We start from the raw sequence: 56353 nt of genomic DNA on the forward strand, positions 1-56353 counted from the left end.
CCCAGCTGCGCCAGACTGCCGGTCACGTACGGCACCGCGGCCACCGCGAGGGTGGGAGCCGAGAACAGGGTCTGCGACCAGCTCTGGCCCGCGTCGGCGCCGATGACCCCGGCCGAGGGGGCCGACAACGGCAGCGCGCGCAGCTCGGCCCGCGCCTGGGCGACGGAGTCGAAGTAGACATACGGTCCGGTGTTCGCTGGTTCCAACGTCACCACCGGCTCACTGTCGATCCCGTTCTCGGCACCGTTGACGTAGTGGTCGAGCCAGCGAATCGCCCTGTCCCAGATGGGGTTCGGCAGGCCGACGATCTGCCCGGCACCACCGCCGGTGGAGTGGTCGCCGGGCTGCAGGAACAGCATCTTCGGGCCGGTGAGCTCGTCGAACAGGTCATAGACCGGGTCCACCGGGAGCAAGCTGTCCTGCCAGTCGTGGGCGAGGAAGACCGCGGTGCCGTTGGCGTTGAGAGCGGGGATCGAGCGCGCCAGCAGTTCCCGCGACGGCAAGGTCTTGAAGGCCTCGCCGTCGCCACGCAGGATGGTGTCGATGCCGCGCTCGACCAGATCGGCGCTGTAGCGGTTGGTCGCCGCGCCCGACAGCGCCAGCGCGATCGGGCCACCGGTCTTCGGCGTGTCGTTCGGCGCGAGCGCCTGCGCCGGGTCGCCGGGCGGCGAGTCGGCGACGAGCACCTTGATCCGTGGGTCGTGGGCGGCGGCGAGCACCGCCATGCCCGCCCCGTACGAGCCACCGGCGATCGCGATCCGGTCGGGATCGACATTCAGATTGGCGATGGCCCAGTCGATCACGGCCGAGGCGTCGCGCGCGTCGTTCTCGCCCAGCACATCGACCTCACCGCTGGACAGGTACATGCCACGCGCGGTGTATTCGATCGAGATGAAATCCTCGCCCGTGGACAGCTTGTAGGCCGATCCGATGCTGCCCATGGCCGGCATCCCCCAGCCCGAGGGCTGGAGCACGAGCGGATTCTTGCCATCGGCGATGTCGGCGGGCGCGGTGATGACCGCGTTGAGCCGGACGCCGTCGGCACCGGGAATGAACAGGGTCGTGGCCTGGCCCCCGGGGATCGGGATGGCCACGGCCGGAGCGAGGCTCACCACGACCGACGCCCCGGCGGCCAGCACACCCGCCAGCACCACGCCGGTGACTCGTTTCGTCATCGTGGTACGCACTGTCACCAGCCCAGCAGATTCGCCAGCGTCAGCCACAGGTTGTGGCCGAGCGACAGCGGCGACATGAGCAGATAGCCCAGCAACGTACCGACGACATCGGGCGCGGGAAGTTCGTTCATCGAGAAGTCCTAGCGATCAGGCGGGGAGTGGTGGGCATCTGCCGTATCAGCCGAGCGTAGCTGATCGTTTCTGATTCAGGAAGCATGAAATCAATCATTAACGGTCAGAAGTCTCTATTGGCGTGCCGCCGCGGCGAGATCCAGCGTTCAGCAAACTCGCCGCGAAGATGCTCATTTATGATTGATTCATGAGTCAATTTGACACAAATAATCAGCTACCGCAAGCTGGAGAGACTCCACCCGCTGCTGGAGCGAAAGGATGTGACCGTGGCCAAGGTGAGTTTCTACCGTGCCACCAGGCGCTACGCCGGTGCGACCAAACCCGCCGTCGACGCGCTCGACCTCGAGATCGCCGACGGCGAATTCCTGGTCCTCGTCGGCCCGTCCGGCTGCGGCAAGTCCACCTCGCTCCGCATGCTGGCCGGCCTCGAGGAGGTCAACGGCGGCCGCATCCTGATCGGCGACAACGACGTCACCAACGCCGAACCCAAGGATCGCGACATCGCGATGGTCTTCCAGAACTACGCGCTCTACCCGCACATGTCGGTCGCGGAGAACATGGGCTTCGCGCTGAAGCTGGCCAAGGTGTCCAAGACCGAGCGCGACGAGCGGGTACTGGCCGCGGCCAAGCTGCTCGACCTCGAGCAGTACCTGGACCGCAAGCCCAAGGCGCTGTCCGGCGGTCAGCGGCAGCGGGTGGCGATGGGCCGCGCGATCGTGCGCCAGCCGCAGGTCTTCCTGATGGACGAGCCGCTGTCGAACCTCGACGCCAAGCTGCGCGTGCAGACCCGCACCCAGATCGCCCAGTTGCAGCGCAGGCTCGGCACCACCACCGTCTACGTCACCCACGACCAGGTCGAGGCGATGACGATGGGTGACCGCGTCGCCGTGCTCAAGGACGGCCTGCTGCAGCAGTGCGCCTCCCCGCGCGACCTGTACCGCGATCCGGCCAATGTGTTCGTCGCCGGATTCATGGGCTCGCCCGCGATGAACCTGTTCACCGTCGCCGTCGCGGACGGGACAGTGCGCGTGGGCGGGCATCCCCTGGCGGTCCCCCGCACGGTCGCCGATGCCGTCGATGGTTCCGTCGTCGTCGGTATCCGGCCCGAGCACCTGGCGATCACCGGTTCCGCCGCCGGCCCCGGAGCCGAACCGATGGGCATCGCGATCACGGTGGAAGTGGTGGAAGAACTCGGCTCCGACGCCTTCGTCTACGGGCGCACCCAGGTCGGGAAGGGGACGCAGACCCTGGTGGCGCGCACAGATTGGCGTAACCCACCGGCCATGGGCGAACGCCTCACCGTTCGCGCGGACACCGAGCAAATCTTCTTCTTCCATCCCACCGACGGACGCCGGCTCGGCTGACCCGCGCGGCGCGCGCGGGCGCGGCGGGAACGTCAGAAGCCGCCGGTGGTCGCGGAATCGACACGGCGACCGTCGTGTCACCGCACAGCGAGCGGACCGGACACCGCCGCTCGGTTCGCGGAGCGGGCCGGTAGGTAGGTCGCTAGGTAGGACACCGGCGGCTGTGCGACGATGGGTGTGTCCGGCTGCGGGGTGTGAGGAGGTCGTCGTGACGAAGCAAGACATGTTTCGTGAGCGCATCCTCGACGCCGCTCGGCAGTGCTACATCGAATCGCCGACGTCGGAGCGGATGCACGCCCTCATCGCGGAGCGAGCGGGAGTGTCCCGGCCCACCGTGTACAAATACGTGGGCGATCAGGAAGCGGTCCGGGTGGCGATGATGGAACGCGAGGCCTTGAGCTTTCTCGCCGCTCTCATGCCGGTGTTCATGGAGCGGATGCCCCTTCGTATCCACTTCCGCGAACTGGTGGTGGCCGGGGTCGCCTTCGTCGAGGGCAACGAGCTGTTCCAAGCGATGCTGCGGGAGAATCCCGCGTTGCTCGCGCGCTCCCTGACGGTCGACCTCACGCCGTTGCTCGACATGGGTGGCGAGCTCGCCGAGAACATGGTCCGCAGCATGCATCCCGACCTCGCCGATACCGGGCTCCCGCTCGATCTGGTGATCGAATGGGGTGTGCGCATGTGTGTTTCGATCGTCACCACGCCGAGCCCACGGTTCGACCTGTCCGATCACGATTCGCTGCGCGACCATCTCGATTCGCTGTTCGCGATCGTCACGACCTACGGTGACGTGGACTCGGCGCACTCCGAGTCGATCGGTTAGCACCGGTCCGACCGGCACCGACGCGTGCGATGACGCGATCAGAGCGCGCGGGCCGCGGGGGTCGGCGCGGTCGGTGCCGAGTCGTCGCGCGCCCCTGCCACGGTCGGCGCGAACCGCGCCATGAGCCGGGCGATGAGCTGGTATCCCTGCGGGAACAACCGATTCAGCAGCCACGGCGGCACGACGTAGATGCCCGCGGGTGTCGTGATCAGCATTTTCTTGGTGACCGCCTTCCAGACCGACTCGGCCGCGCCGTCAGCCACGCCCTCAGACCGCAGACCCCGGCTGCCACATCCCGGCCAGCTCCCCCGCCAGTTCCCGTGTCGCCTGATCGATCTCGGCGAAGAGGGAGGGAAACGCATAGCACCCGTGCCAGACCCGCTCGACCCGACGGCGTCACACGTCGATTCCCGCCGCCGCCGCGAACTTCGCCAACCGGGCGCTGTCATCGGCCAGCAAGTCCTGGGCCGCCGACTGGACGACCATCGGCGGCAATCCGGTCAGATCCGCGTACAGCGGCGAGACCAGCGGATCGCACGGGTCGAGGCCGTCGCGATAGTGCGCAGACCACGCGCGCAGTGCCGGAAGGGTGAGCAGGGGTTCGACGTCGGCGTTGGCCAGCACCGAGGCACCCGAGAGGGACAGATCCAGCCACGGGCAGATCAGCGCCGGTCCCGCCGGTAGCTCGCGACCGGCTTCCCGAAGCCGGATCGCCGTGCACAGCGCTGCGCCGCCGCCCGCGGAGTCACCGGCCAGAATCAGCTGTTCGGGTCGCCGTCCGGTGCTGGTCGACACCGCCGACCACACGGCTTCGGCGTCGTCCACCGCCGCGGGGTAGGGATGTTCGGGCGCGAATCGATAGGTCGGCACGTAGATGGTCGCGCCGGTCTCGCGGGCGAGCCGCCCGAGCAGGTCGACCACCACCCGCGGGGTACCCGGTATCCCTGCCGTGCAGATAGACGATGCCGCGAGTGTCGTCGACACCGCGCCGGGAGCGGATCACCAGCGTCTGGCGGCCGCCGAACCCTCCCAGCGCAGCCGGACGCTGGGGCGCACCGGGATCAGCGGAGCGCCCAGCGCCATCGTGACCCGCTGTACGGGTGCGGGCAACCCGATCAGCGGCGCCAAGCCATTCCTCGTCGCCGCGCTGCCGAAACCGGCCGCGGCACCGAAACTGGCCGCCGACGGCAAGATCACCCTCGACGGCGACAAGAGCGCACTCGACGCGCTCGCGAGCGTCCTCGACGACTTCGACCCGTCGTTCCCCATCGTCACACCTTGACCCCGACATTTACCAACTCTTGACTTTTGTCAATATTTACGGTATTCATGCTTCCGTAAACAACTGTCGAAGCACGCGACAGGTCGTACGCCACGGCTCGACGCCGGGCGTGACCGAGCAGTTCCTTGACATCGACAGCGCACACCCGTGCACGACAGCGGAAGAGGACTACCGTGAACGCATGTGACATCTCCGGCCCGACCACGACCACCGCAGCGGGGGCGGACCGGTGACGCGATCGGCAGAACCTGGCGTGACCACGCAGTACGAGCAGGTTCTCTACTCGGTCGACGAGCACATCGCCACCATCAGCATGAACCGCCCGGCGGCGCGAAACGCCTACACGATGACGATGGCCACCGAACTCGGTGCCGCGATCACCGTCGCCGACCGCGATCCGGATGTCCGCGCGATCATCCTGACGGGCGAAGGCTCAGACTTCTGCGTCGGGGCCGATCTCGCAGGCGGCGGGCTGGCAATCGACGACGAAGAAGAAGAAGAATGCTGGCTCGAGCCCGCCGGACAATGCTCGCTTCGCATCTTCGAATGCACGAAGCCGGTGATCGCGGCTATCCGGGGCGCGGCCGTGGGCGCGGGATCGACAATCATCCTGCCCGCCGACTACCGGATCGCGGCGACCGACAGCCGGTTCGGGTACGTGTTCACCCGGCGGGGACTCTTCCCTGAAGGCGGTTCGGCCTGGTATCTACCCCGTCTGGTCGGCATGGGCCGGGCAATGGACTGGATGCTGAGCGGCCGGGTGTTCCCGGCGGCCGAGGCCCTCTCCGCGGGGTTGGTTCAGCAACTCGCCGAGCCGGATGACGTGCTCACCGCGGCGCGGGCGTACGCCAAGGATATCGTCGAGTACAGCGCACCGGTATCGGTGGCCGTCACCCGCCAGATGTTGCTCAACCTCAGCGGCCACGACAGCCCCTATCCCGCGCATTCGCTGGATTCCAAGCTCATCGCCAGCTGCCGGAGCAACCCCGACACCATGGAGGGCATCCTGTCGTTCCTCGGCAAGCGTGCCCCCGAGTTCGCGCGACGCGTCCCCGCCGATATTCCGGATTTCTTCCCGTGGAAGGGAATCGGCCGCCGCCAACCGGCGGATCCGAACACCTGATCCCCTGAGCAGATGATTCCCGTCTCGGGCGTGCCAACTATCCAACCGGACAGTTTGGTCAGTTCCTCGATCGAGGTCATGGCTGGCAGAACCAGTGCAAATTCCACGCCCTCTGATCCAGCGCTCGGCCTGCAGTGGCGCGAGCCGACCCGATCAGGATCGATCTGGAAGCCTCGCCGATTGCCGCGGCGGAGTTCGGTGTTCATCGCGGACTTGTAGGCGGTGAACAGGGCGCTGTCGAAGATGACACTCGGGTGATCCCGACATCGGCAACCCTCGCTCGTCGAGCACGCGGCGGACCTCCATCAGCGAGCCGTCGAGCACCGCGGCCGGGACGATGATGTCCGCCCCTGCCTGTGCGTGCAGCGTGGCCATCGACGGCATCAGGGTGTCAGGTCGCGGACAGGTCGGTCCGGCCCTGGTCGTCGTGCACGACGCATTCGCCGGTGTCGTCCACGCACAGTCGCAGACCTCTCCGGAGATCACGATCTTCGGCACCGCCGCGCGAACGGCCTGGATCGCCTGGACCATCCAGGTTGTCTGGTGCGATGGCGGCGGAGCCCGCTGCGGCCTTGTTCTCGACGAAGGCGAAAGGTTGATCGCGTGGACGCCCAACATCCACAGTTCGTCGACGAGGGCGGGCAGAGCGCGCAGCCGGGCCGCGGTCGGGATGTGGCGGTAGGACTCGGGGCTTCGGCGGTTCTGGCTGCACCAGCACGGGAGCGATCAGGTCGGCGGGCGTGAATTCCACAAATGACCGCGCTCCCCGGAGTGCCCGCGCGAAGCCACAACCTCAACGGAGTCCGCCGACGCGCCCCTGTACGATCTGCAGGACCTGGATGAAGCTACCGACGAAGTCGTTCATATCTCGTAGGTCCCAGAACTTCGAGTCGGCGGGCCTGGTCAACAGCCCGATGTCGAAGTTGGTCAAGCCCAATGCACCGACATCGCCTTGCCTTCGAACATGACATCGGCGCTGGGTCGGAGCGCGTGCATTTGATCCATCACCATGCCAAAGCTGTCCCCAGATGCCGCCAATGCGGCGGTGAGGCTGTCGAGATTGTTCAGCAGCGACCCGAGTTGATCACCTGTGGTGTTTGGAGTAGTCGCCCAACGGCGCTGTCGCGGTGGACAGTGTCGACAGCAGATCGCCGATCGCGCGGTTGTTCTCGGCGATCGCACCGATCGCCTGGGGCAGGGAGTCGGCGACCTGGCCCAGCTCTCTGCTGCGGTTCTCGATGGTCGAGGCGACGGTGTTGAATTCTGCGAGTACAGCGTCGATGCGGGCGCTGTTGTTGTTGAGATCGCCGATGACGCCAGTCATCTCGGTGAGCAGGTGGGCCAGATCGCCGCCGCGTCCACCCAGGATGGCGCCGAGTTCGCTGCCGAGGCGACTCAGGCTAGCGACGCCACCCCCGTTGAACAGCATCGACACCGAGATGAGCAGCTCTTCGGCGGTGGCGCCGGCCGCAGTGGATTCGCGGCCGATGGTGTCGCCGTCGCGCAGCAGAGCGGCGTCGAGACGGGACGCTCGAGGTGCGGACAAGGCGATGAACACATCACCGAGCGGGGTGGCCTGGCGCAGTTCGGCGGTGGTCCCGACCGGCAACACGACTGACGTCGAGATCTGCATCTCGACGGCGGCCTGGAAATTCTTGGCGGCAACCGCCGAGACCACCCCGACGTCGGAACCACCGATCTTCACCTTGGCTTGGTTGGGCAGGTTCAGCGCGTTGTCGAACAACTGCATGCAGGGTATAAGTGTCGGTGCCGACGCCAGGTTCGGGTAGCGGCAGGCTCTCTACGGTTAGCGCGCACGCGGCGCTGCTATCACCGGCACGGCCGTGGCGACCGCGGCGACTCCCCGCACGACACAATTCGGCCAAGCGACGCGCACGCCATTTGCTGACTGATCGTTCATTGCAGGTCTGGTCGAGTGCTCCATGGGGCCTCTGTCTTGATCGTGTTGTGTACACATCCCCTCAGGCGCTGTGACACCTGAGCTCTTCCCCTGATCACCGGGCTGCTCTCCTTCCCCGCTGCCACGCTTCGTGACAGTCGACCTCGGAGCCGATCGAGCTATCCCGATCTGCTATACGCCGCACGAGTAGCCCACCGTCAAGCATCAGATATTGACAGCCCACAGATTTTTGATTGCTGAGACCGGCCCGCGAACCACCCTGACTACCTCGGGCATAGACCCAGTCGGCGTTGCCCGCGAGGGCGGGGACCGCCCCGGTGAGCCCCCTTGAGGCCCCGGCGCCCCGGGGCGGTCCGCTCCTTATCGTCCCTATCCGGCCGACTTCCCGACGGATCAGTTCCACAGCCAACGAGTGTCTTAGAGGTTCACCATGCCTACGTCAGCCGGTAAGACGCGACCGACCGTGAGTACTATCGAGATGGCCAGCTTGATCGATCTCGAGGCCGAGCACCGTGTAACAGCGCCGCCACGGGCCTGACATCCCGCGCAGGCCTGACATCCTGCCCGGGCGGGTGCAGACCTTCGAGTATGCTGGCCTGTCCAACGACAGCGAAGCCACCGCGACGGAGCGGATGCAGCACCACATCGTACCCATCCTGTCAGGTCACCGCGACCAGCTGCTCGTCGGCGAGGCCGCGTTGCGGCACACTGCCGGTAGCTGCCTGGTGATGGCCGCGCAGGTCCGCCAGCTCACCGACATTCTTACCCGACACGACAACGTCGACATCGATATCGGCATCGGCATCGGCACAGTCCGATGGAATCCGAATTCGTTTGCCAGGCAGGCAATCTCGTGATCCACGACGAGCCCAGGGTCGATACGGAGACCGTGACCGGCTCAGCGAAGGCCACCGGCGCTGATGAGATCGCGCTCGCCGTACGGACGTTCGAGTGAGTCACGTCGATCGCGCAATCGACGTGCCCGGAGCATTACGAACGCTCGCCGAGCGAAGCACGCCGTTCGGCGAGCTTCTGCTCGGAGAAGGCACCCTTCCATGCGGGTCGGCCGACTGTGGTAAGTACCCGGAATGCCGATTGCCCGGCGTACTCGGTAGCTCGCTTCGGCACCACTCGCCAGAACCGCCGGTGTATCGCGGCCTCGACGCGGTCGACTCTCGTTTCACGGAATCCGACTTTGGTCTTGATGGCGGCTGGGAAGGTCGCAACGACGCCGACCCGGAACACCCGCCGCATCGGCAGGGTGATCACCGCCCACACCGGCTGGGGAATCCACTGCGCCTTGGCCGGCTTGAGAATGTCCGGACCGACCTGCTCCATGATGTACTGCACCGCCGCGTTGGAGGCCGCCTCATTATGAACGAAATTGTCCCAGTACGCTTCGAACTCCGGCTGGGTCTCCGGAATTCCCGCTACTCCGAACAGTTTTCCGACCTCGATGCATCCTGCGATCGCGTCGAACCGTTCTCGATCGGATGTGAAGCCCCGAGCGAAGTCGTAGGCCTCGATGATGCCCATGAAGATTCCCAGCCAGGCGTAGGCCCAGACATCGCGCTGCCACGCGTGGTAGCGCGAGCCGTCGGGCATCCGGCCCTGGATCACCCGGTGCAGTTCCCGCAAGGTGTGCACGGCGGTGATGCGTTCCTCCGCGGTCTTGCCCAGCAGAATGCCGAACGCGATTTCGTAGCTGTGGCGCATCCGCAGGAACACGGTGCCGATCGACCGCGAACGGGCCCCGTTCATCAACGGCTCGTGCTGATCGAGCGCCTGCCCGACAGCCGGCTGAACCGTACCGAGGACGAAGACCGCCATCACCGTGTACGGGGCGGACCCGACGTCGGAGAACACGCGGTGCGTAATCGATCCGCGGGTGAGCAGCGGGTTATCCCATGGGTCCCCGGCAATGGAACGCAGGAGCCTGCCGCCATCCGCCTGCCCGTTGCCGAACAGTTCATCGTCGTGGTGGACATGAGCATCGGTGGTCATGATTGCCTCTCTCGAGATCTAGCCGTTCAATTGAACGATCGCACAGATGAGTCAGCCGTTCAAGTGAACGGCAATTGGGTCCTGAAGTAACGGCCGAGTTGGCACTGACAGACCCGTTCAAGGGCCGCGCATGTCGATGAGCAGACCCGGAACAAGCTGATCGGAGCCCCGCCTGCGCGGGTCCCCCTTTCAGTCGAGTGGTGAGCGATCAATCGATCACCTCGGCCAAAAACGCGATCTGGTCGTCCAGCAACCGCTGCTGCCACGGACCGTCATAAACATCGAAATGATCGACCGGGTATTCGCGCAGCCGTCCCCACTCACCGACCTGTTGCACGGTTCGCCGCGCGGCCGAAGGCGGCGCGATCCGATCATTGATGCCGACCTGCACCAGCATCGGGCGCCGTACCCGACCGGCGTGTGTGATCGGCCGGTTGAAACACACCTCCAAGGCGGAGCGGGCGCGAACTTCGTTCCGCCAGGTGGACCCGGCGGTCGCCACATACGCTTCCTCCGCGCCGGAAGTGGTGAGCAGGGCGACGCTTCCCGGCTGACCCGCGACCGGGATGTAGTGCTCGCGACCACCCAGGGAACCGAGCAGATCGAACAAGCCGTGACCGGCGAGCCTGATCAGGGCACCGGCACCGGCATTGCGAGTGAGATGCACGAGCGCTGCCGCGCCGTCGGTAGCGGGGGTCATCGCGACGACGGCGGCCACGCGCGGGTCCTGCGCCGCAACCGCGACCACATGCCCACCCGAGTACGAAGTACCCCACACGACGATCTTGTCCGCGTCCACGCCGGGAAGATGCCTGGCTGCCGCGATTGCGGCGTGGTAGTCCTCGCGTTGGCGACGATAGGAGACATCCTGGCGGCGACGACCGTCGGAGTCACCGAAACCGCGGTAATCGAACAGCAGGACATCCATTCCGGCTGCCGTGAATCCCGCCGCGAAACCGAGGAGCCCCGCCATGCGAGTCCCCCCGATGCCCGCCGCCATCACCACGCAAGGACGTCTACGGCCATCCTCGACCCGCGCCTGCTGGGCAGCCAGATGCCAAGCTGCGCAGCTGACGCCATGACTGGGGAAGGCGATATCCTTCATCGGGTCGGCGAAACCGGCTGTCGCGAACTGAATCTCAGCTCAGCGTCCGCGACTGGTCCGTGGCGCAGCCGTTTTACGTCGGCCTCGTAGGCCATCTCGACCGTCCACGGCCCGATCGTCCCGGCCTTGGGGAAGGCATCCTTTCCCCTCTGGACGTATCCGGCGCTCAGGTCGATGAGCGGGACGCACACCATGCCGGGGTCCGCCACGACCGGTTCGACGATGTGATGACCGTGGGTGTCCATGTGATCGAGGAGGCGGCAGAAGTGCTCACTGACCAGATCAACCTTGAGCGTCCAGGAGATATTCGTGTAACCCAAGGCGAACGCCGCATTCGGTACCCCGCTGAGCATCATCGCCTTGTAGACGGTGGCATCGGCGAGCTTCACCTGCGCTCCATCGACGCTGAGCACGATCTTGCCGAGCGGCGACAGGTTGAGTCCGGTCGCGGTGACGACAATGTCGGCGGCCAGCTCCTGACCGGATTCCAGCAGGATCCCGTTCGGGGTGAACCGCTCGATTCGGTCGGTGACCACCGAAGCCTTGCCCGCCGAGATCGCCTTGAACAGATCACCGTTGGGCACCATGCACAGACGCTGCTCCCACGGGCTGTACCGAGGCGTGAAGTGGGTGTCTACGTCGAAATTCTTCGGCAGCTGCCTGCGCACATTCGCGATGAGCAAGCGGCGCATCAACTCCGGGCTGCGCATGCAGGCCTTGAAGATTCCGCGATTGAGGGCAATGTTCTTCAATCGCGCCAGCTGGTGCGCGCGCTCCGGACTGAACACCCTGTGCAGCGCGTTGGCGATCACGTCCTCGGCCGGAATCGAGATCACGTAACTCGGCGAACGCTGCAGCATGGTGATGTGGCTGGTCTTGTCGGCCATGGAGGGGACTAGCGTGACGGCGGTGGCCCCGCTACCGATCACAACGACGCGCTTGCCCGCGTAGTCGAGATTCTCGGGCCAGTGCTGCGGATGGACAATGTCTCCGGTGAAATCGTCGACACCCTCGAACGTCGGCGTGTAGCCCTGTTCGTAGTCGTAGTAGCCGGTGCCTAGAAACAGGAAGCGCGCTGTGTACGCGACCGATTCAGTAGAACCCGAGGCCCGCACCTGGACTGTCCAGTGGCCCGTGCCCGTCGAGAATTCCGCACTGATCACCTGATGTCCGAGCTTCAGGTGTTGTTCGATCTGATTCTCGGAGACTGTTTCCCGCAGATAGTCCAGGATGACCTGCCGCTCGGCGATCGCGGTGCGATGGGTCCAGGGCTTGAATCCGAAACCGAAGCTGGGCATGTCGGAGTCCGACCGAATGCCGGGGTAGCGGAACAGGTCCCAGGTACCACCGATCGAGTCGCGGCCCTCGAGAATCGCGAAGGTGGTGCCCGGCCGTCGGGTCCGAAGGTGATACGCCGCACCGATGCCGGAGATCCCGGCTCCGACGATCAGAACATCGAAGTGATTGTTGCTGGTGATGGCCATGCGCCCTTCTTCCGACAGCTTACCGATACTGCCGATAACACTATTCTTGAGGTTGCGACACGGGAATGTATGCTCGCCTAGCATTGAGAGGCAAATATATGCAGTGGCACACTAGTGGGATGACATCCGCCGCTACCTCGCCAGACATCGCCGAACGGATCGGCACCATCGCGGACATGATGCTGCGCGAACTCGATCAGGTCGTCGCCGAGATGGACGCCGCCGAACTCGAAGTGGTGCCGTCCATGGGCGCCGATGCCACGCTCGTGGCGGAGATGACCGCCAGCAATCGAGCCAATGTCGCGCATCTGCTCAGCGCCTTCGCTCGACGGGACATGAAGGTGCCCACCGATATTCCGCCCGAAGCTCTCAATGTCGCTCGGACGATTGTGCGGCGCGGCATCGGCCTCGACGCGATCTACCAGCTCTACCACCGTGGGCAGCACGTCGCATGGCGGCGCTTCATGACCCATGCTGCGCGCCTCGTCCCGCCCGGCCCGGATCTGGTCGCGATACTCGATGCCGGGTCCGAGGCTCTGTTCGCCTTCGTCGACATGGTCGTCGGACGGGTGATCGCCGAAGCCCAGCGCGAACGCGAGGAAGTGCTCGGCGGCGAGCTGGCGCGACGAGCCGAAATGGTGCATCTGATTCTCGACAGCGCTCCCGTGGACCTGCAACGTGCAAGCGAGCGTCTGCGATATGAGCTATCGCGCCGCCACACAGCGCTCGTCGTGTGGTGCGATACCCTCGGCGACGTTCACGGCACACTGGAGTCTGCGTCCTCAATCCTGGCGCGCGCCGCGGGCGCTCGACTGCCCCTGACGCTGTCTGCGGGAACCTCGACTTTGTGGGTGTGGCTTGCCACCGACGCCAATCCCGCGTTGGACCGCGTTCGTGCCGCAATCGATCGTGTCCATCCTGATATTCGGATCGCTGTCGGTCCGACCGAGCCCGGTATCACGGGATTTCGCCGATCCCACACCGCGGCCCTGGCTGTCGAACGAGTGATGCGCGGATACCGGGACGGCCACCGCATCGCTCTCTATCGCGACCTCGAGGTTGCGGCACTCGCATCACAAGACCAGACCCAAGCCGCTGTATTCGTCATCGCCACACTTGGTCCGCTGGCCGTCGATACACCCGGCGCGGCGCGTCTGCGAGAAAGCCTTCGGGTGTTTCTCGACGAGGCGGAGAATGCACCCCGTGCCGCGGCACGGCTGGGCACGCACCGGAACACCGTGCTGCAACGAGTCGCGCGAGCAACCGATCTGCTGGGCCACCGCCCCGGAGACCGGCGGCTGGCTGTCGAGCTCGCGCTCGAATTGGCACATCAGCTCGGACCACGAGTGCTGAGCCGTTCTTGATCGCTGCGCGAATGCTCAAGGTCCCGAAACGCACTCGCTCGTCGGCGGTTCGCCCGACTCCGGTGAGGTCGCCTTCGACGGACACGGTCCAGGGATATGTGCGTGGGTGCCAATGCTGCACGGTTTGTCCACTACGGTGAGATCGAGATGGCCATGTTGGCGGATGTGGCTCGAGAGCTTCGGGCGCGTGTGCAGCAGATGCTCGACTGCAGCCGGTCCGGTTCAGTAGAGCATGATGATCTGTTCAACGGTGCGATGGCACTCGCGGTCGGTCCGGGTGTGCCGATACTATTCAGTTTTCGCTAACGGCCCCGAACGGGGCCACCGCGTTCACATCAGTGCGGGTCCAGGCCACCGAGCTGCTGGCTGATCCAGTCGATCACCGCTGGATCACGGGCATCGCCTGGTGCGACACCGGCCGGGGATCGAGGTCCTGGACGAAGAGGTTCTTCACGCCCGGTTCGGTGATGAACGATGCCGGACCGGCGGGAGTGCTGATCGTGTCATCGCGGGTAGCGAGCACCGCGTACCGCACGCCCGGCTGCGCGATGGGCCCCGAGTCCAGCGCGGTGATGAACGTTGACCCGGTCTCCAGGTCCGCGCAGGCCGCACAGACCAGGAGCAGTACCGCCGAATCCACCACGCCACGCAGACCGGGCACCGCTCCGGCCACGTTCGTCACCCGCTGAGGGTGGTCCCGTGGGTCACCGGTGCGAGCAGGGTCGCCGAACGAATACTGTCGGCGTTACCCAAGATCTTCGCGTAGTACTCGGCGATCGTGCCGCCTTGCGAGTGCCCGACGATGTCCACCCGAGTGGCACCGGTAGCCGCGAGCACGTCCTCGATGTACGCCGCGACCACACTCGCCGCTGTGGTCACCGGTGCCACGCCGCCGATGCCGAACGAGGTGGTGGTCACCCCGTAGGTCGGTGCGAAAACGCAGTAACCAGCGGCTACGAGTTCGGGCGTGAGCTTGTCCCACGCGGTCGCATCGTCGATGGTGCCGTGTAACAGCACTATCGGGACGGGGTGGGCAGGCGTGGGCTCGCAGTCGCCCGTGGCGGTGCCCGGAATGGTGGCGGCGGGGGCGGTCACGCCCGAGAGCAGCGTACCGACCGTCGCCGCTGCCACGAACAAGGCGCGGGAACTGATCCTTTCTCTTCTCCTGCAATTGATTTCACGGTAAAGGTGGCGTGCCTGCGCGGCGTACCGGTTCGACGAAGTCGCCGTAGCCGGCTCCGCCGGTGCCGGACCACAGTTGCTGGGCCATGATCGGCAGGCGCGCCGAGACCGGGCCGACCATCTGCTGTTCGGTCATCGTGGTCGAGTCGTCGGCCCACACGTGCAGTTTCGAGCCGAGCAGCTGGGCGCGCTGGTCGGGCCGCAATCGGGTGCCGTTGACGAAAAGGCCGGGGTCCCAGGCGTACAGCACCTCGGGCGGGGTGTTCATCGGCGCCGCGTAGCCGCCGGTGGCCCAGTAGGTCGGGGTGAACGCGGAATTGTTCAGCGCGCGGCCTCGATCGGCCAGTTGTTCCGGGCCGTTGTCCTTGCCCGCCCACGGCAGGATGCCGTTGCCGGCGGTCCAGTGCTCGACCACGATCGAGGTGTCCACCGGGATCGTCGCGGTGCGCGGGATTCCGTCGTTCCACATCCGGGCGGTCTTGCCGTAGGAGCGGACGATGCCGTTGACCCAGTTGAAGGTGTCCGCGACCAGGTCGGCCGGACCGAACCGCGGCCCCAGCGCGGCATGCGCGGCGGTGGCGAGTTGCGGGTAGCGGCTGTAGTCGCTGACGTATTCGTCCCCGCCGATATGGAAGAACCGGCCGGGGAACTACGGCACGAACTCGCGCAGCAGATCCTCTATCAGTGGGCGGGCGGCAGGATTCGACAGGTCGATTCTGCCCTCGGCGGTGCCCGCGAGGAGGCCGTCAATCGCCGCGTCGCCGGGACCGGTGGACGCGGAGTGCAGGATCAGGTTCGGGTGTGGCGCGAGGATCGCGTTCATATGTCCGGGCAATCCGATCTCCGGAACCACCTTGATGCCGAATTCGGCAGCGTAGGCGACGATCTCGGCCATCTGGGACCGGCTGTAGTGGTCGGGCGAGGTGATCTCGGGATGACTCAGACTCTCCAGCCGGAACCCGTAGTGGTCCGACAGGTGCAGGTGCAGCAGGTTCATCCGGTGGTAGGCCATCTCCCGGATCCGCTGTTTGATCCAGTCGACGCTCAGGAATTTGCGTCCGAGGTCGAGCATGAGGCCGCGCTCAGCATAGTCCGGCCAGTCGGTGACGGTTCCCCTCGTAACCCTCGACGACTGCGAGAACCATTGCAGCAGTGTCTGAGTCGCGTGCACCGCGCCCGTGCGTGTGCGGGCGGTCGCGGTGACGACCTCGCCGATCTCGAGACGGTAGGACTCCGGCTCGGCGGGACCGGAGGGGTCCACCCGGACGACGATGTCCCCCGGCCGGGGCGTGCCAGACGCGGCCTCGGCCGCCCGCCCGATCCTGCCCAGATCGCCCGCTAGGTCCGCGGCCACCGCGGCGGCCTCGCCGACCCCTCGTCGTAGAGAATGCCGATCAGGGTCAGGTCCGTGCTCGCTGGAACCACCGTCAGATCAATCCGGGGACGGCCGGACAACACTCCCCCGGCTGCGAAGGGCTGTGTCCGCCAAACGGCGGCGAGATCGCGGTCCACCGCGCCCAGCGGGATCGCGGGCGCGAGCTCCAGCTGCGCGAGACTGCCGGTGATGTAGGGCACCGCGGCCACCGCTAGGGTCGGGCCGGATATCAATGCCTGGGACCAGCTGTCGACCGGATCCGCGCCCATGAGCCCGCCGGTCGGCGCCGACAACGCCAGCGCACGCGTCTGCGCGCGGGCGGCGGCGACCGAGTCGAAGTGGACGTACGGACCGGTGCCCGCCGGTTCGAAGGTGAACGGCCGGCTCGTTCTCGATACCGTTGTCGGCACCGTTCACATGGTGGTCAAGCCAGCGAATCGCCCTGTCCCAGATGGGGTTCGGCAGCCCGACGATCTGTCCCGCCCCGCCGCCGGTGGAATGGTCACCGGGTTGCAGGAACAGCATCTTGGGACCGGCGAGTTCATCGAACAGGTCATAGACCGGATCGACCGGAAGCAGGCTGTCCTGCCAATCGTGTGCCAGGAAGACCGCGGTTCCGTGCGCGTTGAGCTTCGGAATCGCGTCCGCGAGCAGAGCGGCCCCGGGCAGGGTCTTGAAGGCTTCCCCGTCTCCGCGCAGGATGGTGTGGGTACCGACCAGATCGGGTGCGGGGAGTTGGCTCATCGAAAGTCCTTGCGGTCTGCGGGCGGTAAGGATTCCGTTCCAGCCCAGCAGAGCGTAGCTGATCGTTTCTGGTTCAGAAAGGGCCAAATCAATCACTTACAGTCAGCGCGGTTGAGCGCACCCCTTGCGCAGCCCGGAAGCCGCCATCCCGGAACCACGAACAACCAATCGTGAATGATTGAATCTGATTAAATTCGATCTCAACTTGACACTTTCGATCATTCACCGCAGTCTGGAGCGACGCCGACCCCCTGCGGCACCGAACTCGAAGGCCCGGAAAGGCGGTCCACCGGCTCACCAGAGAGCTAACCGAATGGTCAACCTCGACGCGGGACATCTGCGAGTGGGCGATCGCGCCGACACCGCAATCATCGACCCCGCTAGGCTCGACGAATCGGTCCACGGGCCGACCGAGCGCGAACTGCCCGCCTACAACGGTCTGCGCCGCATGGTCAACCCCGGCACGGCGGTGACCGCGACCATCGTGAGCGGGCGAGTGGTGTTCCACGACGGGCGGTTCACCGATGGCCTCGGCGAGCAGTGGGGACCCGGGCGGTTCCTGCCAGCCGGCGAGAAGGTACGCGCACCCGGGGCGTGAGAACGGATCCGAGGTCAGTGCGTCACGCGGCGGACGTGGGCGCGCTGGTGAGCAGAAGCGCTTTGCTCAACTGCCAGCGCTGTTCGACCGCATCCAGCCCGCGGGTCGGGATCGATTGGACCAGACCGCGCATCACCGACAGCACCAGGTCGATGTACACGAGCACGTCACGATCAGGCTCACGGCCCGCGAAGTCCGCCCAGCCCTGCACGGTGGCCCGGAACATTCGCTCCTCGAGGACGCGCACCAGCGGTATCAGTTGGGGCTCAGACCAGGTGGCGTACCACAGATGCGCTACCGCCAGACCTTCCGGCGTGGTCACGGTCGACCAGAGGATGTCCAGGTGCACTTCGGCCGTACGGCCACCGGCCGCGAGCGGGTCGTATCGGCTCCTCGCCTGCACCACCCGATCGTCGATGATCCGGCTGACCGCTTCGGTGAGCAGCGCGTCCCGGCTCGGGAAGTGATGGGTCACGGTCCCCTGCGCGACGCCGGCCGCCTGCGCGATCTGACGGGTTCGTACCGCCGAATAGCCGCTCACGGTCAAGCAGGCGACCGCCGCGTCGACGATCGCTTGTCTCGTCGCGTCGCGCTGCGCCGCACGAGTGCCCTGCGTCACACAATCACCCTTCCCCACTTGCCATCGTTCACCCGACCGACCGATAATACAGGCATCACATCGTTCACTTGAACGACGAATTGCGGGCTGCCGCACCCACCGGAGGATCCCCATGACCACCGTTCCTCACTCCCCCGACACCGAGATCGAGACCCACTTCGTGTTCGACGCGCACGATGCTCCCGTCGACCACGGACTCTTCGGGCCCGATTCCATCTCGTGGAAGGTGTGGTCCCACCCCGCGGCGCTCGTCGGCGGCATTCGCTCCTTCCAGGCCGAAATTCTCACCAGTCCGGAGGCCGCGGCCGCGGTCGTCGACTTCGGCACCTACAAAGACGATCCGGTGGGCCGCCTGCAGCGCACCATGCAGTACTTCCTGACCATCGTGTTCGGCGACACCGCCACCGTCGACAAGGCGAACCTGCGCCTGGGTCGGATGCACAAGCGCATCACCGGCCACACCCCGGCCACCGGCCGGGCCTACTCCGGGGTCGATCCACTGCTCATGCTCGGCACGCATCTGCTCACCTGGCATTCGGTCTGGGTGTGCTACGAAGCGCTGGTGGGGAAGCAGTCCAAGGAAGACGAGGAGCGCTACTTCCTGGAAAGCGAGCGCGCCGCGCGGGCACTGGGCCTCGACCAGCTCTCCGCCGAGGAGTACCGGGCGTTGGCAGCCGAAAGGGGTTACGACATCACCGCGATCGAAAACTTCGAGGGCGCCGCACCTGCCACACACGCCGACTACTCGGCATTCCTGAGCACGACCGAACCCGCCTGGACCGTCACGGGACAGACCCGCGCGGTCATCGATGCCCTCATGAAGCCCGACGGCGCATCCAGCCTGCGCGAAGCACTGCTGTACAGCTTCTACCCGCTGATCAGCAATGCCGCGGCGGCGACGCTGCCGCGCAAGATGCGCGCGATCGCCGGCATCCCCACCTCGTCCGCCTGGGAGGTCCGGTCAATCGCGCTCGGCAAGCTCGCGATGTCCGCACTCTCGATTCCCCAGACCCGTATCCGCTTCGAGAACGAGGTCAGCGCACGCGGCTACGCCCTCGTGCGGAAAGCCATGGCGCAAGCCTGATTCCGAGATCCCGCGACGGCACCAACGATCCGCCATCGCAACCCACCGGCTGGCCCACGCGCCACCCACGACGATGGGGAGTCATGACTTCGACAACCGATCTCGACGCGATATCGCCTGCGGCCCTGCGCCTTTGGCCCCGGGTGAACGGAACCCGCGCCGGACGCATCGCGCTCTCCGCCGGGATCTGACTGAGAAGGCGCCGTACTTCGCCACGGCGCTACCGATGGTGACCTCGACCCAACCGGGTCGGGTCAGCGTCTCGGCCCCGATCTGGTTCGGCGTGCACACCACATCGGTACTTTCCACGCCAACACGATATGCAATCTCGCCGAGGCCGCCATGGGAATCGCCATGAAGGTGCCGACCCCGGCATCGCATCGCTGGATTCCCAAGGCTATGAACGCCGAATACGTCGAGAAGGCCACCACCCGGTTGACCGCGACCGTCCCCGACATCGAGTGGCGGACACTGAGGTACCGGTCGATATCGTCATCACCGAGACCTCCGGCGTGGTCGTCGTCCGCGCCGCCATCACCACCTCGGTGACTCCCGCGTGAAATCCAGGGCACATGCTCCGGCGACCATGTCGAATCATTCTCCGCCGCTCCATACTTCGCGCGCCTGAGGCAGTGACGGGCCATCGGCAACGCGCGGATGCGACCGCTAGAATCGCCGATGTGCGGCGACGTCAACCCCGTCGAAGGCCGCTCGTTACCCGGTAGCCACTCGAGCCGGGTGCGAGCAGCGGGTTGTCATGGGTCCGAGAGTCCCGCTGCCCGCCCGGATAGTCCGTCCCGCACCGAGCGTCGACACTCCCGTCCGCAGGTCTTCCGTCGTCAACTCGGCCGGGAGACCCCGGTGCGACTGAATGTGGGATCCGCCTTGAAGTCCTCCAGGCGAACGGCCATCAACCGGTGCAGCTCAGCCGCCTGCGCATGCACGAATCGGCGCCGACCACCCGGCTGCTGCAACGGTAAGCGGATCGCCGCCGATCGTCGCGTTCTGAGGTCACGGTCGACATCCGCGTGACCGCTTCGCGGGTACGGCATCCACCAGCAGCGTGGGCAGAGGACAGCACCGTGCTCTCACCGGCGTTGTATCCGAACAGCGCCAGCTCGGCGGTCCTGATCGGCGCACTCACCTTCCCTCGCCGACCCAGCCCCGGATCTTGGTGGCGTGTCGCTAACGGCCTTGGCCGATGATCGCGTGACCCGCGTCCCACACGTTGGCCGTGCGTTGCCGTCGGCATCGATCACACCCGGCTGGCCGCCCGATGCCGACGACGCCGTCCCCAGTAGGAACCGCGTTACACCCTGCGCACCGGCTGAGCGCTGGCCCTGGTCTCGAAGCCGGACTCCTGCTGTCCCTCCGTGGCAAGCAGCGGTGCAGTGATGTCGGGGCAGGGAGCTCCGACATCACTGCAGCTCGAGTTCGGAGGACTATGTCGGGCGCGAGCTCGCTGTGCTCGTCCGGCCGCGGCGCACGCCCTGGTCGGCGTTCCGCCTCTAGGGGTGGCAGGACTGATGCGACTGATGCTGGGGCGGCCGGCTGTCCCGCCATGGGCTCGGCTGATACGGCAAGTCCGTTGCCGACGAGCGCGCCTCGGCAAGAGATGTTCGCCCGTTCACCCGAAACAGGTGAGGCGCATCCTGAGCGACCGGGTGACCATGACAGGACACCTGAATCAAGGCTCCGGGTTCCCACGCCTGCGCGCCCGACAATATGTAGGAGGACTGACCTGTGGCAGCCGACTTCAAGAGCCGCACAGACTTCGACAACGCTGATCGCGGCTGGATCGCGTCCTTGGACCCCTGCGTGATTACCAACAGCGACGGCCGCGCCGTCTGGGATATGGAGGCGTATTCGTTCCTCGGCCGGGATTGTCCCGACAGCGCCGATCCGAGCCTGTGGCGGCAGGGCCAGCTGTGCTCACGTCACGGTCTCTTCCAGGTCACCGACCGGATTTACCAGATCCGTGGCTTCGACCTGTCGAACATGACCCTCGTCGAGGGCGATACCGGGGTGATCGTGATCGATCCACTGGTGTCTGTGGAGGTCGCCGCAGCGGGCCTGAGGCTGTATCGCGAACAGCGGGGGGACAAGCCGGTGACCGGGGTCATCTACACCCACTCCCATGTGGACCATTTCGGTGGTGTCGAAGGTGTCGTGTCGGTGCAGGATGTCCACTCGGGCAAGGTTCCGGTCATCGCGCCGGAAGGTTTCCTCGAGCACGCGGTGTCGGAAAACGTCTACGCCGGCAACGCGATGGGCCGCCGGGGCACCTACCACACAGGAGTGAACCTCGAACCGGGCCCGAAGGGCCAGATCGGCGACGGGCTCGGTATCACCAACTCCACCGGACGGATATCGCTGATCCCGCCGACTCTCGATATTACCGAGTCCGGGCAGGTCGAGACGGTCGACGGTGTCCGTATCGAGTTTCAGCTGACGCCGGGTACGGAGGCGCCGTCGGAGATGAACTTCCTGTTCCCCAACCTGCGCGCGTTGTGCCTGGCGGAGAACGCCACCCATAACCTGCACAACCTGCTGACCCTGCGCGGTGCGCTGGTCCGCGACGCACGGGTATGGTCGCGTTACCTCAACGACGCGCTGCGGCTGTTCGGTGCCCGCTGTGATGTCGTCTTCGCCTCCCACCACTGGCCCACCTGGGGCCACGACGAGATCTCGGCGTTCCTGACCATCCAGCGTGACCTCTACGGCTACCTGCACGACCAGAGCCTGCGCCTGCTCAACCAGGGCCTGACAGGAGCGGAGATCGCGGAGGTGATCGAGATGCCGCCGGCCCTGGACGACGCCTGGCACACCCATGGCTACTACGGCTCGGTAAGTCACAACGTGAAGGCGATCTACCAACGGTATCTGGGCTGGTTCGACGGCAACCCGGCCCGGCTGTGGCAGCATCCGCCGCAGGAGGCTTCGCGCCGCTACGTCGAGTGCATGGGCGGTGTCTCGGCAGTGGTCGAGAAAGCTCAGAAATACGCCGCAGACGGCGATCTGCGTTTCGCTGCGGAACTGCTCGACCGCGCGGTCTTCGCCGATCCGGCTGACACTCCTGCCAAACACGCGCTCGCCGATGTCCTCGAACGCCTGGGATACGGTTCCGAGAACGGCACCTGGCGCAACTTCTTCCTCACCGGCGCTATGGAATTGCGCACCGGGATCAAAGCCCAGCCGGTCGATATCGGCGGTGGTATGGCCATGGCCTTGACCATCGAGCAGCTGTTCGACTCGATCGCCTCCCGGGTCGACGGACCGAAAGCCTGGATTGTCTCCTCCCGCATCGACTGGCGGCTCACCGACCTCAGCGAGCTCCACCGCACCGAGCTATCGAACGGCGCGCTCATCCACTTCACCGACCCCACCAGCCAGGAAGGCAAGGCCGACCTCACCCTCACCCTCACCAAACCCCAACTGCTGGCACTCGTCGCCGGGCACGGGCTGGACGGGGTCGAGCACACCGGGGACCTACAGGCGCTCGAGCGCCTCACCTCGGTGCTCGTCCAGTACGACCCAAATTTCCCGATCATGACCCCCTGAGCCCACCGATATCGATGCGAACGGTCTGTCGGCCCCGCCCGATCGGCAGATCGACAGCATTTTCGGGCGAGAACAGGTTCGTGAGCGAATCCAGTTCCAGGGCCGTCGAGTCAACACCTTTCGGGGCGAGGAGGCCGCAGCGACGACATACTCAGAGTGCCTCGGTATAGGCGCTGCCATTGGCGATCTACTCCTGCTGGCCGCTGATGCGGCGCTCTCGCCGATCCCGATCGTCGCGGCGATCTGCCCTCGGCATCGGCCCGGACGACGACATCGTCGAGATGTGGCCAGGACTGGGACGCACCACCACGCTCGCCCTCGCCGGCCGGCCCCGCTCGTATGTGGGCATCGAACGTGGACAAGCCGAAGCCGCGTGGTCGGGTCGGGGGCGTGCTCGCGGCGCCGGGCCGCGATCACGGCCACCCACACCCCGAGTGTTCGCGGCGACGTTGACCACGGTCGGCGCCGAGCGCGAGGTATCGCCTGCCGGTGTCGGAGTCGGTCGGCAGCGCGTCCAGACCCACGCTCTCGCACTGGGGATCGGAACCCGCCGGCCAGGCGGAGTCGTGGGTGCGAACGGTATTGGGCAGCTTCAGCGTTGCGGGGGACCGCGGCGACGGCGGCGACCAGGTCGGATGGTCGACGCCGGTGGCGACCGATCGTAGGTTTCCTGCCCCGGCCGTCATCGCAGGCACTTCGCCAAGATCGCCTGCGCGCGGACCACGACGTCGACGCGGGCCGCAGCCAGGGCGGCGTCGAGGTCCATCACCCCGCGTCAGGCGAACTCGGCGTCGACGCCCGGGGCGCGGGCATCGCGAGCGGCCGTGACGGCCTCGGCCTGTTCCGATGCGCGATTCCGCCAGCGCCAACGCGGCCGCGGTCACGCCCCGGCGACCGCTCCTCAATTGACCCGGCGTTCCGATTCCGCCCAATACTGTTCGCGCAGTTGGTTTTTAAGAACCTTTCCGGCTCCCGACAGCGGCAGCTGGTCGACGATCTCGACTGTGCGCGGCGCCTTGTACCCGGCGATGAGCTCCTTGACGTGCGAGCGCAGGTCGGCGGCAGTGAGGGATTCCCCGGGCCGGCACACCACGACGGCATGCACTCGCTCCCCCCCATTCGCGGTCCGGCACGCCGATGACCGCGCACGCGGCGACCGCGGGGTGGGTCGCGACAGCATTCTCCACCTCGGCCGAGTAGACGTTCTCGCCGCCGGTGACGATCATGTCCTTCACGCGATCGACGATATACAGATAGCCCTCGTCGTCGAGATATCCGCCGTCCCCGGTGAACAGCCACCCCCGCGCAGCGCCGCGGCCGTCTCAGATTCCCAGTTCCAGTAGCTGAGCATGACGTTGCCACCGCGTCGCTACGCCCAGGCCAGAAGTAGCGTCGAACCTTCTCACCATGGAACGCGCCGTGTACCGGCTCACCGGTGAGCTCGCCGAATGGTACAACCTGGACGCCGGTCGTCTGCACGTCGGCGATCGTGCCGACATAGCCATCGTCAACCCCGCCAGGCTCGACGACTCGGTGCATGGGCTCAGCGAGCGTGAGATCCCGGAATATGGCGGGCTGCGCCGCATGGTCAACTGCGGTGACGCCGTGACCGCCACCATCGTCAACGGCCGCATCGTGTTCCGAGACGGGCGTTTCACCGACGGTCTCGGCGATCAGTGGGGCCCGGGCCGGTTCCTTCCGGCCGGCGTGAAGGTCCGCACCAGCTCGTCGGCGGCCCAACAATCCGAGTCGTAGCTCCGCGACCGGGAACCGGCCGCGCCGACACCCGGTCGGGCCTGTCCGACGCACGGCACCGCGACGCCGGAAGGGCCCGCCGTGGCCGAGGTGCTCGCATACCAGCGCCGTATACCCGTCGCGGAATCGCTCGTCGCCGACAGTAACTCTCGTCTTGGCCAACGCGGGGTGAAATCAAGCGGGAGGGCAAGCGTCGGACGTACTCGGACTGCGCTCTGGCGGCACCGAAGCAGGTCGGCGGTGGGGGCAGCACCGCGGTCCCCGCCCCCACCTGACCATGACCGAGGAGTAGGCCCGTATCGGCGACGACACCACGCCCACCTCAAACGGTACGACACGCCCTACGGGGCTATTTCAAGCCGTGACCTCTACTTTTACCCCACTCTGGCGGCAGCACTTGTTACCGTTCATCTGAACGGCAATACTGGGCGAAGTCGTCGTTCATTTGAACAGCAATTTCAGTGGTGTATCGCTGCTGAGTTCGGTCGAAGGAGACAGAAATTACATGCACTTGCCGCCGGCGGGGCCGGCTTCATGACGATCCGATGCCGTGCGAGCTCGCCCGAACGACGGCGTCGAGATCCGGGTCCTGCATCCGCCCGGCGAGAAGACGAGCCGCAGAAAGTCGGCCGACCAGCAGGCAGCGCGGAAGCGCCGCAGATTGCACGTCTCGGGCTTGGCATGTCGTTCGGCTGGAGACACCGGTTGTTGGGTTGGCGGTTGCCAAGGATGGCAAGGAGGGCCATCGCATGGTCTGGACTCTGGATGATCAACAGTGCGGAAGGGCCGGTTCAGCGTCATGCGGCGGGAGTTGTCACGGATGTACCGTGAGCGGGCATTCTGAGAGGCCCCGTAACCACTGCGCGGCGGAGCTGTCATCGCGACGGCCCGGCTTCTGTCGGTGGTCGTGGTGAGCGGGGCGCGTGGGCTGTGGCGCCCGATGTTCGGGTTCGGTGTCTTCTTTATTGTGTCTTTGCTGGTCGTCGCGGTCGTGTGGAATACGCTCGCCCGCACGGTCGACGGCGACACCCGCAAGTACACCGCGATCTTCACCGATGTCCTGGGCCTTCGCCCCGGCGACGACGTCCGCATGGCGGGCGTGCGCGTCGGCAAGGTCGAGAAGATCGGTCTCGATGAGAAGAACCACGCCAAGGTGTCGTTCATCGTGCAGAGCGACCAGACGGTCTTCGACGACACCAAAGCCCTTGTCCGCTACCAGAACCTGATCGGCCAGCGCTACATCGCCTTGACCCCGGGCAAGGCGCCGAGCCCGCAGGAGCTCAAGAGCGGTTCGGTCATCCCGATCGACCGCACCGAGCCCTCGTTCGACATCTCCGCGCTGCTCAACGGTTTCCAGCCGCTGTTCCAGGCACTGGAGCCGGCCGAGGTCAACGCCATGTCGGAGACGCTGATCCAGGCGCTGCAGGGTGACGGTGTCTCGCTGTCGTCCTTCATCGTCCAGGCCGCGCAGCTGGCCACGGATTTCCAGCGTCGGGACGCGATTCTCTCCGACGTGATCACCAACCTGTCCGGCGTCATGGCCGGGTTGGCCAAGCGAGGGGATGAATTGGAGACCCTGGTGACCCAGACCCGGGCGCTGATCGGCGGGCTCTACGAACAGGGTCAGTCGCTGCAGGCGTCCACGGCCACCCTGGCCGACGCGACGACCTCGCTGGTCGGCATGGTCGGCAAGATCCAGCCGAAGCTGTCGGCGGCGCAGAACTCGACCACCGCGGCGCTGAACCTGCTGCTGGCCAACGGCGCCAAGCTCGACCAGGCCGCGATCGACCTGACCGCCATCATCGCGGGTCTCGGCCGGGTGACCTCGACGGGCACGCACGCGACAGGCTATATCTGTGGTCTCGACATCTCGTTGTATGGAGTGCTCTTTCCGCGCGGCATCTTCAGTCAGATCGGCGGAAGTGCCCATTCGGAAAAGTGCAGGTGACCGCGGTACCCGCAACACCCGATCTGCAGCCTCGCGCATCAGTAGTGGCGCAACGCCAGTGCGATTTGCTCGGCTGCCGCGATAGGCCGACGTGCCACTCAGGTCCAGTGCGCGTCAACGACCATGGTCGTTGAACTGCATGCCCCGGACAGCAGCCTTCGGGAGCACGACGGTGAACAGCGCGTCCTCGACGATCTCGGCGGTGGCTCTGCCACCCCGTTGCGGGCGGTCCGCCCGACCGTCTCGGAGGTGTCGGTCAACAGGAACCAGCCGACTGGGGGCGCCCGGCCGCCTTGTCGGGTCGATGCGGAACCGCAGGCCTTCGAGCAGGCGGCGCCGTGCTTGGTGACGACCCCGGTCCGGCGAGTCGACGGCGGTCGCGGCGATGCGGTCGATGGCCCCGTCGAGCTCGGGCCGCGTCGAGGGTAAAGGTTGCGCCAGTTGATGTTGGGCGTGCGGTAGCAGATCAGGCGCAGCGCTTCGGCCTCGAGGTCGCGGGACTCGGTGTCTGTGGGGTCCACGCGCACCAGTGGATCGGCGCGAGCGTCGTGAGGTCGCCGTCGAACCAGTCGAGTCCACCGACGTAGATCTCGCGAACCGTATGCGGGACACCGCCGTAGAAGTAGCCGAGCCACTCGCTCGAGGCCAGCGCCTTCGGCAGTTGCACCTTGTCGACCAGTCGTCGGGCAGCAGGCCCTCGTCCGTGTGGCGCAGGGGCTGGCCGTAGACTTAGGAGATCGCGTCGCGGTCGCCTGCCCGGCCAGCGGAAGTGGCCGCAGGTACTTGTCGATCGATCGGATACGGCGCCATGGTACGGCAGCCGCAGGTGTTCCTCACAGACGAACGCTGTCCAACCTCATGAGGGACCTGGGGCCGGTGCTCCAAAGGCAGTGCGGGGGTCCCCACCGACCTGTACCGGAATCCGGCCAACCTGTTGGTGGCCGATTCATGGGCTCGCCCGCTATGAACCTGTTCACGCTGAAGGTCAGCAACGGGACGGTGAGACTGGACAGCAGCCCGCTGCACCGTCCGCGATCGGTAGTCGGCGATCGCGACGACAGTACGGTTGCGCCGCAAGTTGGCCGACCGTTGGCTCGGCGGCGTCGGTCGACGAACTTCGACGCCGAGGTCCGCACGCGTCCGCACGCCCGGCGCGCCGCCACGGCACCGCACCTGACCGACGCGGAACTGACCGTGCTGCGCTGGTTACCAGCCGACATGAGCATCCGCGGCGCCGACGACCTCGAGCCGGCACCCGTTCGCCACACTCCGGCTCCGGCACCCCGGTGACCGCCGGACCTCGATATGCAGGCCGGCCCGCCTGCCGCGCCTGACAGGCCGCCACGGTGTTCTCCGCGGCTGAGCAGCGCTACGGCTAGGACCGCCTCGGAGATCGGCGATGCCTGCCGCCGGGCGCGCCGGCCCGCGGTCGAGGGCCTCGCCGTCGAGCACGTTGCCCAGCCGACTGTGGTGGGCCGTCAGACCCCGCCCAGGTCCATAGCCAGATCTTCGACGCCCTGCCGAGCCTCGGCGAACACGCCCGGAAACGCGTCACAGCCATGCCATACTCCCGCGTATTGCCGATGCCGAACCGCGACGCCGGCTGCCGCCGCACGCCGGACCAGGGCCGCGCTGTCGTCGGCGAGAATATCGTCCGCAGCGGAGTAGACGAACAGCGGCGGCAAGTCGGCCAGGTTCGCGAAAAACCGGAGAAACCCGGGGATCGGCGGGGTGAATGCCGGCCCGGTACGCCGCCGACCAGGTGGCCAGGGCACCCGGGTTGAGTAGCGGTTCGATCCGGGCATTGTCCCGGAGGGAAGCGCCGGACAGCGGCAGTTCGACCCATGGGCAGATCAGCGCCAAGGCTCCGGGCAGGGCGCACCCGGAATCGCGCAGCCGGACGGCCAGGCTAAGCGCGGCCCCGCCTCCCGCCGAATCGCCCGCCAGGACAATGTTTTCCGGCCGCAGCCCGCAGGTCGTCGAGACCTCCGACCAGACTGCGTCGGCGTCATCGAGGGCGGCGGGATAGGGTGCTCGGGCGCGAGCCGGTATGTCGGTGCGTACACGGTCATTCCGGTTGCCCGGGACAGAGCGCCGAGCAGGGCGACCATCATCCGAGGAGTTTCGGTCCGGTACCCGCTGCCGTGCAGGTAGACCACCCCGGTGTCGGGCTCGCGACCGTGCCGAGGACTGATCACCAAAGTTTGCCGTCCGCCGAGCACCGTCCACCGGAGATCGATGCCGACGGCACCGGGATCAGCGGTGCGCCGAGCGTCATCGCGGTGCGGAGCACCGGTGCCGGGAGCCCGACGCTTGGGCGAGACAAGATCTTGAGCGCGGCCCGCACGAACTCACGCCGCCAGCCCGTCGCGGCGGGCGGGACCCGGCTCACAGGTCCAGGACGAGGCTGGCGCCCTCGCACCCGGGGATACGCACAGCAGCATCTGCCCGGTCTGTTCGGCTTCGGTGAGCGCGGTGCCGTGGTGAATCGGCGAGCCCTCCAATACCCGGGTGCGGCAGCTGCCGCAGAAACCCTGGCGGCATGAAAAGAGGACATCCGGGCGCGCCGCACGGACCGTCTCCAGCACGGTCGCGTCGGCGGGGACGTCCAGCACTGTGCCATCGGAGGCGAGGCGTACCTGGAAAGGCTTGCCGTTGATCACCGGAGGTGGCGAGAAGCGCTCGTAGTGCCAGCCGATGGTGCCGCGGCCCGCGAGGTACTTGCGCAGCAGGTCCATCAGCGGAATCGGTCCGCACCAATAGACCTCCGCACCGTCGGACAGGTCGCCGACCACGTCCTTGGCCGTCGGCAGGCCCGAGTCGGCGTCGAGCCGTACGCGCACCCGCGAACCATAGGTCGCGCGCAGGTCTTCCAGAAAGGCCAGCGAATCGGCGGTCCGGCCCGGATACACCAGGGACCTCATGGTTCAGTTGAACCACTATTGCCACGGCACAGCATGACCGTTCACGCGAACGACGACAAGGGGGTAACCCGGACCGAGCCGGAAATACCAGCTCAGCCCGCATGGAGCAGGCCTCGATCCCCTCAGCAGATCGGCGTCGGCGCACCGGCTAACAGCACCGACTTGCTCAGCTGCCACCGCTGTTCGACCGACTCAAGTCCACGAGTTGGAATCGACTGCACCAGCCCCCGCATGACCGAGAGCACCAGATCTATGAAGATCAGCACATCACGGTCGGGCTCCCGGCCGGAGAAATCGGCCCACCCCTGCACCGTCGCCCGGAACATCTGCTCCTCGAGCACGCGCACCAGCGGAATCAGCCGCGGCTCGGACCACGTCGCGTACCACAGGTGCGCCACGGCCAGACCCTCCGGCGTCGTGATCGTCGACCAGAGCAGGTCGAGATGCCGCTCAGCGGTCTGCTCCGCCGGGGCCAGTTCTTCGAAGCGCACCCTCGCCGTCTCCAGCTGCTCGTCGATCACGCGGCCGACCGCCTCGCCGAGCAGTGCCTCCCGGCTGTCGAAATGGTGGGTGACAGTCCCCTGCGCGACCCCGGCAGCCTGGGCGATCTGACGAGTGCGCACTGCCGAGTAGCCGCTGACCGTCAGACAGGAGATCGCCGCGTCGACGATCACTCTGCGAGTTGCGTCACGCTGGGCCGCACGGGCACCCTGCGTCACATTTCCACCTTTCAAGACTTGTCATCGTTCGGCCGAACGGCAATGATACCGGAAAGGACTGTCGTTCACATGAACGATGAAATCTTTCGTCCGGCCGATGAGGTCCCGAGAGGACCCTCACATGACAACCGCTCGCATTCCCGACACCGAGACCCACTTCCTTCTCGACACCGAAGCCGGTCCCGCCGACCACGGCCTGTTCGGACCCGGTTCGATGGCGTGGAAGGTATGGTCGCATCCCGCCGCGTTCGTGGGTTGTATCCGCTCGTTCCAGGCCGAGATGCTCGCCAGCCCGGAAGGCGCGGCCGCGGTCGCCGATTTCGGCACCTACAAACGCGATCCGATCGGCCGCATGCAACGCACCATGCAGTACTTCCTCACCGTGGTCTACGGCGATACGGCCACCGTCGACAAGGCGAATCTGCGGCTGCGCCGCATGCACAAGCGCGTGGAAGGGCATGTGCCGGTTACGAACACCGAGTACTCGGGTATCGATCCGCTGCTCATGCTCGGTGTCCATCTGATGACCTGGCACTCGGTGTGGGTCAGTTACGTCTCGCTGGTCGGCGAACAGTCACAGGCCGACGAAGAGCAGTACTTCTTGGAGAGCAAGGCGGCGGCCGTCGCGCTCGGCCTGGACGATATCGACGTCGACGGGTACCGCGCCATGGCCCGGGCACGGGGGTACAACGCCGACGCCCTCGATGCGTTCGATGACTCCACACCGACCTCCCGCGCCCACTTCTCGGCCTTCCTGAACGCCGCGGGGACCTCCTGGAGCGTGACACCGCAAACCCGTGAGGTGATGGACGTCCTCATGCGGCCGAGCGGCGCGTCCGGTCTGCGCGAATCCGTTATGTACACCTTGTATCCCATGCTCAGCAACGCGGCCGCGGCCACTTTGCCGCGAAAGATGCGCGCCATGGCGTCGATTCCGACCTCAGCGGCGTGGGAGGCCCGATCCATCGGCATCGGCCGACTCGTCATGACCGCGCTGGCCGTCCCCGCGACCCGCGCGATCTTCGAGAAGGAGGTCAGCGAGCGTGGGTACCAACTGATGCACGAGGCTATGGCGCAAGCCTGACATTCACCCCAGCACAGCCGAGGCGGCCGAGCATGATGCTCGGCCGCCTCGGCATGAAATCATTCGAAACTTCCATCCCCGCAGGAGAACTCATGTCAGTGCACGGATCCGGAGCAGTTGCCCGGGCGCAGCCGGCGGCCCTGAACCTGTAGCGGCGGCGAGCCGTCCAGGACGCGAGTGCAAGTACGCCCGAGGTTCGATTCGACACCACAGAGGCGCGGGACATAGATGGCATGCGTAGCAGCCGTGCCACATACGCTCGAATCGGTGGTGCCGGACCGGGATCTGCGTGCTGCAGCTGTGCATCGCCGCCTCCGACGACCCGGTTCTGACGCCCCGGGTCGCAGCCATGGAGTTGGAGGTCGGCGCCCGCGGCTTCTGGGCCCTGATCGAACTGCTGCGCCTCGACGGCAACGACCGCACCGTACGCACCACTGTGCAGGCGTTCCTCGACTCCGCGCGCGGCCTCGGCCTGGCGGGGATGCTCAACGACGACACACGTCGGCGCGGGCACGTCGCCGACCGGTCGGCGCATATGCTCGACGACCTGCGGGTACCGCGCGAGCCGACCGACGCGGGATAGTCCCCCGACGCTACCGCCCGTCCCCGCCGGAGCGCCGTCCCGGCTCATGGCCCGCTCGGTGCCAACGCGAGGCCGCCCCGACCGACTGCGCCCCGTCCCAGGCGACGCGGGACAGGGGGCAGTGACCACGATCAGGCGGGCGTGACCCAGGTGTTGATTCGAGCGTGCACGACCTCGACACCGTCCTTGTTCACGATCGCGATCTCGACCGGCACGTCAGTGCCCTCGGTGATGGTCGCGAAGTCCACACCGACCAGCGTGGCGGTGGCGGTGAGGCCGGTGGTCGCCTTCTTCAGGTACTCCACCTGCATGCCCTGGGAATCAAGCGGTGCGTGCGCGGAGTGGTGACCTCCATCAGCACGCCCATGGCGGCCTCGGCGAGATTGCAGGCGGCGATGGCGTGGAAGGTGCCGATGTGGTTGTGCACACCGAACCAGAGCGGGGAATGCACCTCGACGCGACCGGGCTCGGCGGACTTGATCACCGGCAGGGCGGTGGTGAAGTAGGGGGCTTTGGCCCACACGCCCGCGGAGAAGGCGAACCGACCCAGCGGGTTGGCGGCCAGACGACGCCAGGTGCGCAGCGGTGCGGGTTCGGTTCCGGTGCTGGATTCGATGTCGGCAGCCATCAGAGTGTGTTCCTTGTCGATAGTCGAAGTGGCGCTGACGACGGGTCGACTCGCTACCGTCGGGCAGCTCCCAACCGTAGCCATGCTTGGTTGCATGGAAAAGGTCGGTCAAACATGCTGTATCGAGACCTCGGCCGGGCATGCGCACCCGCACTGCGAACGCCCCGGCCCGCCCGGCTGAACGACGCCGGAGCCGAGCCCTGGTATGCAGTACCCATGGATGTTGCGCGGCGCACGGTCGACCCGGTTCAGATGCGGTCCCGTCTGGTCGAGGCCACTGTGTCGTGCCTGGTCGAATTCGGCTACGCCCGCACCACCACGCTGCGCGTGCAGCAACGCGCCGGAGTGTCACGTGGCGCGCTACTGCACCACTTCCCCAGCAAACCGGATATGTTCGTCGCGGCGGTCCGCAGCGTCGCCGAACAGCAGAGCGTGCGGATGCGATAACTCATCGAGGATACCGAACCCGGACCTGACCGCGTCATGTTCGCGATTACGGTTCTGCGCCAAGGACTCTCGGGGCCCTTGTATCTGGCGGGGAACGAATTGTGGATGGCCGCCCGCACCGACGACGCGCTGCGGGCGGTCCTCGGGCCCTACGAACGCAAGGTTGGCCACGTGCTGCGCGAGATCGGCGCGCAGGCCTTCGGGCCGGAGTACGCGACGCTGCCCGGCTTCGACGTGGCGTTCGAAGCGCTACTGGAACTGTTGCGCGGGGCGGCGATCACCAGCGTCCTGCGACCCACCGGCACCGTGCACGAACGGGTCCTCGCGGCCTGGGCCGAGGTCTTCACCGACCTGTGCGCCGCGGGGACCCGTCACTAGGTGACCCGGTTCAGCCGACAAGTCCCCCGCTGCACGCCAGCACCTCACCGGTGACGTAGTCGGACTCGGGCAGGGTCAGCAGGTATACCGCCCCGGCCGCTTCCTCCGGCGTGCCGAGCCGCCCGAGCGGGGCGATGTGCTGGACCGCCTGCAAGATCATCGGATTCACGCCGACCTTGAGCTCCCGGCCGTCGATCTCGATGGTGGCGTCACCATCGGCGGCGGATTCGGTGAGCCGGGTCTTGATCAGACCGAACGCGACCGCGTTGACGGTGACCTGGTAGCGACCCCATTCCTTGGCCATCGCCTTGGTGACCCCGAGGATGCCCGCCTTGGCGGCGGAGTAGTTGATCTGCCCGGCATTGCCGTGCAGCCCAGCCAGCGAGGAAATGTTGACCACCTTGCGGGTGACCCGCTCACCAGCGGCCTTCTCCCGCTTGGCAGCGGCGCTGATCACCGGCTGGGCGGCGCGCAGGATCTGGAACGGTGCCTTGAGGTGCACATCGAGGATGGCGTCCCACTGCTCGTCGCTGACCTTCTGCACCACCCCGTCCCAGGTGTAGCCGGCGTTGTTGACGATGATGTCGAGCCCGCCGAAGTTGTCCACAGCGGTGGCGACGAATCGATCGGCGAACCCGGTCTCGGTGATGTTGCCCGCGCACGCCACCGCGGTGCCGCCCGCGGCGACGATCTCGCTCACGGTCTGCTCGGCGGCGGCGGGGTCGAGGTCGTTGATCACCACCTGCGCGCCGTTCGCGGCGAGCTTGTGCGCGATCGCGGCACCGATGCCGCGACCGCTGCCGGTGACGATGGCGGATTTTCCGGTGAGACTGCTCATTGTTCGGTACTCCTGGTGTTGTCGGTGTCGTCGAACGACCCGTGGCGGCCCGCGACGCCGGTGAATCGGGTCGCACCGGCGAGGGTGTCGGTCGAGATCGAGATGACCCCGTGGTCATATTCGTTGGCCAGCGCTGCCGTTTCGGTCAGCCGGTCCTGCTCGAGCAGCGAAAGGCGGTCCTGCCGCATGCAGGTCTGTGGGAACGCCGCCAGTTCGCGGGCCAACGTCTGCGCGGCGGCGGTCGCCTGCCCGGTGGGCACCACCCGGTTGACCAGACCCGTGCGCAGCGCCTCGTCGGCGTGCACCGGACGGCCCGTGAGCACGAGATCATGGCGTGGCTGGTGCCGATCAACCGGGGCAGTCGCACGGTGCCGCCGTCGATCAGCGGGACACCCCAGCGTCGACAGAACACGCCGAGCACGGCATCGTCGTCGGCAACCCGCAAATCCGCCCAGATAGCCAGCTCGAGCCCGCCCGCCACCGCGTAACCACTGATCGCGGCGATGACCGGCTTGGTCAGGCGCAGGCGCGAGACTCCCATCGGCGCGTCACCGTCGGGTAGGAACCGGTTGGGATCACCGGCGGCCACGGCCTTGAGATCAGCTCCGGCACAGAACTTTCCGCCTTCGCCGCGAAATACCGCGACCGCCGCGTTCGGGTCCGCGTCGAAGGCGCGGAACGCATCGCCAGCGTCTCGGCGGTCGCCCGGTCCACCGCGTTGCGGGCGTGCGGACGGGTGATGCTGATCGTGGTGACCGGCCCGTCGTGTTCGACGGTCACCGTGGATTCGGCCATGATCTCGCCTTCCGCGCTCACAGCGACCTCGCGATGAGTTCTTTCATGATCTCGTTGGCGCCACCGTAGATCCGCTGCGCGCGAGCGTTGGTGTACATCTCCGAGATCGGGTACTCACGCATGTAGCCGTAGCCGCCGAACAGCTGCAGGCAGCGGTCGATGACCTGGCACTGGACATCGGAGGCCCAGTACTTGGCCATCGATGCGGTGGCGCTGTCGAGGGTTCCCTCGGTGTGCTTGGTCACACAATCGTCGACGAATGTTCGCGCGACGCGGGCCAGCGTGGCGCACTCGGCGAGTTCGAACTTCACGTGCTGCTTGGCGAACAACGGCTTGCCGAAGGCGTGCCGTTCCTTGGTGTAGGCCAGGGTGATGTCGACGGCGTCCTCGATGCTGACCACGGCGGCCACCGCCAGCAGCAGACGCTCCTGGGGCAGCTGGGTCATCAGCTGGAAGAAGCCCTGTCCGGCGACTTCGCCCAGCAGGTTCGACGCGGGAACGCGGACGTCATCGAAGAAAAGTTCAGCGGTGTCGCCGCTGTGCTGGCCCATCTTGTCCAGGATGCGGCCGCGTCGGAAGCCCGGTGTTGTCGCGTCGACGAGGAACAGCGAGACACCGTGGGCACCACCGGCCAGATCGGTCTTGGCGGCGACGACGATCAGGTCGGCCGAGCCACCGTTGGTGATGAAGGTCTTGGCGCCCGAGATCAGGTAGTCCTCGCCCTCGGCGACCGCGCGGGTGGACATGTTCGCCAGGTCCGAGCCGCCACCGGGCTCGCTCATCGCGATCGCGGCAACGACCTCGCCGGTGGCCATCTTCGGCAGCCAGGTCTGTTTCTGCGCCTCGGTACCGTAGGCCAGCAGGTAGGGGGCGACGATGCCGCTGTGCACGTGATTGCCCCAGCCGGGCTCGTTGATCCGGCTCTGCTCTTCGAGCACGATCATCTCGTGCGCGAAAGTGCCACCGCCACCACCGTATTCGGCGGGGATGTCGAGGCAGAGCAGACCGAGCGAACCGGCTTCGAGCCAGAATTCCCGGTCGACGAAGCGCTGCTCGGCCCATCGCGCCTGGTTGGGCACCGCGGCGGTCTCGAAGAACTTCCTGGCGGTTTCGCGGAGAGCGACCGATTCGGGGTCAGCGGCCCACGAGGGGGCCTGCCGTGATGCACTCATACCCAGCCTAACAGTCAGTCTGGACTGACTGTCCGAAAGAGTCGAGTAATTTGGCGTCCCTCGCACGCTCACCCCTCCAGGGTTCGCTTGTACCAGCGCATGCCGCCGAGCCAGCCCGCGTAGTCGGCGGCCTTGCTACGGAACATGTCCAGCACCGCTTGGTGCGGCAGGATCAGGAACTGTTCCCGGTCGATACCGGCGAGCACCTCGGCGGCCACCTCGTCGGCGGTCAGCACCTTGCCTGCGGTGGTGACCGCCTTCGATGCCAACACCGCGTCCGGCCCACCCGCCGTCGCGACGCCCTGGAGCAGCGGAGTGTCCACGCCCATCGGGCACACGACACTGACCTTCACACCCTGCTCGCCGTAGGTCACCGCGAGCCACTCCGCGAACGCGACCGCGCCGTGCTTGCTCACCGCGTACGTCGCGGAACCGAGCTGGGTGAGCAACCCGGCCGCCGAGGCGGTACTCACGAAGTACCCCTCCCCGCGCTCGACCCACTGCGGAACCAGGATCTGCGCGGCGTGCACATGCGCGAGCACGTTCACTCCGATCGCCTGCGCCCATGCCTGCGGCCCGGCGTCCAGGCCCGGCGCGCCCGGCACTCCGGCATTGGCGAAGAACAGGTCCACCGGCCCGAACGCCGCCTCGGTGGCGGCGATGAGCTCGACATTGGCGACCTGATCGCTGACATCGACCTCGAGCCCGAGCGCGGCATCCGGGGTCGTCTCGTTGAGCGCGGACGCGACCCGCACCGCGGCCTGCTCGTCGAGGTCGGCGACGACGACACGTGCACCCGCGGCGACCAACGCCGAGGCCAGGGCCGCCCCGATACCGCTGCCGCCACCGGTGACGATCGCGGTCCGTCCGTTCAATTCCATGAGTTGTCCTTCTCGCTCGTAGGCAGGTCAGCGCTCGAACTGGGCACGCTTGTAGTCGCCATAGGGCTCGTCGCGCTCGCGCACCGCCTCCCGGAAACCGACTGTGGCGGCACGGGTCTGGAATGCGTAACCCTCACGCGTATGCCGGGAGACACCGTCGAACACGGTGCTGACCATGCCGGAATTGGCGACGCCCTGGGCGAGAAGACTGGAATTGAGCGCCAACTTGGCCATCATCAGCTGGTTGATCGGCATCCGCGCGATCCGCTCCACCAACGCCTCGGTGCGAGCGTCGAGCTCCTCGGCCGGGCACGACTCCACAGCGAGGCCCCATTCCTCGGCCTGCTTGCCGCTGATCGAGTCACCGGTGAACAGCAGCCGCTTGGCCCGCTGGTCACCGAGCCGGTGCGCCCACATACCCGCCGCGGGGATGCCCCAGGTGCGGGTGGGCGGGTAGCCGATCTTGGTGTCGTCGGCGCAGATGATCTGGTCGGCGTAGAGCGCGATATCAGTGCCGCCGGCGATCGCGAAGCCGTGCAGTTTGGCCACGGTCGGCTTGTTCGCGTGCAGCAGGCTCGAGAAGCCCTTGTTGAACCGGCTCATCATCGCATAGTCGATCATCGGATCCCAGACACCCGCCGGGTTGTGGTTGATCGCGTTGACCACCGGGTCGAGCACGGTCCCGGTGACCTCGTCGGGACCTTCGGCGCTCGCGAAGCTCTGCTCGGCGAACATGTCGAGGTCGTACCCGCCGCAGAAGCCCTTGCCCCGGCCCGACACCAGGATTACGTGGACGCGCGGGTCCAGGTCAGCGCGTTCGACCGCGTGCGCGAGGTCGCGCGGGGTGTGCGGGGTGATCGAATTGCCCTTCTCGGGCCGGCTGAAGGTGATCCTGGCGATCCGGCCGTCACGTTCGTAGGTCAGCGTCGCGTACTCGCGCTCGTAGTCCGGTTCCGGGCGATGCCGCCAGGGCGATTCGGGGCCTTCGGTCCAGTTCTCGTACCAGGCCGCAGGGCGGTCGCCGGGAGTTGGGCTGTTGCTGTTCGACACGGATGGCCCCTTCGGATTCGATGTGTCGGGAATGCAGCGAGCATGGCCGATCCGAACATTGACAGTCAATAGTGACTGTGAAATCGTTCGGTCACGGTCCGATCGAGCCGGAGATGACCCATGACAACCCGCGAAGCCCAGAAGGCAGCCACCAGAGCCCGCATCCTCGAGGCCGCCTGCGACCTCCTGGTCGAGCGTGGCTACTCCACGCTCACCACCGTCGCCGTGCAGGAGGCCGCGGGCCTCAGTCGCGGCGCCCTACTGCACCACTTCCCCACCAGCGGCGACCTGACCCGAGCCCTGGTCGCCGACCTGGTGGCCCGCAACGAACAGGCCGCCCGCGCCGCCGCGGCCCGCCTCGGCCCCGACACCGACCCGATCGCCCGCGCACTGAGCGCGCTCCACGACGCGATGACCCGCCCACCCGCCCAAGCCGAAAGCGAACTCTGGGCCGCCGCCCGCACCGACCCCACCCTGGCCACCGCCCTCATCGACGCCGAACGATCCGCAGGCCGCGACCTCTTCCGCGTCGTCGACTACCTGTTCGGCCCCACCATCACCGCACACCCCCGCTATCCCACGATCCGCGATCTCACCATCACCATCCTGCGCGGCACCGCCGCCGCCCGAGTCCTACGGACCTCGGACAAAGCGGTCCGTGCCACCCTGGCCGACTGGGCCACCGTCATCACCCTGCTGCTCACCGACTGAGCCGAAAGGAACACGATGGATTTTCGCCCACTCACCCCGGGCCACCGAGCTGTTGGAATAGGTCTGAAAATTCGTCCGTGGCCACATCGAACCCGCCGAAGCCGGCGTGGCCGCCGCGCTTGCCAACGCTCCCTGGGAGGTGCCGCCCGTCGTCGAGGAACTCAAAGCTCGCGCACGCGAGGCCAGCCTGTGGAATCTGTTCCTGCCCGGCGCCGAGCACGGGCCCGGCCTCACCAACGCCGAATACGCGCCACTGGCCGAGGCCATAACGGCTCCGCCCTGGCACCGGAGATATTCAACTGCAACGCGCCCGACACCGGCAACGCCGAAGTCCTCCTGCACTACGGCAGCGCCCAGCAGAAGCTCGACTGGCTGGTCCCCTTGCTCGACAGCACCATCCGTTCCGCGTTCTGCATGACCGAACTCGACGTCGCCTCCTCCGACGCCACGAACATGGCCGCCACCGCCGTTGTCGCCGGTGACGACGGTGACGAGAGCGTGCTCAACGGCCGCAAATGGTGGAGCACCGGAATCGGCCACCCGAACCGCGCCTTCGTGACCTTCATGGGCCTCACCGCCCCCGACGCGCACCCCCACCTGCGCCACTCGATGGTGCTGGTCCCCCTCGACACCCCCGGCGTGAAGGTCGAACGGATGCTCACCGCGTTCGGCTACCTCGACAAACCGTACGGGCACGGCGAAGTCTCCTTCACCGACGTCCGCCTGCCCATCGACGCCGTGATCAGCGGCCCCGGCCGTGGCTTCGAAATCGCCCAGGGCCGGCTGGGACCGGGAAGGATCCACCACTGCATGCGGGCGATCGGCCTGGCCGAACGTGCTCTGGAGCTGGCCTGCCGACGCGGGCTCGCTCGCACAGCGTTCGGCAAGCCGTTGGTGAACCTCGGCGGCAACCGGGAGAGGATCGCCCAAGCGCGCATCGCGATCAACCAGGCCCGCCTGCTCGTGCTCCACACCGCGCGGCTGCTCGACACCGTCGGGGTCGGCGGGGCCCGCGGCGAGGTCTCCCAGGTCAAGGCCGTGGTGCCCCGCATGACCCAGGACATCATCGACATGGCCATCCAGATCCACGGCGGCGCGGGCATGTCCGACGACTTCCCCCTCGCCCGAGCATTCGCCGGGGCCCGGTCGCTGCGCCTGGCCGACGGGCCCGACGAAGTCCACCTCGGCGTCGTCGCCCGCCAAGAACTGACGTGCTACACCGAACCCTGAACGTCCCTCCACCGATAGCGAGAACCCTTGATGCGTAAGAACATTCTGATCACCGGAGCCAGCTCCGGGTTGGGCGAAGGGATGGCGCGAGAATTCGCGGCCCGGGGCCGCAACCTCGCCCTGTGCGCCCGGCGCACCGACCGACTCGAGGCGCTGCGTACCGAACTGCTCGAACAGCACCCCGACATCACCATCTCGGTGCGGACCCTCGACGTGAACGATCACGAGGCCGTGTTCGACACCTTCCGCGCCTTCGACGAGGAACTCGGCGGCCTTGACCGGGTGATCGTCAACGCGGGCATGGGCAAGGGTGCCTCACTGGGCACCGGCTACTTCCACGCCAACAAGGCCACCGCGCAGACCAATTTCGTCGCCGCGCTCGCGCAGGCCGAAGCCGCATTGGAACTGTTCCGCCCCCGCAAAGCCGGTCACCTCGTGCTGATCTCCTCGATGAGCGCCGAACGGGGCATGCCCCGCAGCCTGACCACCTACGCCGCCACCAAAGCCGGCCTCGCCGCGCTCGGCGAAGGCATCCGTGCCGACCTGCTCGGCACCGCGATCAAGGCCAGCACCATCAAACCCGGCTACATCCGGTCCGAGATCAACGCCAAGATGACCAACACCCCGCTGATCATCGACGCCGACAAGGGCTGCCGTCTGCTGGTTCGTGCGATCGAACGCGAACCCGCCGTCGCGGTGGTGCCCAAATGGCCGTGGCGGCCACTCGGCCTGCTGATAAAGGCCCTGCCCCTGCGCGTGGTCGCGAAGCTGGCATGACCGAAGCGATCACCGTCGTCCGCCCAGAGGACGCCTTCGACATCGGTGCCGTACACGACTGGTTGCGCACGGTCGCGCCCGACGTGGGTACCGAACCACCTCTCGTCGAGCAGTACTCCGGTGGCGCGTCCAACCTCACCTATCGCCTGCGCTACCCGGACCAGGATCTGATCCTGCGTTGCCCGCCCGCGGGCACGAAAGCCGCGTCCTCCCACGACATGTCGCGCGAGTACACCGTCCAGCGCAGTCTGCGCCCGCAGTTCCCGTACGTGCCCCGCATGATCGGGCTGTGCACCAATGCCGGCGTCATCGGTGCCGAGTTCTACGTCATGGAAAGGCTCGCCGGCACCATCCTGTGATCGAATCTGCCCGCCGATCTCACGCTGACCGCCGAACAGGCCAAGACCCTGTCCACCCGGGCCGTCGACCGGCTCGTCGACCTGCACCGCGTGGACCCCACCGCCGCCGGGCTCGACAGCCTCGGCAAGGCACCGGATATGTGAACAGGCAGGTCGAAGGCTGGGCCCGCCGATACACCGACGCCCGCACCTACAAAGTCGGCACCTTCGCCACGGTGATCGACTGGTTGCGCGCTGAACAACCCGCAGACGTCGCGACGACGGTGATCCACAACGACTTCCGGCTCGACAACCTCGTCCTCGACAACCTCGTCCTCGACGCGGCCGACCCGACCGAGATCATCGGTGTGCTCGACTGGGAGATGGCCACTCTCGGCGATCCGCTCATGGATCTCGGTGGCGCGCTGGCGTATTGGATCCAAGCCGACGACGACGATGTGATGAGCGGCACCCGCCCCCAGCCCACCCACCTACCAGGCATGCTCACCCGCCGCGAGACAGTCGAATACTACTGCTCGACAATGGGTTTAGACGCGTCGAACTGGGCCTTCTACGAGGTCTTCGGGCTGTTCCGCCTGGCAGGTATCGCCCAGCAGATCTACTACCGCTACCACCACGGCAGACGAACAACCCCGCCTTCGCGCAGTTCTGGATGTTCGTCAACTACCTCGAGTGGCGCTGCGCCGAACTCATCGGTTCGACGAAGCGGTAACCAATATCCACCGACGGTCGCCGGGCACGACCTGGAATTCCGGTTCTCCTCGGGGTTGAGCTCAGCCGAGCTTGGGGGTCGAACGTTCCAGGATCGCGGCCGTGTCGATACCCAGCCGATAGCGCGGAGGCATCGCACGACTTCATGCTGAAACACACAGCCGCGCGGGTCCCGAATCCCCGGCGATCCGAACTGTGGTGTCCAAGCAGGGGTTCCGGTAGTAGCCGCCGAAAATCGGAGCGGATGTGGCGTAGCTGCTGGCCCAGGATCGAGGTCAGCTCGCGCATGGCTTTTGGGGACGGTCGAAGTAGCGGCGCAAGTTCTCGGCCTTGCGGTGTCGGGATCTTGCCATGAGTTCGAGCAGGCTGGCCCCGGATTCTCCGAGGTGGGCCAGCCCCGAGTACCGGAGTTCGTGCAAGTCCCAGCCGGTCCCGGGCCCGTCGACCGCGGTGACGGCGTCGAGCAGGTCGCAGGCCTGGTCGTGGGTCAGCCAGACCAGACCCGGCCGGTGTCGGGCAGACGTCGCGGTCGGCGAGGTATTTGCCGGGCCCCGGGCGGCGGTGGGTCACGAACACCGGCCCACGAGTGCGTCCGCGGATCAGCCTGGGCAGCAGCCGGGCGGTGCCCGCGTCCCAATACACGGCCTCGAGGACGGCCGACCCGAGAGCGACGCAGTAGATTCCCGTCTCGTCGGATCCCGAAGAACCGGTGAGGGTAGGATTCGACATCGGGCGCGGTGCAGTCTCTGGCGGGATACATGCTCAGCACCGTTCCCGGTCGGCCTAATCCTCACCCGTCAGGGCCCGGCCGCCCGGGACTACCCTCACACCCGGCGGTGGTAGTGCAACGCGCTTGCCGACACCGCGGTACGAACACGAATTCAGGACCTGCGCAGAATGCGCTGCAGCACAGGGGACGCCAGGACCCCGAAACCTCCTTCCAGTGGCAGCTCGGCAACGCCGAGAAGTTCGTCAGCGGACGAATCGTGAAGAGCTACTTCGACGTCGGCCAATCCCGATCACTCCCTTGGCACCGACGGACCGAAGCCGCCAAACCCCTCGACGATCTTCGTGACCCTCACCGCGGCTGGGCCGGCATCGTCGTCGGCGAAGGCACCCGCTACTGGTTCGGCAACCAGCTCAGCCTCGTCGCGCCCCGCATCCACGCCTACAGCGTCTCGATCTGGGTCCCCGAACTCGCGGCCGCTACGACCCCGACAACCTCACCCCACACCATGATGATGAACATGCTCGGCGGACTCAGCGAGTCCAAACGCCAGCACGTCCAGACAACGCACGCGCGCCAGCATGAACGCCCGAGTCCTCAACGAAAGGCCGACACCAAGGCGGACGTCCGCCGTACGGCTACCTGTCGTCAGTTCTCGAGCAGGTCATCTCCAAAGAAGAGACATGAATCCGCAGGTAGACCACTTCTCAGGACGATGTTGGGCACATTCGTTTTGTGACCGTTTTGTGACCGTTTTGAGGGTGATGAGCCGGTATCCCGGGCGATCCCCGGTGAAGACAGCGGCCCCGCGCCGGATTTCTCCGACGCGGGGCCACAAGCGAAAAGTACTGCTACGAGCTACTTTTCACACATTCGACAGCACTACTTCTGCGCGGCCTTGAATTCACGACGACGACGGTGCAGGATCAGCTCGATATAGCCGTCGACGGTCTCGAACGTATCGGGCTGAATCCGCCGCCGATTAGCGCAAACCTCAACGCCAACAACTCGTGGCCACCCGACACCCCACCCACCCCGCACAAATCCGACGAGCCGGCGAATCACCATGCGGCAGGCGAGCCGAACGCCTCTCCGCTCAGATACCGACAGCGATCCGGACGAACCCGGCTCATCCCCGCTCGCGCGGGGACCACTCCAACAGTCGATGGTCGCCGGCGCCACCGGCGGGATCATCCCCGCTCGCGCAGGGAGCATTGTTTGGCCTGCAGGTCTGCACGCCAAACACCAAATTCTCATTCACTTTTCCACCTGCCCTGAACCTCTCGAACTGTCCCTCCGCAAACTAGTCGCACACATCACGCGAGACTCGACTACCGGCTGAGGCCAGCACCCACCACACCTGGCACAACAAACGATTTTCCGGTTCAATGGATCTCGAAGAGCCACTGATCGGGACCTGGAGGTCCTTGTCATGTCGCGCTCTGGTTCACCCACCCCGCCAGACGAACTCGGCGAGCCCACGACGCCGGTTCAGGGCGAGCACGATGCTCTCGAGGTGCGGCCTCCGTCGAATCCACCGGTACTCGATTCCGCAGCGGCAACAGCGCTTCTACGTCTGATCCAACACGTAGCGCGCTCACGCCCAGATCGCGACACCTTGGAGCAACCATGACTCTCCGCAACTTCGGCTTCGCGGGCCGCGTCTCCACAGAGGACCAACAAGACCCCGAGACCTCCAGGAACTGGCAGCTGGCGCGCGCCGGCGCGTTGATCGAGGGTCACGGCAGGATCGTCGCCGAGTTCTTCGACGTCGGCCAGTCCCGATCGATCCCGTGGAAACGCCGCCCGCAAGCCAACAGACTGCTCGAAGCTCTCCGCGATCCGGACCGCGGGTTCGACGCCATCGTGATCGGCGAACCACAACGAGCCTTCTACGGCAACCAGTTCGGGCTGACCTTCCCGGTATTCGTCCATTACGGCGTCGAGCTCTGGGTGCCCGAGGTCGGCGGACCGATCGACCCCGACTCCGAAGCCCACGACCTGATCATGTCGGTCTTCGGCGGCATGTCGAAAGGCGAACGCAACCGCATCAAGATCCGCGTCCGCGCAGCCATGTCTGCTCAGGCCAGGGTCGAAGGCCGCTACCTCGGCGGCCGGCCGCCCTACGGCTACATGCTCGAAGACGCCGGACCACACCCAAATCCGGGCAAAGCCGCCGACGGAAGACGACTGCACCGCCTTGTCATCGATCCCAGCGCGGCGGTCGTCGTGCTGCGGATCTTCCAGACCTACCTGGCGGGCGTAGGCATCTTCGCCATCGCCCAGCGACTGACGGCAGCCGGGATTTTGTGTCCGTCAGCATATGATCCGGCCCGCAACCGTCACCGTCCCGGAATCGCATGGTCCAAGAGTGCTGTCCGTGCGATCTTGACCAACCCTCGTTACACCGGCTACGCGGTCTGGAACCGACAGCGCAAGCAGGAGACACTCATCGATGTCGACGACGTGGCGCTGGGCCACCAGACTCGCCTGGCCTGGAATCCGAAGTCCGAGTGGGTCTTCTCCGACCAGCCCGCCCACGAAGCGATCATCGATCGCGCAACATTCGAACAAGCGCAGGCGCGCCTAGCATCCCGCGGCCCGAAATCCACAGGACGCGTACTACAACGGCGAAAGCACCCGTACGCATTCAAGGGCCTGTTGTCACACGCGTCATGCGGTCGCCGGATGCAGGGGTCCTGGAACCATGACAAAGCCCACTACAGGTGCCGATACCCCTCTGAGTACGCGCTGACCAACAACATCGACCACCGCCCTTCGGTCTATCTTCGCGAAGACCAGCTCGCCGGCCCGTTGGACGCTTGGCTCGCGCAAACCTTCCACCCCGACCACATCGAAGACACCCTCTCAGCACTCGAAGCTGCGCAGCCGGACCGCTCCCCCGAGCTGGACTCCGTCAGACAACTCATCACTACCTTCGACCGCAAGCTCGACCGCTACCGCGAAGCTCTCGACGCCGGCGCCGATCCGGTCACAGTCGCCACGTGGACACGGGAGACCCAAGCCGAGCGTGGTGAAGCCGTCGCTCGTCTTTCGGTCTTGGAAGGTTCGATCGGACTGAAGCCCAATCTGAGTAGGGAGAACATCCGCGAGTTAGTAGATAACCTCGGCGGAATGCTCCAGGTTCTTCGTCAGGCTGACGCAGATGACAAGAACTCGGTCTATCGCCAGCTCGGCTTGAAGCTCGCCTATTGGGACGAAACACGGGTGGTGATCGCCGAAGCGACACCACCCGTGGGCGTACTGTTTGTGTCCGGAGGGGGACTTGAACCCCCACGCCCTAATACGGGCACTAGCACCTCAAGCTAGCGCGTCTGCCATTCCGCCACCCGGACTTGCTGGTGTGCCAAAAGATTATCCGACGCGGTGACGGAATCCAAATCGCCTAGGTGACCTGCTGTTTTGCCCACTCTGCCCACTCCTGGTTCATACGGTAGAAGCGCTTGCCCCACTCGAGGGCGATGTGGCCGTTGGTGGAGAAGGGGTTGGCTGTCCAGTCGACCGCGGATTCGAGGGTGCCGAGTTCGGCGAGGGCGGTCGCGGAGCGGGTCTCGAGGGTGGTGAGGTAGGTGATCGCTTCGGCGGGGGTGAGGGCGTCGAGGAAGAAGACGCGCAGGAGGGTTTCGTTGCGGGTGATCGGTTTGGGGGCGACTTCGGTGAGCCAGTGGTGGAGGTCGGCGCGGCCGTCGGGGGTGATCGTGTACTCCTTGCGGCCGCGGGGGCCCTCGTCGGAGACGGTGATCTTGCCGGCGTCGGCGAGCTTGGTGAGTTCGGTGTAGATCTGGCTCTGGGTGGCGGGCCAGACGTTGGCGAGGGATTCCTTGAAGCGGTGGATCAGGTCGTAGCCGCTGGCGGGGCGGTCGGCGAGCAGGCCGAGCAGGGCGTGACGGAGGCTCATGCCTCCTACCCTACATTCCACTCTTGACATGTCGAAGTAGGAACCTCTAATTTCGACCTGTCTGAATTGGAATGTCGCGCTTCTCGCGTACTCAGGGAGTCACCATGTCCTACCTGCGCACCTTTGCTCCGTGGATCGTCTACGCGTTGGTTCCCGGCTCGTACTGGCAGTGGGCGGCGCTCGCCGCCGCCGTGCTCGCGCTCGCCGAACTGGTGGTGCGCAGGCGGAGCGGGGCCGGGTTCGACGCGCTGATCATCGAGATCGGGACGCTGGCCTTCTTCGTGGGACTGACCGCGCTGGCGTTCAGCGATCCCGACACGGGACTACACGCCTACTCCCCCGCGCTGTCGCACACCGCGCTGGCGCTGATCGCCGGCGCCTCGCTGGCCGTCGGGATGCCGTTCACCCTCGGGATCGCGAAACAGACCACACCGCAGGAGGTCTGGGCGGAACCGCTGTTCGTACGGACGGCGTATGTGCTCACCGCGGTATGGACTGCGAGCTTCGCGGTCGGCGCGGTGCTGCTGGCGGTACTGGCGCACGCCGACACCTGGCCGCGGACGCTCGCGCACGCGCTGACGTTCGCGGTGCCGATGGTGTTCACCGTGCGGTATGTCGCCTACATCCAGGCCAAGGCGGCCGCGTTCGACGCTGTGTGAGCCGTTCAGGGCCCCCTACGTCACCGGCTCAGCCGGCGCGGGCGGGCTCCGCGTCGACGGCGGGCTCGGCCGTCGACGTGGTGGCGGTGTGGCGACCGGTGACCAGGAACAGCACGACGAGGCCGACCGCCAGCCACACATAGGTGTCGCCGACGACGTGTTGCCACCACGCCCACGAGGTCTCCCGGTGTTCGCCGTCGGGCAGGAAGCTGTGGGGCGCGATGACGAAGACCGCGGCCACGACGACCGCCGTCGCGTACCAGCCGCGCGCGCTGGCGATGGGCAGGGTGCGCGCGTGGCAGACGATGGCGAGCAGGGCGGGCGCGATCCACACCCAGTGGTGCGACCACGAGATCGGCGAGAGCAGCAGGGTGAAGACCGCGTTGAGGGCCAGCGCGATCGCGGGGGCGTCGGCGGCCTTGCGCATGGCGGCGACGACGAGCACCAGCAGCAGCGCGCCCAGGACCAGCCAGAGGGCGTCGAAGGGCAGCCCGGTGACGTGCAGGCGGGCCAGCACGGCCTGGATGGACTGGTTGGTGTGGAAGGCCGAGCCGCTCAGGCCGGAGACGTTGCCGAGGCCGCCGAACCAGTAGCGGGTGGATTCGCCGGGCAGCAGCGCGAACGAGGCGATGGTGGCGACGGCGCCGGTGGCCGCGGCGGTGGCGGCGGCCTTGTAGTCCTTGCGGACCAGGAAGAACAGCACGAACGCGGCCGGTGTCAGCTTGATGGCGGCGGCCAGGCCGATCAGCATGCCGCGTGGGTAGCGGGTCTTGGGCAGCAGGCAGTCGGTGGCGACGAGCACCATCAGCAGCAGGTTGACCTGGCCGAAGTCGATGGTCGAGCGCACCGGTTCCAGCAGCATCGCGGCGGGCAGCGCGCACGCGGTCACCAGCAGCGCGGCCTGGCGGTTGTCGCGGTGGTAGCGCCGGGCGACGAGGAACAGCGTCCAGGCGAGCGCGGCGATCGAGGCCACCACGTAGAGGATCTTGGCCACTCCCCAGGGCAGCAGCGCGAACGGCGCGAGCGCGATGGCGGCGAACGGCGGATAGATGAACGGCAGGCCGATCCCGATGGAGGTCTTGGGCAGCTGGCCGTACATGTCGGCGCCGTCGCGCATGGCCTCGATGCCGAGGCGATACACCTGCAGGTCGATGAAGCCGCCGGAGTACTGCTCGAACGGCCAGAGCGGGACGCGCACGCACACGATCGAGACGACGGTGAGCAGCACCGGCACCAGCCACCATGCTCGATTGATCGGGCGTGGGGAGGGCTGCCGCACGGGGTGGGTGGTGTCACTACTCATCCGCGGCGACTATACCGACTCACGTGCCGTGCCGCGCCATCGCCCGTCGGCGGCGGTGACCCGCGCAATAGCCAGCGGGATGCCCGATCGGGCTGGTCGGAGCGATTCCGGAGCCGACGGTTCGACGCGTTCAGTCGCCCCGGTTGTAGCGGGTGAGGAGGCTCGCCGGCGTCGCGACGTCGGCGTCGGTCCAGTCCGCGAAACGGTCGGCGAAGGCCTCGCGACGGCGTTGCTCGGCCGCGCGCGCCACGGCCCCCGGTGGCCTGCAGGAGATGGTTGCGCCGGTTGCCCGGGTCGACCTCGCGGTTGTGTAGCCGAGCCGCTCGAGCGCGCCGACCTGTCTGCTGACGGTCGACTTGTCGAGCAGGAACTGTTCGGCCGGATCGGTGGCCTGACAGCCGCCACGATCCAGGATCAGGTCGAGGATGCTGTCGGCGACCAGGCTGAGCTCGGGGTGCAGTTCGGCCACGCGGCTGCGGGCGCGGCCGGCGAAGGCGGTGAGCTCGCGCTGGATGGCGGTGATGACCACCACTCAGCTCCGGCATGTTGCCGGACATCTGCTGACGCCGTTGCTGAGGTGCGTCGGGATGGCGTTCGCCTATCTCGGCGCGTTCCATCAGCCGACGCCGAACCATCTCGAGCTGGCCGTGGTCGGCGACTCGGCATCGGGCTGCACACCTTCCTGACGCGGTGGACGACGCTCGCGCTCATCACGCTGTTCCTGATGCTGACCTTCACCACCTCCGGCGGCGTCTACGGGCCGCAGTTGCAGAACGGCTTCTTCGGTGCGCTGCATTCGTTCTGGAACGGCGCCGACTTCGTCGAGGGATTGCGGACCCTGCTGTACCACTACCGGGTTCGGGACACGACTACTCGGTCTGTTCGCGTGGCTCGCGGTCGGCGTGCTGCTCGTCGTCGTCGCGCGTCGGCACGAGGCCCGCAACACGCCGAAGCCGGTCGCGTCCGCCGCGGTCGAGGAGGAGATCGGCGAGTCGGCCGCCGTCTGACGGACCCGGCGGGAACCTCGCTCGCCGAAAATCGTTGCCGAGGCTTCGGATCCGGGATCCGGGCGCAGGTCAGCGGGTTCGCCAGGGCGTTGCACGGAAAGGGTCGCGGTATCGCGTAGGGGCGAGTACGGTGTAGCGCGCAACCGCGGCCAGCGTCAGGCGCCGTGTGGGGGTCGAACGCGGAAAGGGTGGGCTGCACCGATGAATCATCCCGGCGCGCAACCTTTCGGCGACCCGATCCCGCTCGAACAGCGCTACACCAGCGCCGACCCGATCGACTGGTGCGGCGCCGAGGTGTATCCGATGTACGCCGAGGCGTTGCCGGCCGGGACGACGGCGGTGCGGTTGCGCGCGGTGTCGGTGATGCCGCCGCCCGAGGTGTCCGGGCTCGGCCTCGGGCTGACCGTGCAGGGCGGGTATGTGCACCTGAACGGGAAAACGTTGCAGGGCGTCGACATCTGGTACGACGCGCTCGCCGACGGGGTCGACATCACGGTCTCCGCGGAGGGACCGGAGCCGCTGTTCACCCTCACGCCGGTCTGGGCGGTCGGCTCGGGGACACAGCAGTCCTGGACCGGCAACTACGGCATGGTCATCGACCTGTATCCGGGTGGCTCGTCGACGCTGTGGTGCAGTACCGGGCCCGGCACACCGGATTTCAACGAACTCGTCGTCGAGCTGACCACCTTCCCGGCGCCCGATCCCGCACCGTTCGTGGCACCACCCTCGTCGACCGCGGCGCCGTCGATCCGGGCGGCCAGCGCGCACACTCCGTTCGCACCGGTCACCATGCCGCCCACACCGGCGATCACAGCCGCGATGCTGGCGGCCGGTCCCCCGGCGGGATACGTGTTCTCGGCGGCCGATGCTCCGCTGGATGTCGCGCCCACCCCGCACCTCCCAGGACCGGCTGCGATGCGGACGGCCGACCACCCGGCGGCAGCCATTTCGGCAGCCGATGCCCTGCCTGCCAACGCCCATCCGGAAACCGATCCCCCGGCGGCTCGCGCCATCTCGGCAACCGATCCCGTGGCAGCCGCCGCTATTTCGGCTACCGATCCCCGGACAGCAGCCCCCATGTCGGCACGAGATCCGCGCGCATCATCCGCGATGCCGACCGCCGACTCCTGGGCAGCATCCGCCGTACCGGCAGTCGGTGCCTTGGCGGCCGATCCCCGAGCAACCACCACAGCAGCGACCGAGCCTCCTTCGGCGGCTGAGATGCCGATCGTCGGCGCCCTGCCGACGGCTCATTCTCCGACTCCGGCCGCAGGATCGGCGGGCGAGCCGTCCTCGGCGGCCGCTTCGCAGGCCGCTGACTTCGGGCCATCTGCGAGATCGGTAACCGAACCTCCCCCAGGGGCGGCGATGCCGACGGCCGGTGCACGGTGGGCAGCCGATCCCCAAGCAGCGGCTGGAGCAGCGCCCGAGTCTCCTTCGGCGGCCGCGATGCCAGCCGTCGGCGGCCTGCCGACGGCTCATTCCCCGACTACGGCCGCAAGATCGGCAGGCGAGCCGTCCGCCGCGCCTACTTCGCAGGCCGCCGGCTTCGGAGCATCCGCGAGATCGGCAGCCGAACTTCCGCCAGAGGCGGCGATGCCGACGGCCGGTGCACGGTGGGCAGCCGATCGCCGAGCAACTGCTGGAGCAGCGATCGAGCCGTCCTCGGCGGCCGCTTCGCAGGCCGCCGGCTTCGGGGCATCCGCGAGATCGGCAGCCGAACTTCCGCCAGGGGCTGCGACGGCCGGTGCACTGTGGGCGGCCGATACTCGCGCAACGGCCGAGCGGTCGGCCACCGAGCCTCGCTCGATGGCCGAGATGCCGGTACGTGGTGGCCTGTCGACGGCCAGTTCCGAAGCAACGGCCGCACGATCAGTAGCCGAGTATCTCCCTGCGGCCGCAGGGCCGGCGGACAGCTACTCGGAGGCGGACAGTTTCCGGATCGGGGACCCGACACCAGCTGCCGAATTTCCGACGGCTGCCGCGCGGCCGACAACCGGCTATCCGGCGGCGGCCTCCGGGCAACCGACCCTGCCTACGCGACAGCCGACTCCGCATCCTGTGGATCCGACACCTGCCGTCGAGGACGGACTTTCCCTGGCACCGGCAGTTCCGCCGCCGTCGACCATCGCGGGGCACCAGGCAGCCACTGCACCGGAACTCATGCCACCCACGATCGCGGAGCAACAGGCAACCGCCGGACCAGCACTCATGCCACCGACCATCGCGGGGCGACAAGCATCCAACCCACCGGCAGACCTGCCGCCGACAATCGCGGCACAACAGGCAACCGCCGCAACAGCATTCATGCCACCCACCATCGCGGCACAGCAGGCAGCCACCGCGCCGGAACTCATGCCACCCACCATCGCCGGGCGACAGGGAACCAGCGCACCGGCAGACCTGCCGCCCGAGCACCCCGCACCGCGTGATCTCAGGGTGGGGCATCCGGCTCCCCCGCCCCCGGCGATCACGCCGGACCCGCGCGTCGAGACGGCCTCCACGATCGCACCGCCGACCCTGCGCGCACCGCAGGCCTCGGGGGGACAGAGCTTCGGGCGGGCGCTCTACGACCTGGGGACCGCGATGAACGAACGAGGCGAGCATGATTCGGCGCGCACCCTGCTGACGCAGGCCGCCGAGGCGGGGCACAGTGCCGCGGCCTACGACCTGGGGGTGCTGCTGCTGCGCGACGGTGATCGCGCCGGTGCCGAGCACTGGTGGAAGGCCGCGGCCCACGATGATCCGCGGGCCGCGGCCTCCCTTACCGAACTGCCGCGCTAGCGCGTCTGATCCGCCAGCGCCGACACCGCGCGCGGGCCGACCTCGCGCACCGGAGCGACCTCACGGGACGCGATGTGCGCGGGCCTGCGCCGCGGCGCCGCGAACGGTTCCGCCAGCGCGTTGTCCACGCTGTTGAACACCAGGAAGATGTTCGACCGCGGGTACGGCGTGATGTTGTTCGACGAACCGTGCATCAGGTTCGAGTCGAACAGCAGGGCCGACCCGGCCCGCCCGGTGAACTGCGTGATGCCGTAGCGGGCGGCGAGGAAGGTGATGTCGTCGTTGGTCGGCACCCCGAACCGCTGCTCCCGCAACGATTCCCGGTAGTGCCCCTCGGGCGTCTCCCCCAGGCACGGCACGAAGGTGCGGTGCGAGCCGGGCATCAGCATCAGGCTGCCGTTGAACGGATAGTTGTCGGTCAGCGCGATCGACAGGCTCACCGCCCGTGGGGCGGGCATCCCGTCCTCGGCGTGCCAGGTCTCGAAATCGGAGTGCCAGGCGAACCCGCTGCCACCGAACCCGGGCATGTAGTTGACCCGGGTCTGGTGCAGGTACACCGCCGATCCGAGGATCTGCTCGGCCAGCCCGACGATCCGCGATTCGGCCAGCAGCTCCGCGATCGGCTTGCTGAGCCGGTGCACCTGGAACACCGAACGCACCTGTCCGGCGACCGGTTCCACCACCACCCGGTCGTCGCCGTAGAGCACGGGATCGGCGGCGAGGTGGCCGATCTCCGCACCGAACGCGGCGACCTCGTCGGGGCTGAGCAGGTCGGGGATGACCGCGTACCCGTTGGCGTCGAAGCCGGCCAGCTCGGGCGAGGTGACCCGGCCCCACACCGTCGGATCGGTGCGTTCGATGTGCGGGGCCGGCTCGATCAGCCGGGTCGGGTAGCGGTCGAGCCGATCAGACACGGGCATCCTCCTCGACGATGAGCGGATACACCCCGTTCTCATCGTGTATTTCGCGGCCGGTGACGGGCGGGTTGAACACACACAGCATCCGTAGCCGGGTGCGCGCGTGCACCTGATGACGTTCGTTGCCGTCGAGCAGGTACATCGAGCCGGGGCCCAGCTGGTGGACGGTCTCGTTGTCGAGGTCGAGCAGACTGCCCTCACCCTCGACCAGCCAGACCGCCTCCACGTGGTTCTGGTAGTGGAACTCGTGAATGGTGCCCGCGTCGATGGTGGTCTCGTGGAAGGAGAACCCGACGCGGTCCCCGGCCAGCACGATGCGCTTGCTGCGCCAGCCGGGACCCGCCACGTCGCGTTCGGTGCCGGTGATCTCGGCGGTGGTGCGCACGATCATGCGGCACCTCCGCACACGGCGTCGATCGAGGCCGACAGGACCGACAGGCCACGGGCGAGTTCGTCGCTGCCGAGTGTCAACGGCGGCAACAGTTTCACCACCTCGTCCATCGACCCGGAGGTCTCCACCAGCAGCCCGTCCTCGAACGCGGTCCGGCAGACCTTGCCCGCCTGCGACGGATCGTCGAAGACGATGCCGTGGACCATGCCGCGGCCCCGCGTCGAGACCCCGTCGTAGCGGTCGGCGATCGCGGACAGGGTGCGCCCGACGTACTCGCCGTTGGCGGCGGTGCGCTGGGCCAGGGTGTCGTCGCTCCAGTACTCGCGCAGCGCGGCCGTCGCGGTGACGAAGGCGGGGTTGTTGCCGCGGAAGGTGCCGTTGTGCTCACCCGGCGCCCACTGGTCGTGCTCGGGCTTGAGCAGCACCAGCGCCATCGGCAGGCCGTAGCCACCGATCGACTTGGACAGCGTGACGATGTCGGGGGTGATGCCGGCGATCTCGAAGGAGAAGAACGGACCGGTCCGGCCGCACCCCATCTGGACATCGTCGACGATGAGCAGGATGTCGCGCGCGGCGCACAGGCCGGCCAGGTGCCGCAGCCATTCCGCGCGGGCCAGGTTGACGCCACCCTCGCCCTGCACGGTCTCCACGATCACCGCGGCGGGGCGGTCGAAACCGGACGAGCTGTCGTCGAGGACGCGCTGCATCCAGCCGAAGTCCTCGATGGTGTTGTCGAAGTACCCGTCGTAGGGCATCGGGGTGGCGTGCTCGAGCGGCACGCCCGCACCGGCCCGCTTGGCGGCGTTGCCGGTGACCGAGAGCGCGCCGAGGGTCATGCCGTGGAAGGCGTTGGTGAAGCTGAGCACCGTCTTGCGTCCGGTCACCTTGCGGGCCAGCTTCAGCGCGGCCTCGACGGCGTTGGCGCCGGTCGGGCCGGGGAACTGCACCTTGTAGTCGAGGCCACGCGGCGACAGCACGGTGTCCCGGATGGTCTCCAGCAGTTCGCGTTTGGCGACGGTCGACATGTCGAGGCCGTGGGTGATGCCGTTGCCCGCGATGTAGTCGAGCAGCGCGCGTTTGAGCACGGGGTTGTTGTGGCCGTAGTTCAGCGCACCGGCGCCGGCGAAGAAGTCGAGGTATTCCCGCCCCTGCTCGTCGCGCAGCCAGGCGCCCTCGGCGGTGGTGAAGACCGTCGGCCAGTCACGGCAGTAGCCCCGCACATTCGATTCCATGGCCTCGAAGATGCTGGTGTCGGTGGTCGTGATCATCGTCGTTCCTCCTGGCGCTGAGCGGGTGCGATGACATACAGCAGCTCGGCCTCGTGTGAATCGGGGAAATCGTGCGTTTCGAACAGCGAGACGGTGCGCAAACCCGCACCGCGCTCGCGGGCCACCGCGGCGAACAGCGCCTGGGAGGCGGTGTTGCCGGGTGAGATCGTGGTTTCCAGCGTGGTGATGCCCGCGGGGGCCACCGCATCCAGCAGCGTGTGCAGGATGCGGCCGGCCAGGCCGCGGCCACGGAATTCGGCGTCGACGGCGATCTGCCAGACGAACACGGTGTCCGGCGCTTCGGGGCGGACGTACCCGATGACGAATCCCACCGCGCGGCCGTCGCTGTCGGCGACCAGCGAGGTGGCGGCGAAATCGCGACACCACAGCAGGTAGGCGTAGCTGGAGTTGACGTCGAGTACCTGCGAGTCGCGGGCGATCCGCCACAGCTGGGCTCCGTCACCCAGCCGGGGTGGGCGCAGTATCGGTTCGGAACCGAGAACCGCAGGGGCGGAAGCGGATTCGATGGACACGGTGGACGAAGGCATACATCTACAGTGTCGAACCGACTTTGCGGTCTCTGTGTCGAGCTCTTTGCAGTTGTATGACGAGTCTTTTACTACGCTTGCGGATCGAGCCGATAGCCCAGACCGCGCACCGTGACCACGATGCGCGGGTCGGACGGATCGCGTTCGATCTTGGTGCGCAACCGGCGCACGTGGACGTCGACGATCCGCTCGTCACCGAAAAAGCCCTGGTCCCACACTCTTTCGAGCAGGACGGCGCGGCTGAGCACCCGGCCGGGAGTCTCGGCGAGCTCACAGAGCAAGCGGAACTCGGTGACCGTGAGGTGGATCTCGGTGTCGCCGCGGCGGACCGCGCCCGCGTCGGTGGCCAGCACCAGCGGCGCGACCGGGTCGGCGTCGAGCACCGCTTCGGGCGTGACGTCACGATCGGCGGTGATCCGCGCGCGCCGGCGCAGCGCGCGCATCCGCGCGGTGATCTCCTTGATCTCGAACGGCTTGCTGACGAAATCGTCGGCGCCCGCCTCGAGGGCCGCCACGACATCGTGGGTGTCGTAGCGGGTGCTGATCACGATGATCGGCACGTCGTGGTCGCGGCGGATCTCCCTGATGCAGTCGAAGCCGTCGGTCTCCCCACGCATGAGGTCGACGATCATCAGGTCGGGCGGTCCGTCGCTGCGGAGCTGGTCGAGCGCGTCCTCGGGGACACCCGCCTCGGCGACGGCGTATCCCTCGTCTTCCATCGCGCGGCGCAGATCGCCGCGCATCTGGACGTCGTCGTCCACGATCATCAGGTTCGCGCTCATGCCCGTACCTCGCTCTCGCGAGATCCGACCATGACCGCGCCGGTGGCCGCGTTCGTCCACCGTTCGCTTCGCTCGCTCATGTGCACATCCTTTGCTGACACGCCGGGCGTGCGCCGGA

The 56353-nt window shown here is 67.0% G+C and carries 53 protein-coding genes, 1 tRNA gene and 9 pseudogenes (1 of these 63 cut by a window edge); 28 read left to right on the plus strand and 35 right to left on the minus strand.

Annotated features, from left to right (window positions below; genetic code table 11):
- Positions 1–1175, minus strand: partial view of a CocE/NonD family hydrolase gene (locus tag AB0L91_RS22100; protein WP_365012711.1) — the 5' portion only. 412 nt of this gene lie to the left of the window's left edge; only the first 1175 of its 1587 coding nucleotides appear in the window; it begins with the start codon at positions 1173–1175; its stop codon lies beyond the left edge, outside the window.
- A 398-nt stretch (positions 1176–1573) separates the two neighbouring features.
- On the opposite strand from AB0L91_RS22100, the gene ugpC reads away from it, so the two are divergent.
- Both ugpC and AB0L91_RS22110 read left to right on the plus strand, forming a co-directional pair.
- A complete protein-coding gene (gene ugpC, locus AB0L91_RS22105; protein ID WP_365012714.1) occupies positions 1574–2671 on the plus strand; it encodes a sn-glycerol-3-phosphate ABC transporter ATP-binding protein UgpC in 1098 nt (365 codons plus the stop codon).
- A 208-nt stretch (positions 2672–2879) separates the two neighbouring features.
- Positions 2880–3494 carry a TetR/AcrR family transcriptional regulator gene (locus AB0L91_RS22110; protein WP_365012717.1) on the plus strand — a complete coding sequence of 205 codons (615 nt, stop codon included), beginning with the start codon at positions 2880–2882 and terminating at the stop codon, positions 3492–3494.
- A gap of 38 nt (positions 3495–3532) precedes the next feature.
- Here AB0L91_RS22110 and AB0L91_RS22115 read toward each other — a convergent pair whose 3' ends face one another.
- Together AB0L91_RS22115 and AB0L91_RS22120 are read right to left on the minus strand one after the other, a co-directional pair.
- Positions 3533–3757 (minus strand): hypothetical protein, encoded by a 225-nt coding sequence (locus AB0L91_RS22115; RefSeq protein WP_365012720.1) that lies wholly within the window; start codon positions 3755–3757, stop codon positions 3533–3535.
- A 133-nt stretch (positions 3758–3890) separates the two neighbouring features.
- On the minus strand, positions 3891–4415 hold the full coding sequence (locus tag AB0L91_RS22120) for an alpha/beta hydrolase fold domain-containing protein (RefSeq protein WP_365012722.1): 525 nt from the start codon (positions 4413–4415) through the stop codon (positions 3891–3893).
- 28 nt (positions 4416–4443) lie between these two features.
- Between AB0L91_RS22120 and AB0L91_RS22125 the strand changes: the two genes are divergently transcribed.
- Complete coding sequence (locus tag AB0L91_RS22125) at positions 4444–4776, plus strand: alkyl sulfatase C-terminal domain-containing protein (protein ID WP_365012725.1); 333 nt, start codon at positions 4444–4446, stop codon at positions 4774–4776.
- A gap of 253 nt (positions 4777–5029) precedes the next feature.
- Entirely contained in the window at positions 5030–5899 is an 870-nt protein-coding gene (locus tag AB0L91_RS22130; protein WP_365012728.1) for an enoyl-CoA hydratase-related protein, read from the plus strand.
- 153 nt (positions 5900–6052) lie between these two features.
- On the opposite strand, the gene AB0L91_RS22135 is transcribed toward AB0L91_RS22130, so the two are convergent.
- From AB0L91_RS22135 to AB0L91_RS22145, 3 genes are all read right to left on the minus strand, one after another.
- The gene (locus AB0L91_RS22135; protein ID WP_365013680.1) at positions 6053–6571 is read right to left on the minus strand and encodes a hypothetical protein; all 519 of its coding nucleotides are present in this window, start codon (positions 6569–6571) and stop codon (positions 6053–6055) included.
- A gap of 121 nt (positions 6572–6692) precedes the next feature.
- Positions 6693–6830, minus strand: a complete 138-nt coding sequence (locus AB0L91_RS22140) for a hypothetical protein (RefSeq protein WP_365012731.1) — start codon at positions 6828–6830, stop codon at positions 6693–6695.
- Positions 6831–6983: 153 nt separating this feature from the next.
- A complete protein-coding gene (locus AB0L91_RS22145; RefSeq protein ID WP_365012732.1) occupies positions 6984–7643 on the minus strand; it encodes an MCE family protein in 660 nt (219 codons plus the stop codon).
- Between the two features lie 737 nt (positions 7644–8380).
- Between AB0L91_RS22145 and AB0L91_RS22150 the strand changes: the two genes are divergently transcribed.
- Positions 8381–8677, plus strand: coding sequence for a Scr1 family TA system antitoxin-like transcriptional regulator (locus AB0L91_RS22150; protein WP_365013682.1), 297 nt, complete (start codon positions 8381–8383; stop codon positions 8675–8677).
- Positions 8678–8810: 133 nt separating this feature from the next.
- Here AB0L91_RS22150 and AB0L91_RS22155 read toward each other — a convergent pair whose 3' ends face one another.
- The 3 genes from AB0L91_RS22155 to AB0L91_RS22165 form a co-directional block, all read right to left on the minus strand.
- Complete coding sequence (locus tag AB0L91_RS22155; protein WP_365012734.1) at positions 8811–9824, minus strand: oxygenase MpaB family protein; 1014 nt, start codon at positions 9822–9824, stop codon at positions 8811–8813.
- Between the two features lie 208 nt (positions 9825–10032).
- Positions 10033–10929, minus strand: coding sequence for an alpha/beta fold hydrolase (locus AB0L91_RS22160; RefSeq protein WP_365012737.1), 897 nt, complete (start codon positions 10927–10929; stop codon positions 10033–10035).
- On the minus strand, positions 10926–12413 hold the full coding sequence (locus tag AB0L91_RS22165) for an NAD(P)/FAD-dependent oxidoreductase (RefSeq protein ID WP_365012738.1): 1488 nt from the start codon (positions 12411–12413) through the stop codon (positions 10926–10928). Before AB0L91_RS22165 ends, AB0L91_RS22160 begins: the two co-directional genes overlap by 4 nt.
- Positions 12414–12532: 119 nt before the next feature.
- On the opposite strand from AB0L91_RS22165, the gene AB0L91_RS22170 reads away from it, so the two are divergent.
- The gene (locus AB0L91_RS22170) at positions 12533–13777 is read left to right on the plus strand and encodes a helix-turn-helix domain-containing protein (RefSeq protein WP_365012740.1); all 1245 of its coding nucleotides are present in this window, start codon (positions 12533–12535) and stop codon (positions 13775–13777) included.
- A gap of 102 nt (positions 13778–13879) precedes the next feature.
- Positions 13880–14083, plus strand: coding sequence for a hypothetical protein (locus AB0L91_RS22175; RefSeq protein WP_365012743.1), 204 nt, complete (start codon positions 13880–13882; stop codon positions 14081–14083).
- Positions 14084–14156: 73 nt separating this feature from the next.
- Here the strand turns inward: AB0L91_RS22175 and AB0L91_RS22180 are convergent, their stop codons facing one another.
- The 4 genes and pseudogenes from AB0L91_RS22180 to AB0L91_RS22195 form a co-directional block, all read right to left on the minus strand.
- Entirely contained in the window at positions 14157–14459 is a 303-nt protein-coding gene (locus AB0L91_RS22180; protein WP_365012746.1) for a hypothetical protein, read from the minus strand.
- The gene (locus tag AB0L91_RS22185) at positions 14456–14872 is read right to left on the minus strand and encodes an alpha/beta fold hydrolase (RefSeq protein WP_365012748.1); all 417 of its coding nucleotides are present in this window, start codon (positions 14870–14872) and stop codon (positions 14456–14458) included. The genes AB0L91_RS22180 and AB0L91_RS22185 overlap by 4 nt, the downstream gene beginning before the upstream one ends.
- 82 nt (positions 14873–14954) lie before the next feature.
- Positions 14955–16313 (minus strand): annotated as a pseudogene (locus AB0L91_RS22190) (family 20 glycosylhydrolase).
- The gene (locus tag AB0L91_RS22195) at positions 16298–16534 is read right to left on the minus strand and encodes a hypothetical protein (protein ID WP_365012750.1); all 237 of its coding nucleotides are present in this window, start codon (positions 16532–16534) and stop codon (positions 16298–16300) included. The pseudogene AB0L91_RS22190 and the gene AB0L91_RS22195 overlap by 16 nt, the downstream one beginning before the upstream one ends.
- 67 nt (positions 16535–16601) lie before the next feature.
- On the opposite strand from AB0L91_RS22195, the gene AB0L91_RS22200 reads away from it, so the two are divergent.
- Both AB0L91_RS22200 and AB0L91_RS22205 read left to right on the plus strand, forming a co-directional pair.
- The gene (locus AB0L91_RS22200) at positions 16602–17252 is read left to right on the plus strand and encodes a hypothetical protein (protein WP_365012753.1); all 651 of its coding nucleotides are present in this window, start codon (positions 16602–16604) and stop codon (positions 17250–17252) included.
- A gap of 139 nt (positions 17253–17391) precedes the next feature.
- The gene (locus tag AB0L91_RS22205) at positions 17392–17676 is read left to right on the plus strand and encodes a hypothetical protein (RefSeq protein ID WP_365012755.1); all 285 of its coding nucleotides are present in this window, start codon (positions 17392–17394) and stop codon (positions 17674–17676) included.
- Between the two features lie 22 nt (positions 17677–17698).
- Here AB0L91_RS22205 and AB0L91_RS22210 read toward each other — a convergent pair whose 3' ends face one another.
- On the minus strand, positions 17699–18409 hold the full coding sequence (locus tag AB0L91_RS22210; RefSeq protein WP_365012758.1) for a TetR/AcrR family transcriptional regulator: 711 nt from the start codon (positions 18407–18409) through the stop codon (positions 17699–17701).
- Here AB0L91_RS22210 and AB0L91_RS22215 point away from each other — a divergent pair.
- The 3 genes and pseudogenes from AB0L91_RS22215 (at position 18408) to AB0L91_RS22225 (ending at position 22940) form a co-directional block, all read left to right on the plus strand.
- Positions 18408–19379 carry an oxygenase MpaB family protein gene (locus AB0L91_RS22215; RefSeq protein ID WP_365012761.1) on the plus strand — a complete coding sequence of 324 codons (972 nt, stop codon included), beginning with the start codon at positions 18408–18410 and terminating at the stop codon, positions 19377–19379. The genes AB0L91_RS22210 and AB0L91_RS22215 overlap by 2 nt on opposite strands.
- Positions 19380–19721: 342 nt before the next feature.
- Positions 19722–19766: pseudogene (locus tag AB0L91_RS22220) on the plus strand (hypothetical protein); the annotation flags it as partial.
- A gap of 1356 nt (positions 19767–21122) precedes the next feature.
- Positions 21123–22940: an alkyl sulfatase dimerization domain-containing protein gene (locus tag AB0L91_RS22225; RefSeq protein ID WP_365012763.1), complete on the plus strand. Its 1818-nt coding sequence runs from the start codon at positions 21123–21125 to the stop codon at positions 22938–22940.
- 901 nt (positions 22941–23841) lie between these two features.
- On the opposite strand, the pseudogene AB0L91_RS22230 reads toward AB0L91_RS22225, so the two are convergent.
- Positions 23842–24306 (minus strand): annotated as a pseudogene (locus tag AB0L91_RS22230) (fatty-acid--CoA ligase); the annotation flags it as partial.
- 41 nt (positions 24307–24347) lie between these two features.
- On the opposite strand from AB0L91_RS22230, the gene AB0L91_RS22235 reads away from it, so the two are divergent.
- The gene (locus AB0L91_RS22235; protein ID WP_365012766.1) at positions 24348–24695 is read left to right on the plus strand and encodes a hypothetical protein; all 348 of its coding nucleotides are present in this window, start codon (positions 24348–24350) and stop codon (positions 24693–24695) included.
- Positions 24696–25635: 940 nt separating this feature from the next.
- Positions 25636–26643 (plus strand): MCE family protein, encoded by a 1008-nt coding sequence (locus tag AB0L91_RS22240; RefSeq protein WP_365013685.1) that lies wholly within the window; start codon positions 25636–25638, stop codon positions 26641–26643.
- A 466-nt stretch (positions 26644–27109) separates the two neighbouring features.
- On the opposite strand, the gene AB0L91_RS22245 is transcribed toward AB0L91_RS22240, so the two are convergent.
- Positions 27110–27310, minus strand: coding sequence for an alkyl sulfatase dimerization domain-containing protein (locus AB0L91_RS22245; RefSeq protein WP_365012768.1), 201 nt, complete (start codon positions 27308–27310; stop codon positions 27110–27112).
- A gap of 296 nt (positions 27311–27606) precedes the next feature.
- On the opposite strand from AB0L91_RS22245, the gene AB0L91_RS22250 reads away from it, so the two are divergent.
- Positions 27607–27933 carry a hypothetical protein gene (locus AB0L91_RS22250; RefSeq protein WP_365012771.1) on the plus strand — a complete coding sequence of 109 codons (327 nt, stop codon included), beginning with the start codon at positions 27607–27609 and terminating at the stop codon, positions 27931–27933.
- A gap of 188 nt (positions 27934–28121) precedes the next feature.
- On the opposite strand, the gene AB0L91_RS22255 is transcribed toward AB0L91_RS22250, so the two are convergent.
- The 4 genes and pseudogenes from AB0L91_RS22255 to AB0L91_RS22270 form a co-directional block, all read right to left on the minus strand.
- Complete coding sequence (locus AB0L91_RS22255) at positions 28122–28448, minus strand: alpha/beta hydrolase fold domain-containing protein (protein ID WP_365012774.1); 327 nt, start codon at positions 28446–28448, stop codon at positions 28122–28124.
- A pseudogene (locus tag AB0L91_RS22260) lies at positions 28399–28757 on the minus strand (alpha/beta hydrolase fold domain-containing protein); the annotation flags it as partial. The gene AB0L91_RS22255 and the pseudogene AB0L91_RS22260, both read right to left, overlap by 50 nt.
- Before the next feature lie 237 nt (positions 28758–28994).
- Complete coding sequence (locus AB0L91_RS22265) at positions 28995–29567, minus strand: iron-sulfur cluster-binding domain-containing protein (protein ID WP_365012776.1); 573 nt, start codon at positions 29565–29567, stop codon at positions 28995–28997.
- Positions 29568–29689: 122 nt separating this feature from the next.
- On the minus strand, positions 29690–30241 hold the full coding sequence (locus AB0L91_RS22270) for a TetR/AcrR family transcriptional regulator (RefSeq protein ID WP_365012780.1): 552 nt from the start codon (positions 30239–30241) through the stop codon (positions 29690–29692).
- Positions 30242–30407: 166 nt separating this feature from the next.
- Here AB0L91_RS22270 and AB0L91_RS22275 point away from each other — a divergent pair, with 166 nt between their 5' ends.
- Positions 30408–31370 (plus strand): oxygenase MpaB family protein, encoded by a 963-nt coding sequence (locus tag AB0L91_RS22275; RefSeq protein ID WP_365012783.1) that lies wholly within the window; start codon positions 30408–30410, stop codon positions 31368–31370.
- Positions 31371–31659: 289 nt separating this feature from the next.
- Complete coding sequence (locus AB0L91_RS22280; protein ID WP_365012786.1) at positions 31660–31953, plus strand: hypothetical protein; 294 nt, start codon at positions 31660–31662, stop codon at positions 31951–31953.
- Between the two features lie 131 nt (positions 31954–32084).
- Here AB0L91_RS22280 and AB0L91_RS22285 read toward each other — a convergent pair.
- A pseudogene (locus tag AB0L91_RS22285) lies at positions 32085–32581 on the minus strand (hotdog fold domain-containing protein).
- A gap of 216 nt (positions 32582–32797) precedes the next feature.
- Between AB0L91_RS22285 and AB0L91_RS22290 the strand changes: the two are divergent.
- Together AB0L91_RS22290 and AB0L91_RS22295 are read left to right on the plus strand one after the other, a co-directional pair.
- A complete protein-coding gene (locus AB0L91_RS22290) occupies positions 32798–33028 on the plus strand; it encodes a helix-turn-helix domain-containing protein (protein ID WP_365012788.1) in 231 nt (76 codons plus the stop codon).
- Positions 33029–33133: 105 nt separating this feature from the next.
- Positions 33134–33406, plus strand: a complete 273-nt coding sequence (locus AB0L91_RS22295) for a hypothetical protein (RefSeq protein ID WP_365012790.1) — start codon at positions 33134–33136, stop codon at positions 33404–33406.
- 10 nt (positions 33407–33416) lie between these two features.
- On the opposite strand, the gene AB0L91_RS22300 is transcribed toward AB0L91_RS22295, so the two are convergent.
- The 5 genes and pseudogenes from AB0L91_RS22300 to AB0L91_RS22320 form a co-directional block, all read right to left on the minus strand.
- The gene (locus AB0L91_RS22300; RefSeq protein ID WP_365012792.1) at positions 33417–34244 is read right to left on the minus strand and encodes an SDR family oxidoreductase; all 828 of its coding nucleotides are present in this window, start codon (positions 34242–34244) and stop codon (positions 33417–33419) included.
- Positions 34241–35039: pseudogene (locus tag AB0L91_RS22305) on the minus strand (crotonase/enoyl-CoA hydratase family protein). The gene AB0L91_RS22300 and the pseudogene AB0L91_RS22305 overlap by 4 nt, the downstream one beginning before the upstream one ends.
- A gap of 17 nt (positions 35040–35056) precedes the next feature.
- The gene (locus tag AB0L91_RS22310; RefSeq protein WP_365012795.1) at positions 35057–36211 is read right to left on the minus strand and encodes an acyl-CoA dehydrogenase family protein; all 1155 of its coding nucleotides are present in this window, start codon (positions 36209–36211) and stop codon (positions 35057–35059) included.
- Between the two features lie 68 nt (positions 36212–36279).
- Entirely contained in the window at positions 36280–37092 is an 813-nt protein-coding gene (locus tag AB0L91_RS22315; RefSeq protein ID WP_365012798.1) for an SDR family NAD(P)-dependent oxidoreductase, read from the minus strand.
- A gap of 27 nt (positions 37093–37119) precedes the next feature.
- The gene (locus AB0L91_RS22320; RefSeq protein WP_365012801.1) at positions 37120–38142 is read right to left on the minus strand and encodes a crotonase/enoyl-CoA hydratase family protein; all 1023 of its coding nucleotides are present in this window, start codon (positions 38140–38142) and stop codon (positions 37120–37122) included.
- 120 nt (positions 38143–38262) lie between these two features.
- On the opposite strand from AB0L91_RS22320, the gene AB0L91_RS22325 reads away from it, so the two are divergent.
- The 6 genes and pseudogenes from AB0L91_RS22325 to AB0L91_RS22350 all read left to right on the plus strand — a co-directional run.
- A complete protein-coding gene (locus AB0L91_RS22325) occupies positions 38263–38853 on the plus strand; it encodes a TetR/AcrR family transcriptional regulator (protein ID WP_365012803.1) in 591 nt (196 codons plus the stop codon).
- Between the two features lie 19 nt (positions 38854–38872).
- Positions 38873–40083 (plus strand): annotated as a pseudogene (locus AB0L91_RS22330) (acyl-CoA dehydrogenase family protein).
- A 30-nt stretch (positions 40084–40113) separates the two neighbouring features.
- Positions 40114–40860: an SDR family oxidoreductase gene (locus AB0L91_RS22335; RefSeq protein WP_365012806.1), complete on the plus strand. Its 747-nt coding sequence runs from the start codon at positions 40114–40116 to the stop codon at positions 40858–40860.
- Positions 40857–41931 (plus strand): annotated as a pseudogene (locus AB0L91_RS22340) (phosphotransferase family protein). Before AB0L91_RS22335 ends, AB0L91_RS22340 begins: the two are co-directional and overlap by 4 nt.
- Before the next feature lie 985 nt (positions 41932–42916).
- Positions 42917–43396 (plus strand): hypothetical protein, encoded by a 480-nt coding sequence (locus AB0L91_RS22345; protein WP_365012808.1) that lies wholly within the window; start codon positions 42917–42919, stop codon positions 43394–43396.
- Between the two features lie 890 nt (positions 43397–44286).
- Positions 44287–45243 (plus strand): annotated as a pseudogene (locus tag AB0L91_RS22350) (recombinase family protein); the annotation flags it as partial.
- A gap of 685 nt (positions 45244–45928) precedes the next feature.
- On the opposite strand, the gene AB0L91_RS22355 reads toward AB0L91_RS22350, so the two are convergent.
- Together AB0L91_RS22355 and AB0L91_RS22360 are read right to left on the minus strand one after the other, a co-directional pair.
- A tRNA-Leu gene (locus AB0L91_RS22355) sits at positions 45929–46013 on the minus strand.
- Positions 46014–46063: 50 nt separating this feature from the next.
- Positions 46064–46576, minus strand: a complete 513-nt coding sequence (locus AB0L91_RS22360; protein ID WP_365012811.1) for a PadR family transcriptional regulator — start codon at positions 46574–46576, stop codon at positions 46064–46066.
- A gap of 104 nt (positions 46577–46680) precedes the next feature.
- Between AB0L91_RS22360 and AB0L91_RS22365 the strand changes: the two genes are divergently transcribed.
- Complete coding sequence (locus AB0L91_RS22365) at positions 46681–47235, plus strand: hypothetical protein (protein WP_365012814.1); 555 nt, start codon at positions 46681–46683, stop codon at positions 47233–47235.
- Between the two features lie 28 nt (positions 47236–47263).
- Here the strand turns inward: AB0L91_RS22365 and AB0L91_RS22370 are convergent, their stop codons facing one another.
- Complete coding sequence (locus AB0L91_RS22370) at positions 47264–48538, minus strand: glycosyltransferase 87 family protein (RefSeq protein WP_365012817.1); 1275 nt, start codon at positions 48536–48538, stop codon at positions 47264–47266.
- A gap of 130 nt (positions 48539–48668) precedes the next feature.
- Entirely contained in the window at positions 48669–49067 is a 399-nt protein-coding gene (locus tag AB0L91_RS22375; protein WP_365012819.1) for a MarR family transcriptional regulator, read from the minus strand.
- On the opposite strand from AB0L91_RS22375, the gene AB0L91_RS22380 reads away from it, so the two are divergent.
- On the plus strand, positions 49060–49224 hold the full coding sequence (locus AB0L91_RS22380; protein WP_365012822.1) for a hypothetical protein: 165 nt from the start codon (positions 49060–49062) through the stop codon (positions 49222–49224). The two genes, AB0L91_RS22375 and AB0L91_RS22380, sit on opposite strands and share 8 nt — an antisense overlap.
- A gap of 522 nt (positions 49225–49746) precedes the next feature.
- A complete protein-coding gene (locus AB0L91_RS22385) occupies positions 49747–52329 on the plus strand; it encodes a hypothetical protein (RefSeq protein WP_365012824.1) in 2583 nt (860 codons plus the stop codon).
- Here AB0L91_RS22385 and thpD read toward each other — a convergent pair.
- The 5 genes from thpD to AB0L91_RS22410 form a co-directional block, all read right to left on the minus strand.
- Entirely contained in the window at positions 52326–53249 is a 924-nt protein-coding gene (thpD, locus tag AB0L91_RS22390) for an ectoine hydroxylase (RefSeq protein WP_355280350.1), read from the minus strand. The two genes, AB0L91_RS22385 and thpD, sit on opposite strands and share 4 nt — an antisense overlap.
- On the minus strand, positions 53236–53637 hold the full coding sequence (locus tag AB0L91_RS22395; RefSeq protein ID WP_357350196.1) for an ectoine synthase: 402 nt from the start codon (positions 53635–53637) through the stop codon (positions 53236–53238). Before AB0L91_RS22395 ends, thpD begins: the two co-directional genes overlap by 14 nt.
- Positions 53634–54902 (minus strand): diaminobutyrate--2-oxoglutarate transaminase, encoded by a 1269-nt coding sequence (ectB, locus tag AB0L91_RS22400; protein ID WP_365013687.1) that lies wholly within the window; start codon positions 54900–54902, stop codon positions 53634–53636. Before ectB ends, AB0L91_RS22395 begins: the two co-directional genes overlap by 4 nt.
- A complete protein-coding gene (ectA, locus tag AB0L91_RS22405) occupies positions 54902–55453 on the minus strand; it encodes a diaminobutyrate acetyltransferase (RefSeq protein ID WP_355280344.1) in 552 nt (183 codons plus the stop codon). The genes ectB and ectA overlap by 1 nt, the downstream gene beginning before the upstream one ends.
- A 71-nt stretch (positions 55454–55524) precedes the next feature.
- Positions 55525–56235: a response regulator transcription factor gene (locus AB0L91_RS22410; protein WP_355280342.1), complete on the minus strand. Its 711-nt coding sequence runs from the start codon at positions 56233–56235 to the stop codon at positions 55525–55527.
- Positions 56236–56353: the final 118 nt, after the last annotated feature.

The sequence above is a fragment of the Nocardia sp. NPDC051833 genome (genome assembly GCF_040681225.1).
Classification (GTDB): Bacteria; Actinomycetota; Actinomycetes; order Mycobacteriales; family Mycobacteriaceae; genus Nocardia.

What these genes read in the sequence shown, in the direction of transcription:
- AB0L91_RS22170 (WP_365012740.1), top strand. Translation starts at nt 12,533, where the DNA reads ATGACATCCGCCGCTACCTCGCCAGACATCGCCGAACGGATCGGCACC.
- AB0L91_RS22160 (WP_365012737.1), bottom strand. Translation starts at nt 10,929, where the DNA reads ATGAAGGATATCGCCTTCCCCAGTCATGGCGTCAGCTGCGCAGCTTGG.
- AB0L91_RS22165 (WP_365012738.1), bottom strand. Translation starts at nt 12,413, where the DNA reads ATGGCCATCACCAGCAACAATCACTTCGATGTTCTGATCGTCGGAGCC.
- AB0L91_RS22310 (WP_365012795.1), bottom strand. Translation starts at nt 36,211, where the DNA reads ATGAGTGCATCACGGCAGGCCCCCTCGTGGGCCGCTGACCCCGAATCG.
- AB0L91_RS22370 (WP_365012817.1), bottom strand. Translation starts at nt 48,538, where the DNA reads ATGAGTAGTGACACCACCCACCCCGTGCGGCAGCCCTCCCCACGCCCG.
- AB0L91_RS22275 (WP_365012783.1), top strand. Translation starts at nt 30,408, where the DNA reads ATGACAACCGCTCGCATTCCCGACACCGAGACCCACTTCCTTCTCGAC.
- AB0L91_RS22200 (WP_365012753.1), top strand. Translation starts at nt 16,602, where the DNA reads ATGAGCCCGCCGGTCGGCGCCGACAACGCCAGCGCACGCGTCTGCGCG.
- AB0L91_RS22300 (WP_365012792.1), bottom strand. Translation starts at nt 34,244, where the DNA reads ATGAGCAGTCTCACCGGAAAATCCGCCATCGTCACCGGCAGCGGTCGC.
- AB0L91_RS22335 (WP_365012806.1), top strand. Translation starts at nt 40,114, where the DNA reads ATGCGTAAGAACATTCTGATCACCGGAGCCAGCTCCGGGTTGGGCGAA.
- AB0L91_RS22290 (WP_365012788.1), top strand. Translation starts at nt 32,798, where the DNA reads ATGGATGTTGCGCGGCGCACGGTCGACCCGGTTCAGATGCGGTCCCGT.
- AB0L91_RS22210 (WP_365012758.1), bottom strand. Translation starts at nt 18,409, where the DNA reads ATGGGGATCCTCCGGTGGGTGCGGCAGCCCGCAATTCGTCGTTCAAGT.
- AB0L91_RS22365 (WP_365012814.1), top strand. Translation starts at nt 46,681, where the DNA reads ATGTCCTACCTGCGCACCTTTGCTCCGTGGATCGTCTACGCGTTGGTT.
- AB0L91_RS22315 (WP_365012798.1), bottom strand. Translation starts at nt 37,092, where the DNA reads ATGGAATTGAACGGACGGACCGCGATCGTCACCGGTGGCGGCAGCGGT.
- AB0L91_RS22265 (WP_365012776.1), bottom strand. Translation starts at nt 29,567, where the DNA reads ATGAGGTCCCTGGTGTATCCGGGCCGGACCGCCGATTCGCTGGCCTTT.
- AB0L91_RS22205 (WP_365012755.1), top strand. Translation starts at nt 17,392, where the DNA reads ATGGTCAACCTCGACGCGGGACATCTGCGAGTGGGCGATCGCGCCGAC.
- AB0L91_RS22395 (WP_357350196.1), bottom strand. Translation starts at nt 53,637, where the DNA reads ATGATCGTGCGCACCACCGCCGAGATCACCGGCACCGAACGCGACGTG.
- AB0L91_RS22385 (WP_365012824.1), top strand. Translation starts at nt 49,747, where the DNA reads ATGAATCATCCCGGCGCGCAACCTTTCGGCGACCCGATCCCGCTCGAA.
- AB0L91_RS22325 (WP_365012803.1), top strand. Translation starts at nt 38,263, where the DNA reads ATGACAACCCGCGAAGCCCAGAAGGCAGCCACCAGAGCCCGCATCCTC.
- AB0L91_RS22155 (WP_365012734.1), bottom strand. Translation starts at nt 9,824, where the DNA reads ATGACCACCGATGCTCATGTCCACCACGACGATGAACTGTTCGGCAAC.
- AB0L91_RS22360 (WP_365012811.1), bottom strand. Translation starts at nt 46,576, where the DNA reads ATGAGCCTCCGTCACGCCCTGCTCGGCCTGCTCGCCGACCGCCCCGCC.
- AB0L91_RS22250 (WP_365012771.1), top strand. Translation starts at nt 27,607, where the DNA reads ATGAACCTGTTCACGCTGAAGGTCAGCAACGGGACGGTGAGACTGGAC.
- ectA (WP_355280344.1), bottom strand. Translation starts at nt 55,453, where the DNA reads ATGCCTTCGTCCACCGTGTCCATCGAATCCGCTTCCGCCCCTGCGGTT.
- AB0L91_RS22380 (WP_365012822.1), top strand. Translation starts at nt 49,060, where the DNA reads ATGACCACCACTCAGCTCCGGCATGTTGCCGGACATCTGCTGACGCCG.
- AB0L91_RS22295 (WP_365012790.1), top strand. Translation starts at nt 33,134, where the DNA reads ATGGCCGCCCGCACCGACGACGCGCTGCGGGCGGTCCTCGGGCCCTAC.
- AB0L91_RS22215 (WP_365012761.1), top strand. Translation starts at nt 18,408, where the DNA reads ATGACCACCGTTCCTCACTCCCCCGACACCGAGATCGAGACCCACTTC.
- thpD (WP_355280350.1), bottom strand. Translation starts at nt 53,249, where the DNA reads ATGCCCGTGTCTGATCGGCTCGACCGCTACCCGACCCGGCTGATCGAG.
- AB0L91_RS22255 (WP_365012774.1), bottom strand. Translation starts at nt 28,448, where the DNA reads ATGCCCGGATCGAACCGCTACTCAACCCGGGTGCCCTGGCCACCTGGT.
- AB0L91_RS22235 (WP_365012766.1), top strand. Translation starts at nt 24,348, where the DNA reads ATGGAACGCGCCGTGTACCGGCTCACCGGTGAGCTCGCCGAATGGTAC.
- AB0L91_RS22240 (WP_365013685.1), top strand. Translation starts at nt 25,636, where the DNA reads ATGTTCGGGTTCGGTGTCTTCTTTATTGTGTCTTTGCTGGTCGTCGCG.
- AB0L91_RS22410 (WP_355280342.1), bottom strand. Translation starts at nt 56,235, where the DNA reads ATGAGCGCGAACCTGATGATCGTGGACGACGACGTCCAGATGCGCGGC.